This window comes from Xanthomonas sp. 10-10 (assembly GCF_040182365.1).
GTDB lineage: Bacteria > Pseudomonadota > Gammaproteobacteria > Xanthomonadales > Xanthomonadaceae > Xanthomonas > Xanthomonas arboricola_F.
This window is the reverse complement of record NZ_CP144460.1, coordinates 865073-922743: the sequence shown is the minus strand read 5'-3', so window position 1 is coordinate 922743 and position 57671 is coordinate 865073. Positions and strand designations below refer to the sequence as shown.

41 protein-coding genes and 2 pseudogenes (1 of these 43 cut by a window edge) are annotated in these 57671 nt (G+C 66.3%); 13 read left to right on the top strand and 30 right to left on the bottom strand.

Annotated elements, in window-relative coordinates; translation table 11 throughout:
- Positions 1-18: 18 nt before the first annotated feature.
- The 3 genes from VZ068_RS03895 to ubiE form a co-directional block, all read right to left on the bottom strand.
- Positions 19-1971: a M1 family metallopeptidase gene (locus VZ068_RS03895; protein ID WP_349657643.1), complete on the bottom strand. Its 1953-nt coding sequence runs from the start codon at positions 1969-1971 to the stop codon at positions 19-21.
- Between the two features lie 222 nt (positions 1972-2193).
- On the bottom strand, positions 2194-3084 hold the full coding sequence (locus tag VZ068_RS03890) for a GGDEF domain-containing protein (RefSeq protein WP_259155286.1): 891 nt from the start codon (positions 3082-3084) through the stop codon (positions 2194-2196).
- Positions 3085-3278: 194 nt separating this feature from the next.
- A complete protein-coding gene (gene ubiE / locus VZ068_RS03885; RefSeq protein WP_046965330.1) occupies positions 3279-4040 on the bottom strand; it encodes a bifunctional demethylmenaquinone methyltransferase/2-methoxy-6-polyprenyl-1,4-benzoquinol methylase UbiE in 762 nt (253 codons plus the stop codon).
- A gap of 87 nt (positions 4041-4127) precedes the next feature.
- Between ubiE and VZ068_RS03880 the strand changes: the two genes are divergently transcribed.
- From VZ068_RS03880 to VZ068_RS03865, 4 genes are all read left to right on the top strand, one after another.
- A complete protein-coding gene (locus tag VZ068_RS03880) occupies positions 4128-5777 on the top strand; it encodes an MFS transporter (RefSeq protein ID WP_349656962.1) in 1650 nt (549 codons plus the stop codon).
- Positions 5774-6862 (top strand): HlyD family secretion protein, encoded by a 1089-nt coding sequence (locus VZ068_RS03875; protein WP_349656961.1) that lies wholly within the window; start codon positions 5774-5776, stop codon positions 6860-6862. The genes VZ068_RS03880 and VZ068_RS03875 overlap by 4 nt, the downstream gene beginning before the upstream one ends.
- 307 nt (positions 6863-7169) lie before the next feature.
- A complete protein-coding gene (locus tag VZ068_RS03870; protein ID WP_259167556.1) occupies positions 7170-7670 on the top strand; it encodes a GNAT family N-acetyltransferase in 501 nt (166 codons plus the stop codon).
- On the top strand, positions 7667-8122 hold the full coding sequence (locus VZ068_RS03865) for a nucleoside deaminase (RefSeq protein ID WP_259155290.1): 456 nt from the start codon (positions 7667-7669) through the stop codon (positions 8120-8122). The genes VZ068_RS03870 and VZ068_RS03865 overlap by 4 nt, the downstream gene beginning before the upstream one ends.
- A gap of 741 nt (positions 8123-8863) precedes the next feature.
- On the opposite strand, the gene hslU is transcribed toward VZ068_RS03865, so the two are convergent.
- The 9 genes from hslU to VZ068_RS03820 form a co-directional block, all read right to left on the bottom strand.
- Positions 8864-10231, bottom strand: coding sequence for an ATP-dependent protease ATPase subunit HslU (gene hslU / locus VZ068_RS03860; protein WP_259155292.1), 1368 nt, complete (start codon positions 10229-10231; stop codon positions 8864-8866).
- 109 nt (positions 10232-10340) lie between these two features.
- Positions 10341-10892 carry an ATP-dependent protease subunit HslV gene (gene hslV, locus VZ068_RS03855; RefSeq protein ID WP_005997221.1) on the bottom strand — a complete coding sequence of 184 codons (552 nt, stop codon included), beginning with the start codon at positions 10890-10892 and terminating at the stop codon, positions 10341-10343.
- 189 nt (positions 10893-11081) lie between these two features.
- Positions 11082-11555, bottom strand: coding sequence for a DUF1203 domain-containing protein (locus VZ068_RS03850; RefSeq protein WP_259155296.1), 474 nt, complete (start codon positions 11553-11555; stop codon positions 11082-11084).
- 177 nt (positions 11556-11732) lie between these two features.
- Positions 11733-12641 carry a tyrosine recombinase XerC gene (gene xerC, locus VZ068_RS03845; RefSeq protein ID WP_349656960.1) on the bottom strand — a complete coding sequence of 303 codons (909 nt, stop codon included), beginning with the start codon at positions 12639-12641 and terminating at the stop codon, positions 11733-11735.
- A 75-nt stretch (positions 12642-12716) separates the two neighbouring features.
- Positions 12717-13388, bottom strand: coding sequence for a DUF484 family protein (locus VZ068_RS03840; protein ID WP_259167553.1), 672 nt, complete (start codon positions 13386-13388; stop codon positions 12717-12719).
- A complete protein-coding gene (gene dapF / locus VZ068_RS03835) occupies positions 13388-14239 on the bottom strand; it encodes a diaminopimelate epimerase (protein WP_349656959.1) in 852 nt (283 codons plus the stop codon). Before dapF ends, VZ068_RS03840 begins: the two co-directional genes overlap by 1 nt.
- A complete protein-coding gene (locus tag VZ068_RS03830) occupies positions 14229-14483 on the bottom strand; it encodes a lipoprotein (RefSeq protein WP_046963396.1) in 255 nt (84 codons plus the stop codon). The genes dapF and VZ068_RS03830 overlap by 11 nt, the downstream gene beginning before the upstream one ends.
- Before the next feature lie 39 nt (positions 14484-14522).
- Positions 14523-14921, bottom strand: coding sequence for a YbaN family protein (locus VZ068_RS03825; RefSeq protein ID WP_259155301.1), 399 nt, complete (start codon positions 14919-14921; stop codon positions 14523-14525).
- Between the two features lie 386 nt (positions 14922-15307).
- Positions 15308-17419 (bottom strand): S9 family peptidase, encoded by a 2112-nt coding sequence (locus tag VZ068_RS03820; protein ID WP_349656958.1) that lies wholly within the window; start codon positions 17417-17419, stop codon positions 15308-15310.
- Positions 17420-17528: 109 nt separating this feature from the next.
- Here VZ068_RS03820 and VZ068_RS03815 point away from each other — a divergent pair, with 109 nt between their 5' ends.
- On the top strand, positions 17529-18713 hold the full coding sequence (locus tag VZ068_RS03815; protein WP_349656957.1) for a pyridoxal phosphate-dependent aminotransferase: 1185 nt from the start codon (positions 17529-17531) through the stop codon (positions 18711-18713).
- 304 nt (positions 18714-19017) lie between these two features.
- On the opposite strand, the pseudogene VZ068_RS03810 reads toward VZ068_RS03815, so the two are convergent.
- From VZ068_RS03810 to VZ068_RS03795, 4 genes and pseudogenes are all read right to left on the bottom strand, one after another.
- Positions 19018-19293, bottom strand: a pseudogene (locus VZ068_RS03810) (AAA family ATPase); the annotation flags it as partial.
- 137 nt (positions 19294-19430) lie between these two features.
- Positions 19431-19910, bottom strand: a complete 480-nt coding sequence (locus VZ068_RS03805; protein WP_349656956.1) for a hypothetical protein — start codon at positions 19908-19910, stop codon at positions 19431-19433.
- Positions 19911-20027: 117 nt separating this feature from the next.
- A complete protein-coding gene (locus VZ068_RS03800; protein WP_349656955.1) occupies positions 20028-22121 on the bottom strand; it encodes a prolyl oligopeptidase family serine peptidase in 2094 nt (697 codons plus the stop codon).
- A gap of 69 nt (positions 22122-22190) precedes the next feature.
- Positions 22191-22502, bottom strand: a complete 312-nt coding sequence (locus VZ068_RS03795; RefSeq protein ID WP_259155305.1) for a hypothetical protein — start codon at positions 22500-22502, stop codon at positions 22191-22193.
- Positions 22503-22779: 277 nt separating this feature from the next.
- On the opposite strand from VZ068_RS03795, the gene VZ068_RS03790 reads away from it, so the two are divergent.
- Positions 22780-23349 (top strand): lipocalin family protein, encoded by a 570-nt coding sequence (locus VZ068_RS03790; RefSeq protein ID WP_349656954.1) that lies wholly within the window; start codon positions 22780-22782, stop codon positions 23347-23349.
- Between the two features lie 518 nt (positions 23350-23867).
- On the opposite strand, the gene VZ068_RS03785 is transcribed toward VZ068_RS03790, so the two are convergent.
- A complete protein-coding gene (locus tag VZ068_RS03785; protein ID WP_005997239.1) occupies positions 23868-24833 on the bottom strand; it encodes a YafY family protein in 966 nt (321 codons plus the stop codon).
- A gap of 274 nt (positions 24834-25107) precedes the next feature.
- On the opposite strand from VZ068_RS03785, the gene VZ068_RS03780 reads away from it, so the two are divergent.
- Positions 25108-25914, top strand: coding sequence for a DUF481 domain-containing protein (locus VZ068_RS03780; protein ID WP_259155330.1), 807 nt, complete (start codon positions 25108-25110; stop codon positions 25912-25914).
- Positions 25915-26516: 602 nt separating this feature from the next.
- On the opposite strand, the gene hemC is transcribed toward VZ068_RS03780, so the two are convergent.
- From hemC to VZ068_RS03735, 9 genes and pseudogenes are all read right to left on the bottom strand, one after another.
- The gene (gene hemC, locus VZ068_RS03775) at positions 26517-27431 is read right to left on the bottom strand and encodes a hydroxymethylbilane synthase (RefSeq protein WP_259155334.1); all 915 of its coding nucleotides are present in this window, start codon (positions 27429-27431) and stop codon (positions 26517-26519) included.
- Between the two features lie 30 nt (positions 27432-27461).
- Positions 27462-28199, bottom strand: a complete 738-nt coding sequence (locus tag VZ068_RS03770) for a LytTR family DNA-binding domain-containing protein (RefSeq protein ID WP_259155343.1) — start codon at positions 28197-28199, stop codon at positions 27462-27464.
- A gap of 32 nt (positions 28200-28231) precedes the next feature.
- The gene (locus VZ068_RS03765) at positions 28232-29284 is read right to left on the bottom strand and encodes a histidine kinase (RefSeq protein WP_349656953.1); all 1053 of its coding nucleotides are present in this window, start codon (positions 29282-29284) and stop codon (positions 28232-28234) included.
- 4 nt (positions 29285-29288) lie between these two features.
- Entirely contained in the window at positions 29289-29957 is a 669-nt protein-coding gene (locus VZ068_RS03760) for an alpha/beta hydrolase (RefSeq protein WP_349656952.1), read from the bottom strand.
- 241 nt (positions 29958-30198) lie between these two features.
- A complete protein-coding gene (gene mdoH, locus VZ068_RS03755) occupies positions 30199-32136 on the bottom strand; it encodes a glucans biosynthesis glucosyltransferase MdoH (RefSeq protein ID WP_349657642.1) in 1938 nt (645 codons plus the stop codon).
- 914 nt (positions 32137-33050) lie between these two features.
- A pseudogene (locus VZ068_RS03750) lies at positions 33051-33294 on the bottom strand (hypothetical protein); the annotation flags it as partial.
- 213 nt (positions 33295-33507) lie between these two features.
- A complete protein-coding gene (locus VZ068_RS03745) occupies positions 33508-35157 on the bottom strand; it encodes a M28 family metallopeptidase (protein WP_349656951.1) in 1650 nt (549 codons plus the stop codon).
- Positions 35158-35455: 298 nt separating this feature from the next.
- The gene (locus VZ068_RS03740; protein ID WP_349656950.1) at positions 35456-36436 is read right to left on the bottom strand and encodes a GGDEF domain-containing protein; all 981 of its coding nucleotides are present in this window, start codon (positions 36434-36436) and stop codon (positions 35456-35458) included.
- A gap of 240 nt (positions 36437-36676) precedes the next feature.
- Positions 36677-38164: a SulP family inorganic anion transporter gene (locus VZ068_RS03735; RefSeq protein WP_349656949.1), complete on the bottom strand. Its 1488-nt coding sequence runs from the start codon at positions 38162-38164 to the stop codon at positions 36677-36679.
- 210 nt (positions 38165-38374) lie between these two features.
- Between VZ068_RS03735 and VZ068_RS03730 the strand changes: the two genes are divergently transcribed.
- Positions 38375-39838, top strand: coding sequence for a cellulase family glycosylhydrolase (locus VZ068_RS03730; RefSeq protein ID WP_259167537.1), 1464 nt, complete (start codon positions 38375-38377; stop codon positions 39836-39838).
- 310 nt (positions 39839-40148) lie between these two features.
- Positions 40149-42281 carry a methyl-accepting chemotaxis protein gene (locus VZ068_RS03725; protein WP_349657641.1) on the top strand — a complete coding sequence of 711 codons (2133 nt, stop codon included), beginning with the start codon at positions 40149-40151 and terminating at the stop codon, positions 42279-42281.
- Between the two features lie 732 nt (positions 42282-43013).
- Here the strand turns inward: VZ068_RS03725 and VZ068_RS03720 are convergent.
- Entirely contained in the window at positions 43014-45680 is a 2667-nt protein-coding gene (locus tag VZ068_RS03720) for a PAS domain S-box protein (RefSeq protein ID WP_349656948.1), read from the bottom strand.
- A 494-nt stretch (positions 45681-46174) separates the two neighbouring features.
- On the opposite strand from VZ068_RS03720, the gene VZ068_RS03715 reads away from it, so the two are divergent.
- Both VZ068_RS03715 and VZ068_RS03710 read left to right on the top strand, forming a co-directional pair.
- Positions 46175-49054, top strand: coding sequence for a pitrilysin family protein (locus VZ068_RS03715; protein WP_349656947.1), 2880 nt, complete (start codon positions 46175-46177; stop codon positions 49052-49054).
- A 357-nt stretch (positions 49055-49411) separates the two neighbouring features.
- Positions 49412-50380, top strand: a complete 969-nt coding sequence (locus tag VZ068_RS03710; RefSeq protein ID WP_326521151.1) for a GAF domain-containing protein — start codon at positions 49412-49414, stop codon at positions 50378-50380.
- A 132-nt stretch (positions 50381-50512) separates the two neighbouring features.
- Here VZ068_RS03710 and VZ068_RS03705 read toward each other — a convergent pair whose 3' ends face one another.
- Positions 50513-51532 carry a hypothetical protein gene (locus tag VZ068_RS03705; RefSeq protein WP_349656946.1) on the bottom strand — a complete coding sequence of 340 codons (1020 nt, stop codon included), beginning with the start codon at positions 51530-51532 and terminating at the stop codon, positions 50513-50515.
- A gap of 575 nt (positions 51533-52107) precedes the next feature.
- On the opposite strand from VZ068_RS03705, the gene treA reads away from it, so the two are divergent.
- Positions 52108-53781: an alpha,alpha-trehalase TreA gene (gene treA / locus VZ068_RS03700; RefSeq protein WP_349656945.1), complete on the top strand. Its 1674-nt coding sequence runs from the start codon at positions 52108-52110 to the stop codon at positions 53779-53781.
- Between the two features lie 147 nt (positions 53782-53928).
- On the opposite strand, the gene VZ068_RS03695 is transcribed toward treA, so the two are convergent.
- Together VZ068_RS03695 and VZ068_RS03690 are read right to left on the bottom strand one after the other, a co-directional pair.
- A complete protein-coding gene (locus VZ068_RS03695) occupies positions 53929-54933 on the bottom strand; it encodes an arabinan endo-1,5-alpha-L-arabinosidase (protein ID WP_349656944.1) in 1005 nt (334 codons plus the stop codon).
- A 275-nt stretch (positions 54934-55208) separates the two neighbouring features.
- Positions 55209-57311, bottom strand: a complete 2103-nt coding sequence (locus VZ068_RS03690; protein WP_349656943.1) for an NHL repeat-containing protein — start codon at positions 57309-57311, stop codon at positions 55209-55211.
- 192 nt (positions 57312-57503) lie between these two features.
- Between VZ068_RS03690 and VZ068_RS03685 the strand changes: the two genes are divergently transcribed.
- Positions 57504-57671 carry the beginning of an AIM24 family protein gene (locus VZ068_RS03685; RefSeq protein ID WP_046964488.1) on the top strand. The gene runs 528 nt beyond the window's last position, so only the first 168 of its 696 coding nucleotides appear in the window; the start codon lies at positions 57504-57506; the stop codon falls past the right edge of the window.

The following is a 57671-nucleotide window of genomic DNA, read 5'->3' as shown; positions in this document are numbered from 1 at the left end:
GCAACGCCCTCCCTGCCATTACGGCTGCGTCGGCTGCGGTGCCGCCTTGGCCTTGGCGATCATCTCGGCCACCGAGGCGGTGGTGATCGGGTGATAGCTGGGCTTGGCTTTTTCGAAGGCCTGTTCGGCGAATGCAATGCCGTCCGGGGTTTTCAACAGTTCGGCGTAGATCGGCAATACCAGCTTGCGACGGCCCACGCGTTCGATGAACTCGCCGGCGGCAGGACGTGCCTCCATATAGCCGCTGCGGATCGCCAACGGATACCAGCGCATGGCGATCTCGCCGTTCGGGGTGCCGGTGAAGTGATAGGCCTCATCCAGCTGCTTGAGCTGCTCGGGCTTCAAGGTGGCGCCCATGCCGCTGAGGAAATGCACCCACTCCTGCGTGCTCCACTCGCTGGTGACCTGCTTGCTCGGCAGGGTGCCGCTACCGCTCCAGGCGATGCGTGCCGTGTCCACGATCGAGAAGCTGCGCGAGCGCGCCTTGGCAGCGAAGGCCGGGATGCCCGGCTGCTTCAACCAGGCATCCACTTCGGCCGCGCTCACGGTGTTGGGATGCTTGGCCAGCAGGTTCTTCTGCAGATAGTCGACGAACTGGTCGGTGGTGGCGCTCTGGAACGCATGATCGTCGAACCAGCCGCGCAGGAACGGGTCGAACACATCACGGCCGAAGCGCTGCTCCAAGAACTGCAGGAACCACGCGCCCTTGACGTAGGCCACCTGGCTCAAGGCTTCGTCCGGGTCGCGCTGCGCCAGCGGCGGCAGCGCCAGCGCCTGGTCGGCCGGCGCCATGTCCTTTACTTCGGCCAGCAGATCGCCCTGGTCGATCTCGCGCTCCATCTCGGCCATTTCCACGCCGTACAAGGCTTCGGTGATGCGGCCCTGCACGTAGGTGGTGAAGCCTTCGTTGAGCCAGATGTCCTTCCAGCTGGCGTTGGTCACCAGGTTGCCGGACCAGCTATGCGCCAGTTCGTGGGCGACCAACGACACCAGCGACTTGTCGCCGACGATCACGGTGGGCGTGGCGAAGGTCAGGCGCGGGTTTTCCATGCCGCCGAACGGGAACGACGGCGGCAGCATCAGCATGTCGTAACGGCCCCAGCGATACGGGCCATACAGTTTTTCGGCCGCACCGATCATCTTTTCGGTGTCTTCGAATTCCTTGGCGGCCTTGTCGGCCATCGCCGGCTCGGCCCACACGCCCGAGCGCGCGGAAATCGGCTTGAACACCACATCGCCGGCGGCGATCGCCAGCAGATAGGAGGGAATCGGCTCGGGCATCTTGAAGCTGTAATCGCCGTCGCGCGCGGCCTTGGGGTCGTTGTCGGCGCTCATCAGCACCATCACGTCCGGGCGCGAGGTCACATGCGCGCTGTAAGTGAAGCGCACGCTCGGGGTGTCCTGCAACGGCACCCAGCTGCGTGCGTGGATCGCCTGCGACTGGCTGAACATGAAAGGCAGCTGCTTGCCTTCGGTCATCGACGGCTCCAGCCACTGCAGGCCGGAGGCGGTCGGTGCGGTGTGATAGGTGATCACGACCTTGGACGGCTGGTTCGGCGTCTCGATGGTGAGCTTGCTGCCGAAGGTCTTGTCGGCCGGCGCCAGCGCGAACTGCAGTGGCGCCAGGCCGCCCTTGCCGTCGTCGGCCTGCACCTGGGCGATGCTGAGCTCGCGCGTATCCAGCACCAGTTGCTTGGCCGCCTTGTCCTTCCACTCCAGCGTATAGGTGGCGGTACCGCCGATCTGCTTGCTGTCGAAGTCCAGCTTCAGGTCCAGCGCCAGATCCTTGATCACCACCAGCTGCGGCTGGGCGTAGGAGCTTTCGTCGTGGTTGCGGGCGTCTGCTTTCACGGGAGCCTTGGCGGTGGCGGCCGGCGCAGCGGTAGTGGCAGCCGGCGATGGGGATTCGTTGGAACAGCCGGCCAGCGCAATGGACACGGCCAGGGACAGCGACAGGTACGGGAAGCGCATCGATGGCACCGCAGCGAGGGAATTGGGCATTTTAACGCCCCGGGCCGTCGCCTGCCCGTACGGCGCCAGGCGAGCGCCTGGCGGCCGGTCAGACCATGCCCATGTCGCTGCGTGCATCGGAGCGAACCGTCTGCAGCAGCCGCAGCCTGGAGTGATGCATGCCGCCCGCGCGCCGCGCGCACCGGCCTGTGGCCCGGCCGCCAGGTGATCTCCGGATCGCGCCTAGACCACCGGATGACTGCGCGGCGTGTCGTGCCCGTCGCGCACCAGGCGCCGGCCGCCGGAGAACTTGGCGCGATACATCGCAGCATCCGCACGGCGATACAGCTCGGTGGCATCCAGGCCACGCTCGCACACCGCGCTGCCGGCGCTCACATGCAACGGCGCCTCCTCGCCATCTTCGCGTTCGAGCATCGACAGCCATTGATTGAGCTTGAGCGTGGCGTCGTCTTCGCTGGCATGTACGCCGATCAGGAATTCATCGCCGCCCCAGCGCCCGATCCAGTCCTGCGCGCCCAGCCAGCCGTAGGCCGACTCCACCAGCCGCACCAGCACGCGGTCGCCCGCCAGGTGGCCGAAGCGGTCGTTGATCGGCTTGAGGTTGTCCATGTCCAACACGAACAACACGAACGGCCAGCCTTCGCGTTGAGAGGCGGCGACCGAATCGCGCATCGCCTGTTCGCAGCCGCGCCGGTTCAGCGCTTCGGTCAACGGATCGAACAAGGCGTGCTTCTTGAGATCGCGCATGCCGGCATCGATCCCGCGCAGGCTGCGGTTGATGCCGCGCAACAGGCGCCCCAATTCGTCGTCGCCATGCTCGGGCAGGCTGGGCAGGCGTTGGTCGGCGTAATACGTGTCCAGCGCGTCGGCGGCGATACGCAACGGCGCCAGCAGGCGATACAGCGCCGAGAGCGTCAATGCCGTCCCCGCCAGCGTGGCCAGCAGGGCGACGATGATCACCGACCACAACATGCGCCCTTCCAGCTCGCTCTGCGATGCCAGCCACGCGATCAACAACAGCAGCGGCAGGTGGATCCCGACGAAGGTCACCGCCAGCAACTTGGCGCTGAAGGAACGGGGAAACACGCGCGAGAGCCCGGCGTATAAGCGCATCCAACTCTCCGGCAAAAGAGCGCCTAGTGTCGCCGACCAATGGTGGAGCCAACGCGACGAAAGTCTCAGAAATTCGTTGGCGCATCGGACCGCGCGCGACGCAAGGCCGCCTCAAGCGAACACAAGCGGCGACCGCACTACCAGGCGCGGCGCGTGATGCGCGCGCCGCGTCGGCACTCAACCGTGCGGCGGATTCAGATCTTGTAGCCGGAGTGGATTGCCACGATGCCGCCGGTCAGATTCTTGTAGTGGCAGCGCGCAAATCCGGCCTCGCCCATCATGCCCTTGAGCGAATCCTGCGGCGGATGCTTGCGGATGCTTTCGGCCAGGTACTGGTAGCTGTCGGCATCGCGCGCGAACAACTGGCCCAGCTTGGGCAGGATCTTGAACGAGTGGAAGTCGTAGATCGGCTTGAACCACTCGGCGGTGACTTCGGAGAACTCCAGCACGCGCGCCTGGCCGCCCACCTTCAACACGCGATACATCTCGCGCAGTGCGGCGTCCTTGTCGGTGACATTGCGCAGGCCGAAGGAGATGGTCACCAGATCGAAGCTCTGATCCGGAAACGGCAGCGCCTCGGCATTGCATTGCACGTAGTCGAAGCCGGCCACCAGGCCGCGATTGGTCAGCCGGTCGCGACCCACCGACAACATGCCTGCGTTGATGTCGCCCAGCACCACGGCACCCTCGTCGCCCACGCGCTCCTTGAGCAGCACGGCGATGTCGCCGGTGCCGCCGGCCAGATCCAGCACGCGGTCGCCCGGCTTCACCTGCGCGGTCGCCACGAAGTAGCGTTTCCATGCGCGATGGACGCCCAGGCTCATCAGATCGTTCATCAGGTCGTAGTTGCGCGCGACCGAGGTGAACACTTCGCCGACCAGCTTCTGCTTGTCCTTGGCAGCGACATCGCGAAAGCCGAAATGGGTGGTACCGGAGGTATAGGGGGATTCGCTCATGCCCGGATTATCGCACTGCTGACGCCACCATGACCGCAACCGGACCACAATCGCGAACTCTTCCGCAACCGGCCCTGCGAGCCTTGCGTGCCCGACAAGTACGCCCCACGCGACTGGCAGCCCCACGAAAAGCCCACCCTGCCGGGGTCGGCATCCACGCCGCTGCACCCGACCCGGCGCCGCATTCAGTACGGCCTGGTGGGCCTGGTGGTGGCGCTGACCGGCGGGCTGAGCAACGCATTGGTCACCGCCAACCTGCCGTATCTGCAAGGCAGCCTGGGCGCCTACGCCACCGAAATGGCCTGGCTGCCGGCGGCCTACGTGATGACCAATATGTCGGCCAACCTGTTGCTGGTGAAGTTTCGCCAGCAGTTCGGGCTGCGCCGCTTCACCGAGATCTTCCTGGCCTTGTATGCGGCCATCGCGCTGGCGCACCTGTTCGTGCATAGCCTGAGTTCGGCGATCACCGTGCGCGCGGCGCACGGGTTGGTCGGCGCGGCGCTCAGCTCGCTGGGGCTGTACTACGTGATCCAGGCATTTCCCGGCAAGTACCGGCTCAAGGCGGTGGTGCTGGGCCTGGGTGTGACCCAGTTGGCGTTGCCGCTGGCGCGGGTGTTCTCCACCGACCTGCTGGAATTCGGGCAGTGGCAGGGCCTGTACCTGTTCGAGTTCGGGCTGGCGATCTTCGCGCTGGCCTGCGTACTGGCACTCAAGCTGCCACCCAGCGACCGCTACCGGGTGTTCGAGCCGCTGGATTTCGTCACGTTCCCCCTGTTTGCGGCCGGCGCGGCCGGGTTGGCCGCGGTGCTGTCGCTGGGGCGACTGCTGTGGTGGACCAGCACGCCGTGGCTGGGCGTGGTGCTGGCGACCTCCATCGTGCTGCTGTGCATGGCCGCCTGGATCGAACACAACCGCCGCAATCCGATGATCAATACCCGCTGGCTGGCCAGCGGCGACATGCTGCGGCTGGGCCTGGCGATCCTGCTGATCCGGCTGGTGCTGTCCGAGCAGAGCACTGGCGCGATCGGCTTCTTCCAGACCCTGGGCCTGGCCAACGATCAGCTGCAGACCCTGTTCGCGCTGATGCTGCTGGGCGCGGTGGTCGGGGTTGCCGCAAGCGCATGGCTGATCAACCCTGCGCGCGTGGCCGAGCACCTGATCATTGCGGTGGCGGCGATCTGTGTCGGCTGTTTCATGGATGCCGATGCCACCAGCCTCACCCGCCCCGAGCAGATGTACGTCAGCCAGTTCCTGCTGGCCTTCGGCAGCACCTTCTTCATCGGCCCGGCGATGGTGGCCGGGCTGGGCCGGGTGATCGCCCAGCCCGGCAATCTGATCAGCTTCATCGTGTTGTTCGGCATGGCGCAGAACATGGGCGGGCTGCTCGGCAGCGCCCTGCTCGGTAGCGTGCAGATCCTCCGCGAGAAATACCATTCCAGCCAGTTGGTCGAGCATCTGGTGTTGACCGACCCGCAGGTGGCCGCGCGCGTGCAGGCGTATGCGAGCCTGTATGGCCGCACCATCGGCGACCCGACGCTGCGCCAGGCGCAGGGGGTGCGTGCGCTCGGCAACGTGGCAACGCGCGAGGCCAATGTGCTGGCCTATAACGATGTGTTTCTGCTGATCGGCTGTATCGCCATTGCCACGGGGGTGTGGATCCTGTCCGTGCTGGTGTGGCGACGCTATCTGCGGCCTCCCGTGTCACCCTCCCCTTCCGCTTCCACTGCGCGCCCATGAATACAACTGCCGACCCCACTGCCGACTCCGATCGCGCCCGTCGCCGCCGTCGCCGCATCGCCGGCGCGATTGGGTTTGGCGGGCTTGCCCTGATCGGGGTGGCGCTGGTGCTGTACGCATGGCGGCTGCCACCGTTCGTCAGCGCGATCGAGCGCACCGAAAATGCCATGGTGCATGGCCAGATCACCGTCATTGCGCCGCAGGTCAGCGGCTATGTCACGCAGGTCACCGTGCAGGATTTTGCGCATGTCAAACGTGGCCAGCTGCTGGCCACCATCGACAACCGCATTTACGCCCAGCAGCTCGAACAGGCCAAGGCGCAAGTGCAGACGGCGCAAGCCAATCTCGCCAACTGGGAGCAGCAACGCCATAGCGCGGAAGCGACCATCGCCGAGCAACGCGCAGCGCTGAGCAGCAATCGGGCGCTGAGCGATCGCACGCGCTCGGCCTATGCGCGTGCGCAACAGCTGGCCGACCAGAAACTGGTGTCCGAACAGGACCGCGACACCGCCTTTGCCGCGCGCGCCCAGGCCACCGCCGGCGTAGCGCAGGCGCGTGCGGCAGTGCAGGCCGCGGAAGAAAACGCACGTAGCGTCACCGTCAATCGCGCAGCGCTCGAAGCGGCAGTGGCCAATGCGCAAGCGGCCGTGCAACTGGCGCAGATCAACCTGGACAACACGCGCATCCTGGCCCCGCGCGATGGCCAGCTCGGCCAGCTCGGCGTACGTCAGGGCGCCTACGTCACCAACGGCACGCAGTTGATGTCGCTGGTGCCGGACACGCTGTGGATCGTGGCCAATTTCAAGGAGACCCAGATGGCGAAGATCCGTATCGGCCAACGCGCCAGCTTTACCGTCGATGCCCTGGACAACGCACGCCTGCAAGGCCACGTGCAGGAAATCTCTCCGGCCGCCGGCTCCGAATTCAGCGTGCTGCCGGCCGACAACGCCACCGGCAACTTCGTCAAGATCGCCCAGCGTATTCCGCTGCGCATCAGCGTCGACCCCGACCAGCCGCTGGCGCCGCGCCTGCGCCCGGGCATGTCGGTGGTGGTGGCGGTCGATACAGACAGCAAGGCCGATTGAACGCTGCCGACGCCATGCACGCAGGGGCGGCCAGCGAAACGCATCGGCAACCTCACAGCGGGCGCGGCCTGTGCTCGGGTGGCGTGGGCCACTCATTCGCTGCGGTGACGAGTGCGTCGCCCCCATCTAGCGGACCACTGCAGGCTACGTTTTAGGCGCTCCCGGCGCCCCGTCCGGCGCACGTGGACACCATCGGCAATGGCACTGTCCGCCTCAGCACCGACGGTCTCATCGTCCTGCGCGCTCGTGCCGCTCGTGGCGCGCCTGCCGGCCTGCCGCCCGCAAGCGATGCCGTTATCATGCGCCGATGCCTTCCACATCCACGCCTCCCCTGCACTGGCAGCAGCTGCGCTTTACCCAGCTGAGCACACTGCAGTTGTACGCGCTACTGCGCCTGCGCACGGACGTGTTCGTGGTGGAGCAGCAATGCGCCTACCCGGAACTGGATGGCAAGGATACCGATCCCGGCGTGCTGCATGTGCTGGGTACCACCCACACAAGCGCGCTGGCGGCCTACCTGCGCGTGCTGCCGCCGGGACTGAGTTACGCCGAACCCAGCATCGGCCGCGTGGTCGTTGCGGCCGCGTCTCGCGGCACCGGCTTGGCGCACGCCTTGTTGCGCGAGGGCATCGGCCTGGTGCATACGCACTGGCCGGGCAGCGCGATCCAGCTGGGTGCACAGGCGCATCTGCAATCGTTCTACGCGGCGCATGGATTTGCGCCGTCGTCCGCGCCGTATCTGGAAGACGGCATCCCACATCTCGACATGCTGCGCCCTGCCGGCGCGGCCACGATGGAGTCCACATGATCACCACCCCCGACTACCGCGCATTGCTCGACACCGCCATTGCCGAAGCCCGCCAGGGCCTGGCCGAAGGCGGCATCCCGATCGGTGCTGCGCTGTATCACAACGACGGGCGCCTGCTCGGCTGCGGCCACAACCGCCGCGTGCAGGAGAACGACCCGTCCGTGCATGGCGAAACCGATGCCTTCCGCAAGGCTGGCCGTCAGCGCCGTTACAAGGACACCATCATGGTCACCACGCTGGCGCCGTGCTGGTACTGCAGCGGACTGGTGCGCCAGTTCAACATCGGCACCGTGGTGGTGGGCGAGTCGGTCACTTTCCAGGGCGGCATCGCCTGGCTGCGCGAACACGGCGTCAACGTCATCGACCTGCAAAGCCAGGACTGCATCGACCTGCTGGGCGGCTATATCGCGGCCAATCCGGACGTGTGGAACGAGGATATCGGCGAGGACTGAGCGGTTTGCTGGGTGCAACGGGTTTGATGTGCGGTGCAGATGACGGCTGACGTACTGCCTCCATCCACTCTTCGGGCGCCTTCCTCGGCACGTGAGGAAAGAAAGACTGCAACGAGAAGGCCGGCCGTGTGGCGTGATGCTGTTCGCTGGGAGCTGCTGACAGACGACTTCAGGCAGATGTATGCAGAGCCGATGAGTTGGACCTTCGTTGCGGGGACTGATCTGCCGCCTGGCTGCAGCGGTTTGGCTGCAGGGCGGCTGATCTGCAGCTTGGCTGCAGGGCCCTTGCCCGCCCACCATCGCAGGACACGCCGTAAATCCGTCCATGGAGGCTCTTACGCGGCATCCATGCCGCGTAAGGTCCCGCGACGGTGCGCGGGCCAGGACTAGCGGAGATGGTCGGCGTGCATGTGCAAGCAACGCATTACGCAAGTCGGGCAACAAGCAGCTTTTATGCGAGCGCCGACCAACGTTAGGTGCGGTGTCCTCGCCGCTTGCGGGACCGTGTGGCGGCATGGATGCCGCCACCGAGCCTCCAGGGACGGATTCACGGCGTGTCCCGCAAGCGGTGAGGGCGCCGCGCCCTCGACCGACTCGGCTTTTGACTACATCTGACAGGATGCGGCTAACAAAGCCACCTCTTGCATCGTTCTGTTAGGCGTTCCTGCCGTGCTTGCAACGCATTTGATGCCGATGCCATCCATGCATTGCATCCGGCAGGTGCGCGCAGGTGCGCTGCGCTCAGAGGATGTAGCGGCTCAGGTCCGGATCCTGCACCAGCTCGCCGAGCTGCGCATCGACATAGGCCGCATCGACGGTGACGCTCTGACCGTCGCGATCCGGCGCCTCGTAGCTCAGCACATCGAGCAGACGCTCCAACACCGTGTGCAGACGCCGCGCACCGATGTTTTCCTGCCGCTCGTTGACCTGCGCGGCGATCTCGGCCAGGCGGTCGACAGCGTCCGCGCCGAAGGTCAGCGTGACACCTTCGGTCTGCAGCAAGGCTTCGTACTGCTTGATCAACGCGGCCTTGGGCTCGGTGAGGATGCGCACGAAATCGGCCTTGGTCAGCGCGGTCAGTTCCACCCGGATCGGAAAGCGCCCCTGCAACTCCGGAATCAGATCGCTGGGCTTTGCCAGATGGAAGGCGCCGGAGGCAATGAACAGGATATGGTCGGTCTTGACCGTGCCGTACTTGGTCGACACGTTGGAGCCTTCCACCAGCGGCAGCAGATCGCGCTGCACACCTTCGCGACTCACATCGCCGCCGTTGGAACCGGCTTCGCCGCGCTTGGCGACCTTGTCGATTTCATCGATGAACACGATGCCGTGCTGCTCGCAGGCTTCGATCGCCGCTGCACGCACGTCGTCTTCGTTGACCAGCTTGCCGGCTTCTTCTTCGATCAACAGCGGGCGCGCTGCCTTGATGGTGAGCTTGCGCTTCTGCGACTTGCCGCTGCCCAGGTTGGAAAACATCTGGCGCAGCTGCTGGCCCATTTCTTCCATGCCCGGCGGGGTCATGATGTCCATGCTGGCGTTGATCGCGACGTCCAGTTCGATTTCGCGCTCGTCCAGCTCGCCATTGCGCAGCATGCGGCGGAACTTGATGCGGGTATCGTTGTCCTGCGACGACGGCTCGTTGCGCGCGGCTTCCGGATCGAAGCCAATACCGGCTGCGCGGCGTGGCAGCAGCGCATCCAGGATGCGATCTTCGGCACGTTCTTCGGCCTGGTTGCGCACACGCACCTTGGCCTGCTCGCGGTACAACTTGACCGAGGTATCGGCCAGATCGCGGATGATCTGCTCCACGTCCTTGCCGACGTAACCCACTTCGGTAAAGCGCGTGGCTTCCACCTTGACGAACGGCGCATTGGCCAAGGTTGCCAGACGTCGCGCGATCTCGGTCTTGCCGACGCCGGTCGGGCCGATCATCAGGATGTTCTTGGGCATCACCTCGTTGCGCAGCTCTTCGGGCAGCTGCATGCGCCGCCAACGATTACGCAGCGCGATGGCCACCGCGCGCTTGGCGTCGTGCTGGCCAACGATATGACGGTCGAGCTCCTGCACGATTTCGCGCGGAGTCATGGTTGAAGTATCGGAATTTGGCATTGGGGAATCGAGAATGGGGAAAGGGGAATCGCAAGCGCGAAATCAATAGCCTATGTCGTCGGGGTGGAACCGAAACCGCTGTTGCGATTCCCGATTCCCCACTCCCGAATCACAGCTCCTCGACCACCACGTTGCGATTGGTATAGATGCAGATATCGCCAGCGATATTGATCGCTTCGGTGGCGATGGTCTTGGCATCGAGCTCGGTGTGCGCCAGCAGCGCGCGGGCGGCCGACAAGGCGTACGAGCCGCCGGAACCGATGGCGATGATGCCGTCTTCCGGTTCGATCACATCGCCGGTGCCGCTGATGATCAACGAGGTTTCTTTATCGGCGACCGCAAGCAACGCTTCGAGCTTGCCCAGGCGGCGCTCGGTGCGCCAATCCTTGGCCAACTCCACGGCGGCACGGGTCAATTGCCCATGCTTGTCGAGTTTGGCTTCGAACAGTTCGAACAGCGTAAACGCATCGGCGGCGGCACCGGCAAACCCGGCCAGGACCTGACCCTCGCGACCGAGCCGGCGCACCTTGCGCGCGTTGCCCTTCATGACGGTGTGGCCGAGCGTGACCTGGCCATCGCCCGCGACGGCGACGTGCCCACCACGCCGAACCGAAATGATGGTGGTGGCGTGAACGATGTTGGGATTCTGGCTGGGGTCCATGGGTCCTCCGGGGGTTTCCAATGAGGTGGGGACGCCCCTGCCGGGTTCAAGCGCGCTGCGCCGATGCGCCGCAGACCGCAGCGCCGACGCATGGGCGCGCGCCAGGCGCCGCTACGGCAGCGCGCGCGATGCCTCATCGCGGACCACTCAGGCCACCGTGCTTGCGCGTTGCATCGCCCCTGGGATGATTCACCCCACACGTTCCGCACGGCACGCGTAACAGCCCTGGCGTGCGTGGTGCAGGTGCACGTAGGCGATCTGCCGGTCATCCAGGCAATGCCGCAGCCACGCGGCAACCTGTTCCCCTGCGCACACCTCGGCGGCGACCAGATGATCACGATGATCGTAGCTACGTAGCGATATCAGCCGTGAGCGGATCGCCGGTGGTACCGCATCGGGCTGCAGCTGCGCCGGTGTCGCCGCACTGCGGACGAAGATCGGCCCGCTGGCGCGGTAGGGCGAGTCGGCGGGTTGATGCAGGTAGGGCAACAACAGCAGCGGTTCACCCGCGCGCGCATCCTGCAGGCTGACGCGACAGGGAAACCCATGGTCGGCATCGGCGATCACGCGCACGGCCTGATGGCTTGCCAGCGCAGCATCGTCGAGTCCATGCAGGTGGGTGAACAGGGCCGGATCGAGTCCGGTCAGACGGAAGGTGGCCATGTTGATCTTCCAGGGATTGGAAGCCCAGGATGACGCGCGCATGCCGGGCCCGCTCGCCGTGTTCGGACATGACACCCCTGCAAGTGCGTTCGCCCAGTCCTGCGCACTGACACTGCAGCAACCTGCCGAGCGCGCCGATGCAATCGCGTGCCTGCCCGGTCCGCGACGATCAGCCGCTCAGTCGGTAGACTTCTTGCGCTTGGCACGCGGATGCGCGGCGTCGTAGACCTTGGCCAGGTGCTGGAAATCCAGGTGCGTGTAGATCTGCGTGGTGGCGATATCGGAATGACCGAGCAGCTCCTGCACACCGCGCAGATCGCCCGACGACTCCAGGATATGGCTGGCAAAACTGTGCCGCAGCATATGCGGGTGCACGTCCTTGAACATGCCCTGGCGCACGGCCAATTGCTTGATGCGGATCTGCACCGCACGCTGCGAAATCGCACCGCCGGCGCGCCCGGGGAAGACATGCGTTTCGGCACGTCCGCCGCTGTCGCGCTGCCATTGGCGCAAGGCCGCAATCGCATGCGAACCCACCGGCACCAGGCGCTGCTTGCCGCCCTTGCCCAGCACCATCACCAGGCCGCTGGCCAGATCCAGATCGCGCCAGCGCAATGCGCAGAGCTCGCTCAAGCGCAACCCCGACGAATAGAACAGTTCCAGCAATGCGCGATCGCGCAAGCCCAGCGGCGCATCCGTCGGAACCTCGACCAGGCGCACGGCCTCATCGGCATCGAGCACCTGCGGCAACTTGCGCGGCGCCTTGGGCGCCCGCAACGCCGCCGCGGGGCTGGCCGCGATACGGCCGTGCTTGAGCAACCAGGCGTAATAGCTGCGGCATGCAGACAGGCGCCGCTGCAGGCTCTTGGCGGACAGGCCGCGCCGGTGTTCTGCCGCAACAAACTGACGCAGCTGCGCGCTGTCCAGCTGTGCGACGTCCAACCCGACCGCGGCACCCGTAGCATCCTTGTGCTCGGCTGCCCAGCTCAGCAACGCGGCAAGATCGCGCCGATACGCATCCAGCGTGTGCGCCGACACCTGACGTTCGACCTGCAGATACGCCAGAAATCCTTCGACCGAGGACATCTCAGCTACCCTGCCGCCGCCGCAGCGACGCTGGGGTGCACAGCAGGCCGCGCATTGCATGGCCTGCCACTGCCATCACGCCGTGAAACGCTGCAGCGCCACGCCCAGCGACTCGCCCATCATGCGCAGGAACAAGGTGCCCATGCCGGGATAGAACCGGTTGGCATCGCTGCTGCCGACCGCAATCAGGCCGACACCCGGCAACGGCAGCAACGCGGTGGATTGCACCGCATCCGCCTGTTCGGCATACAGCAGCGCGTGTTTTTCAGCCTGCAGCCGGCCGCAGATCGGCTCGCCATCGCTCAGGCAATCGCGAAACGGGGCCAGGCGCGCATCGTCGGCGGCGATCACCTGCAACCAATCCGCGTTCAGGCCGGCGACCGGCGCGAGCACGACCAGCCGCACCAGCTCACCGTTGAAATCTTCTGCCAACGACGCAGCCATCGCCTTGAGCGTATCGGCGGCCGTGGTCTGGCGCATCAGTGCCAGCGTGAGTTGGTGGGTGCGCACCGCCAGCCGCTCATTGACCTGCGCATTGCTGCCCAGCTCGTGCAGGCGCCGCGACAGCTCGCGGTTCTTGTCGCGCAACACTTCCAGCTGATAGGTCGCCAGCGACGCGGTAGGACCATCGTCGCGCGGCACCAGCAGGCTCACCGCCAGATCGGGGAATTGCTTGAGAAAGGTGGGATGGCGACGCAACCACGTTGCGACCTCGTGCGCACTGAACTTGTCCGTGTTGTCGCTCATCAGTTCCATTCTCCATCGAAGACGAACACCGCCGGGCCGGACATCACCACCTCCTGCGCATCGTCGGGCCAGCGAATCTGCAGCTCGCCGCCGGGCAACGACACGCGCACGTCGCGCTCGACGCGGCCGCGCTGCATCAGCACCACCGCAGCCGCGCACGCACCGCTGCCGCAGGCCAGCGTTTCGCCGACGCCGCGCTCGAACACGCGCAGACGCACATGCGTGGGATCCACCACCTGCGCGAACCCGACATTGACCGAATTGGGGAATGCAGCGTTTTGCTGCAGCAAGCTGCCCACACGCTCCACCGGGGCGGCATCGACACGGCCAACCTCCAGCACGGCATGCGGGTTGCCCATCGACACTGCACCAAAGCGTACCGTCTCGCCGTGCACGGGCAGCGAGTATTCGTCGCGCGCATGCGCAAAGCCGGCCAGCGGAATCTGCGTGGGCTCGAACTGCGGCACGCCCATGGCCACCGCATACGTTCCCGCATCCACCTGCTCCACCGCATGTGCGGTGACCGGGCTGTCGATGAGGAAGCGCTCGCCCTGCGCGGTTCCATCACGCACCAGCCAGGCCGCGACGCAGCGCGCGCCGTTGCCGCATTGACGCGCGGCCGAGCCGTCGGAATTCCAGATGCCGTAGGCCGCCACTGCGCCTTCGCTGCGCGGGGCTTCGATGGTCAGGATCTGATCGCAGCCGACCCCGAAGTGTCGATCTGCCAGGCGCGCTGCCAGCGCAGCATCCGGCGGCGGCGTGCCGTCGCGCAGGTCCAGCACCACGAAATCGTTGCCGGCGCCATGCATTTTTGTGAAACGCAGACGCTCGCTGCGACCGTCAGCGCTCATTGCCGCTGCTAGCGGGCTGGTCGGTGGTGGATGCGGGCTTGCTGTCTGTCTCCACCGGCGCGGGCGCAGGTGTGGACTCATCCAGCGGTTGCGGCGCATCCGGCGGCTGCGGCACGGGCTGGGCTTCCACCGGCACCGGCTTCTGCGGCATCACCAGCGGGCCCTTGTTGCCGCAAGCGGCAAGCAGGACAAAGGTCGCACCAACCAGTGCGAGACGAACGGAAGGTCGGGACATGATGCTCATGGACCGGAGTATAGCCAGAACACCCTGACTGCCGTGCGCTCAGTGCGGCGTTTGCAGCGCGCGCGGCGGTGGCTCCGGACGCAGCCACAACCAGATCGCCACCACCGTCATGCTGCCGATCGACAGGCATTTCACCCAGAACACCGGCACGCACCACAGCATGATGCCGGCGCACAGGGTCATCGTCAGCGTCGCCATCCACTTGGCCTTGCGACTGACCGCCCGATAGGTCTGCCACTCCACGATTGCCGGCCCGAAACGCGGATGCGACAGCAGCCAGGCATGCAGCCGCTCGGACCCACGCGACGCCGCCCAGGCCGAAATCAGGATGAACACCGTGGTCGGCAATCCCGGCACAAAGATCCCGACAATGCCGGTCGCCAGGCTGGCATACGCCAGCAACCACCAGGCCCAGCGAAATCGGTTCGGTCGCGTCATGTGCAAATGATACGACCAGACCGGGGTGAGGTGGCCTGGCCTGCGCGTTGTCGGCGCAGCCACTGCAGCTGCCGGTGGAGGCCTTGGAATCCAGCGTCACCGTTCGCCGCGCGTTTGGCAAGGCAGGGCACGGCGGCCAGACGCGCTGCACTCGGACAAGCACGCCTCTTCGGCCAAGCGTGGCGGCGGTGCTCAACTCACTTTCAAGCAACCGGGGAAAAGAGCAACAACAACGAGCCCAAGCGGGGGCAACGGCAGGAGGCAGAAACACACCAAGGAGGCCGGAAACCAACCGCCCCACCTCACCGTGATGCACTCACCACCGAAACCTCAGCCATCCGCCTTGGCGAATCCCGAGTCCCGACTCCCCAATCCCGGCTCCCCAGCTACTTGACGCCCAGCTGGTCCAGCACGAACGCATACGACTCCGCCAACTCGCGGTAACGGCGGAAGCGGCCGGATTTGCCGCCGTGACCGGCTTCCATATTGGTGCGGAACACAATCGGAGCCTTGCCGGTGTTGTCGTCGCGCAACCTGGCCACCCACTTGGCCGGCTCCCAGTACTGCACCTGCGAATCCCACAGACCGGTGCCGACGAACATCGCCGGGTACGCCTGCTTGCGCACATTGTCGTAGGGCGAATACGACAGCATGTAGTCGTAGTAGTCCTTGGTTTCCGGGTTGCCCCACTCGTCGTATTCATTGGTAGTCAACGGGATGCTGGCATCCAGCATGGTGGTGACCACATCGACGAATGGCACCTGCGCCACCAGCACGCGATAGTCCTGCGGCGCCATGTTGGCCACCGCCCCCATCAACAGGCCACCTGCGCTGCCGCCGGATGCCGCCACACGGTCCTTGGCGGCGTAGCCCTGCGCGACCAGCCCGCGGGTGACGTCGACGAAATCGTTGAAGGTGTTCTTCTTGTGCAGCAGCTTGCCATCGTCGTACCACTTGCGGCCCATTTCCTGGCCGCCGCGGATGTGTGCGATGGCGTACACCACACCACGGTCCAGCAGGCTGATCGCCGGCAGATTGAAGGACGGGTCCATCGACATGCCGTAGCTGCCGTACGCGTACTGGAACAACGCGGCCGTGCCGTCCTTCTCGAAGCCTTTCTTGTACACCAGCGACACCGGCACCTTGACGCCGTCGCGGGCCGTGACCCAGACGCGTTCGGTCTCATACTTGTTCGCGTCATAGCCGATCACCGGTTGCTGCTTGAGCACCTTGCGCTCGCCGGTGGCGGTGTTGAGGTCGTAGGTGGTGGCCGGAGTGGTCAGCGATGTATAGCTGTAACGCAGCCACACGGTGTCCGGCTCGGGGTTGACCGACAAGCCCATCGAATACGCCGGCTCATCCGCCTTGACGTACTCATGGCTGCCATCACGCTTGAGCAGTCGCACGCGCTCCAGGCCACCGGAGCGTTCTTCGATGGCAGTGAATCCATCGAACAGCTCGAAATTTTCGATGTAGACCTTGTCATCGTGGGCGACCCAGTCGGTCCACTGCTTGCGCGTGGTGGCATCGGTGGGCGCAGTCACCAGCTTGAAGTTCTCGGCGCCATCGGCGTTGGTGCGGATCACCCAACGCCCGTCGAAATGTTCGGCGTGGTACTCCACATCGCGCTCGCGCTTGGCCAGCACCTTGAAGGTGTCCGGCTTGGCGGCCAGCGCATAACGCGTCTCGGACGACACCGTGCTTTCCACGCCGATGGTGATGTACTTGTCGTCGCGGGTACGCCCCACGCCCATGTAAAAACTGTCGTCCTTCTCTTCGTACACCAGCACGTCGTCCTTGGACGCAGTACCCAGGACGTGTTTCTTGACGCGCACGGTGAGCAGCGTTTCCGGGTCGTTTTCGACGTAGAACACGGTCTTGTTGTCGTCCGCCCACACCACGTTCGGGGAGACGCCTTCCACGGTGTCCGGATAGATCTCGCCGGTGTCCAGATTCTTGAAGCGAATCGTGTATTGGCGACGGCCGACGGCGTCGTCGGCCCAGGCAAGCAGGCGGTTGTCCTGACTGACCTCGGCCTCGCCCACGCTGAAATAGCCCTTGCCCTGGGCCATCTGGTTGACGTCCAGCAGGACTTCTTCCGGCGCCTCCATGCTGCCCTTGCGACGCGCCTGGATCGGGTAATCCTTGCCGGCTTCGAAGCGGGTGTAATACCAATAGCCGCGCTCGCGATACGGCACGCTGGCATCGTCCTGCTTGATGCGCCCGACGATCTCGTTGTAGAGCGTGTCTTCCAACGGCTTGAGCGGCGCCATCACCTGGTCGGTGTAGGCATTCTCGGCGTTGAGATAGGCCAGCATCGCCTTGTCTTCGCGCTTGTCGTCGCGCAGCCAGTAGTAATCGTCGTTACGGGTGGCGCCAAACGGCGTCTTGACCACATGCGGGTGCTTGGCGACGTCCGGCGGCGACGGGAGAGCGGCGAAAGAGGAGGCAGATGTGGTCATCAGGCTGGCGATCAACAAGGTCAGGACAGGCTTCATCAGATTGGGGTCCGTTGGATGAACGCAATGCCATCCCAGCGCCCGAGTGTGGAAGAGCCCGTCGCCGGGCGTCATGTGTCCTAGGTCATGCTGGTCTATGATCTTCGCAATGGACCCCTTGCTTTCGCCCGCGTCGGGCTACAGCCGCCGCAGCCAGGACATCGCGCCGTTCCATGTGATGTCGCTGCTGGCCCGCGCCAATGCGCTCGAACAGGCCGGTCACGACGTGATCCACCTGGAAATCGGCGAACCCGACTTCACCACTGCCGCGCCGATCGTGGCTGCCGGGCAGGCCGCACTGGCCGCCGGCCATACCCGCTACACCGCCGCACGCGGGCTGCCCGCGTTGCGCGAGGCGATTGCCGGCTTTTATGCGCAACGTTATGGCCGCAGCGTCGACCCGGAGCGGATCCTGGTCACGCCAGGCGGCTCGGGCGCGCTGCTGTTGGCCAGCAGCCTGCTGGTGGACCCGGGCAAGCACTGGCTGCTTGCCGACCCTGGGTATCCGTGCAACCGCCACTTCCTGCGCCTGATCGAAGGTGCCGCACAACTGGTGCCGGTCGGGCCGGACACCGACTACCAACTGACCCCGGCGCTGGTGGACGCGTGCTGGAACGCCGACAGCGTCGGCGCCCTGGTGGCATCGCCGGCCAACCCCACCGGCAGCGTGCTGTCGCGCGCGCAGCTGGCCGCGTTGTCGCAGGCGCTGCATGCGCGCGGCGGGCACCTGGTGGTGGACGAGATCTACCACGGCCTGACCTATGGCCTGGACGCGCATAGCGTGCTGGAAGTGGACGACAGCGCCTTCGTCTTGAACAGTTTTTCCAAATACTTCGGCATGACCGGCTGGCGCCTGGGCTGGCTGATCGCCCCGCCCGGCGCGGTGCCCGAGCTGGAAAAACTCGCGCAAAACCTCTACATCAGCGCCTCGACCATTGCGCAGCACGCAGCGCTTGCGTGTTTCACGCCGGAAAGCATCGCCATCTTCGAAGCGCGCCGCGCGCAGTTCCAGCAACGCCGCGACTATCTGCTGCCCGCGCTACGCCAGCTTGGCTTCAACATCGCCATCGAACCCCAAGGCGCGTTCTATCTCTACGCCGACATCAGCGCGTTTTCCGACGATGCGCAGGCGTTCTGCGCGCATTTCCTGGAAACCGAGCACGTTGCCTTTACTCCCGGCATCGACTTCGGCTTCCATCGCGCCAACCAGCACGTGCGCATCGCCTACACCCAGAGCCTGCCGCGTCTGGAACAGGCGGTGGAGCGCATTGCGCGTGGGTTACGCAGTCTGTAGACGCGCCTTGCATGACACCACAGCACCTGCCATCCATAAGGCGCGTTGAGCACGCCCTCGCGGTCAATCGCCTTCTGTCGTGACACCACGCCGGGAGCCGCTGTCACTGGCGCAGACCTTGCGAGTTCAACTTTTCATGGCGATAGAATTGATCGATCGCCGGCACCGTCAGCAATGCGATCTTCGGCACGCTGCTGCGCTTGAATATCCTAGCGAGGTCTTTGCGTTTTCTGCGTTCGACGACCGCGATGTGGCGCAGCATCTCCCACCTGACCCGCTCCCTGGCGCCATCGAGGCCGCCGCAACGGCGCTGCTCGAACCAGGTTCGGCGCAGATAGCGCACCAGGCTGGTGGTCACCGGGATGTCCAATAGAACAACGCCCGTTGCACGCGCCAGACGCTGCGACAGGCAGCCCAGGTAATTGCCATCCATCACCCACTGCTCTGCGGCAATGGCCGCATCGTGAAGCGCGAAAAAGTCCTGCCTGGGACGAGGTAGCCAGGCAGTGTTCGGGAAATGATGCAACTGATTCAGATGCACGCATGCGCATCCGCGCTTGCGTGCGATCGCCTGGGCCAAGGTCGATTTACCGCTGTTGGACGGCCCGAGAATGCACAGCCGCGGCCCCAGATCCTTGAGTTTCATCCCACCCCTCCAGGGATATCGCGCGTGGTCATCAAAGTGGCGACAAGCAGGCACGAAAGCGCCACACAGTGTTACCTCGGCACGCAGCTGACCAGACCGAAGAACTGCCGTGCAATCGCTTGCCGCTGGCCTGGCGCCGCTCGGTACCACAGCGCTTGACGCAAGTCGGGCAACAGGAAATGCGCAGGCGCCGGCATACCGGCGCGTGGAAGCTCGCTCAGGACACGGTAAGTGGCATCGGTGCCGATGTAGCCCACATCACCCAGAGGGCGCGGCCCACCATCGGGATCCGGAGCTTGCCAGCCCGGCGCGGTCACATCAGCGGTGGACGCCATGTGCTGACTGTCGTCGCTGCTGTCGCTCCAGGGCAAAAACCATGCACTCCCTCCAGTGCGCGAAGAATGCACCCGCAAGGCCACCTGCGCCGGCCAGTGCGGGCCGCTGGCAACGGCCAGAAAGCGGGCTTGCGTATCGGTATCGTCGCGCAGCACGTAGCGTGCATTCTCGACCGCACACGCGCCGACCGCCAAGGTCAGCATCAAGCCAAACATCGATCACACCCCGCATCGTCTACGTTGGTTTTGGTTTGATCGCAAACGCCACGAGGCCGCTGCATTGTGCCGGCGGCCTCGTGTTGCACTGCGCGTCATGCGGCCTGTGCCAACCGATCAGTCGGTCAGGCGCTCCCACAGGAAGCTATACGCCAATGCCGACATATGCGCTGCCTGCGCGTTGTTGGCCGCACCGCCGTGACCGCCCTCGATGTTCTCGTAGTAGGTCACGTCCTTGCCGGCCTCGATCATCTTGGCCGCCATCTTGCGCGCGTGGCCCGGATGCACGCGGTCGTCGCGGGTGGAGGTCAGGAAGATCACCGGCGGATAGGTCTTCTTCGGATCGAACAGGTGATACGGCGAAAAGGTCTGGATGAAGCTCCAGTCGTCGGTATCCGGGTTGCCGTATTCGGCCATCCACGAGGCGCCGGCCAGCAGATGGCTGTAGCGCTTCATGTCCAGCAGCGGCACCTGCACCACCACCGCGCCGAACAGCTCCGGATACTGGGTCAGCATGTTGCCGGTCATCAGGCCGCCATTGCTGCCGCCCTGCACGCCCAGATGCCTGGTCGAGGTGATCTTGCGCGCGACCAGATCCTTGGCCACCGCGGCCATGTCTTCGTAGGCCTTGTGGCGGTTCTGCTTGAGCGCAGCCTGGTGCCAGCGCGGGCCGTACTCGCCGCCGCCGCGGATGTTGGCCACCACGTAGACGCCGCCCTTGTCCAGCCAGGCGCGGCCCAAACCGCCGGAATAATTCGGCGTCATCGAAATCTCGAAACCGCCATAGCCGTACAGCAGCGTTGGCGCGCTGCCATCGAGCTTGAGGTTCTTGGGGCGCACCAGGAAATACGGCACGCGGGTGCCGTCCTTGCTGGTGACAAAGTGCTGCTCGATGCTGTCCTTGCCGGCATCGAAGAACGCCGGCATGGTCTTGAGCGGCTGCGGCGCACTGCCGACGTCCACCCACGACAAGGTGGTGGGTGTGAGGTAATCGGTGACGGTCAGCCACAGCGCGTCGCTGTCGTCGCTGTCCACGGCGCTGACATCGATCGTGCCGAAAGCCGGCGCACCGACAAACGCGCTCTTCTTCCACCCGTCCTGCGATGGGGTGATGACGCTGAGCCGATTCTTGACGTCTTCCAGCACGTTCAACACCAGGTGTGACTTGGTCCATGCCACGCCCGCCAGCGAGGTGGTGTCGGTCGGTGCGAACAGCACATCGAAGCTGCGCTTGCCGGCCATGAAGTCGTCAAAGCGCGTGGCCAGCAGCGAGCCCGCCGTGTAGGTCTTGCCACCCACCGTCCATGGCTCGCGCAGCTCCAGCGTCAGCCATTGCCGCTTGACCGACTTGCTGGCCGAGTTGGGCACATCCACCTTGACCAGCTTGCCGTCGGCGCCCTTGAGATACAGCTCGTCGTTGTAGAAGGCCAGCGTGCGGCTGACAAAATCGCGCTCGAAGCCCGGGGTGTCATCGTGCATCGCCGCGATGTACATGTCGGTGGGCTTGCCCTCGTACACCACGGTGGCGGCGCCGAGCGGGGTACCGCGCTTCCACTGCTTGGCGATGCGCGGGTAGCCGGAACTGGTCATGCTGCCGGCACCGAAATCGGTGAAGACATAGACCGTGTCCTTGTCGATCCAGCCCAGCCCGCCCTTGGATTCGGGACGGAAGAAGCCGTCCTTGACCCACTGCTTGCTGCCGAGATCGAACTCGCGGGTGACGTCGGCATCGGCGCCGCCGCGCGACAGCGCGATCAGGCAGCGCTGGTAGTCCGGGCGCAGGCAGTCGGCGCCATGCCAGACCCAGTTCTCGCCCTCGGCCTTGTTGAGCGCATCCAGGTCCAGCACCGTCTCCCACTTCGGCGAGGCCTTGCGGTATTCGTCCAGCGTGGTGCGCCGCCACAGGCCGCGCTCGTGCTGCTTGTCCTTCCAGAAGTTGTAGTAGTACTCGCCGATCTTCTGCACGCCGGGAATCTTCGCGTCCGAATCCAGCACTTCGCGGATGCTGGTTTCCATCTGCCTGAAGGCCGGCGTGGTGGCCAGGCGCGCCTCGGTCTTGGCGTTCTGGGCCTTGACCCAGTCCAGCGGCTTGGCGCCAGTGACATCTTCCAGCCAGGCGTAGGGATCGTTGGACACGGCGGTTTCCTCTGCAGAGACGGCGCCAGCGGTGATCAGGCCGGCAACCAGGCAGATCGAGGCGAACTTGGGCATGTATTTTTCCGGAAAAACCAATGCCGGAAAACCTAACACAGCCCCTTGCCCGGCCTCCCCTGCCGAAGGTCAGGCCGCCCGCGCCGGTGTCGTGGCCCGCGCGGCAACGCGCCGACGCTGTGCCTGCGGGCCACGCCGCCGCGGCAAGACCCGCCGAGCGCCCGGCCGGGTCAGCGTGGGCAGCGCGAAGCGATGCAGGCTCCACCAGGCCAGCATCGGCATGCCCACCAGCCACAGGGGCAGCCAGCCGATCCACTCGCTGTAACCGCGCGCCGCCGGCCACACCAGCACCAGCGCCAGGCCGGCAAGGGCGATCTGCCGCACCGGGCGCAACACCCGCGGATCGGGACGTTCGGAACGAGGAGAAGGACGATGCGACATGGCGGCACTCCGTGGCAGAAGGGATGAACACAGGCCGGCAGGATTGCCTGTGCCCATCTCACCGATTGCGACCCGACAGGCGAGATGCTGGCTGGGCGGGTGCGGCGCCGCGGGCTGTGCCTTGAAGTGGCTGGCGATCGGGATCGGGCAGCGAGGACGGAGGATCGAGGGATTGATCCCGATGCCGCAGTCGCCGACGCCAGACCCGACCGTTGACGCGAACTTGCCCCCTGCATGCGGTAGTGTGCTGCTCCTACTGCCCCTTTGTGATGTTGCGATGCGCCTGACCGTTACGATCGCCCTCGCTTTCCTGCTCGTCCTCGGCCTGCCCGTGGCATCCGCCAAGGACACATCCACCACCGAGCCGGCGATCGATCTGTCCAAGATCATGGGCACCTGGTACGTGATTGCGCGCATGCCCAACCCGGTCGAGCGCGGGCACGTCACCAGCCGCGACGAGTACACCCTGGTCGAAGACGGCAAGGTGGCGGTGCGCTATCTGTACCGCGAAGGCTTCGGCGAGCCGGAAAAAGAGGTCAACGCGCGCGCGTCGGTGGACGCCGAGAGCGGCAACCGCGATTGGCGGGTGTGGTTCTACAAGGTCATTCCGGCCAAGCAGCGCATCCTGGAAATCGCACCGGACGGTTCATGGATGCTGATTTCCTATCCCGGCCGCGACCTGGCCTGGATCTTCGCGCGCAAGCCGGACATGAGCCGCGACCAGTACCGCAAGCTGGTCGACAAGATGCGCGACGACTATTCCATCTACACCGACAAGCTCAAGCGCGTGCCGCAGTTGCGCGAGCAGCTGGACCGTCTGGGATTTGAAGTACCCAACAAGCGCTGAGTATTGCGCTGCGGATATGCTCCGGCGTCTTCCGGTCATGGATGCGATCGGCTGATCATTGCGATCAGGCGTGTTGCCAGGTCCAGCTGCGCCGGAACGCCTGGGAGAACGTCTGCGAAGCCGCCAGGCGCGTCCCGCCATTGCCTGGTGATCGGTTCCGTAGCGTGTACGTCGATCCCGGGTGCGCCTTCAACACTTGCCTGACGACTTGATCGCTACGTCTGGCTAGCTGCTTCTGGCTTTAGCGGACTGCCGCGTGCATGCCACTGCGGCTGATCGCCACCGCAGGATCCGGCGCGACCGATGACGCACCGTGGCCAGCCTAGTGTTTGTGCAGCGCGTGGATTGCCCAAGCACCTGGCGTGCAAGCCTGGTCGCGGAGGTGCCGTGCGGCGTCAGCAGCGCACGCCGCCGTCAGCAGTGCGCCCGCCTCGACCAGATGGCTGGTCAACTTGCATGTCGCTGATTGAGCGGAACCCATGCGCGCAAGACAAACGCGTGCATGCGACCGATCTGGCTCAGTCGTAGTTGCTCAGCGCCAGCGACAACAGCGCCTTGGCCTGCTCGCGCAGCGACACCGGTTCGACGATCTCCGCATCCGAGCCGTAGTGCAGCACGTCCATCAGCAGCTCGCGCGAGTTGCTGTACGGCAATTTGAGCTCGTAGCGGCCGTCCGGCAAAAAGCGGCCCTGCTGCTTGGAATGCCAGTGCTCGTCGGCCACCCAGCGCGCGGCCTTGGCGCTGAACACGATGGTCGCCCAGCCCTTGGGGGCGCCGGAAAAGATGCCGTAGCTGGCGGCCAGCTGCTCGTCCAGCTCGCTGTCGGGCACATCGCGCGGGGCGGCATCGAGCAGGCGCGCATGATTGATACGGTCCACCGCAAAACTGCGCACGCCATCGCGGCCATGGTCCCAGGCATCCAGGTACCAGTTGTCGCGGTAATGGGTGATGCGCTGCGGGGACACGGTGCGCTTGGTCGATTCGTCGGTCGAGCGTGCGCGGTAATCGAAGCTCAGTTGCTTGCGCTCCAGCACCCCGGAGGCCACCGTGCGAAAGCTCGCTTCGTCCAGCTTGCGGCCGCGATGCGGAATCACCCGCACACGGTCCACTGGCCACTGCGATACGCCGGCCTGTGCCGCCAATAGCCCTTCGATGCGCTGCTGCAACGGTGCCAGCATCGAGGACAATACGCCCCCGCCGGTGCGCGCGAGCAATTGCTGGGATGCCAGCAGTGCATGCAGTTCTTCCGAACTCAGCCACAGGCCGGGCAGCTCGAAGCGATCGCTTTCGCCGGACAGATAGCGAAAGCCCGATTCGCCATCGCCTTCCACCGGCGCCATCAGCGCATCGCGCAGAAACGCCAGGTCGCGATACACGGTGGCGCGGGAGCAGCTCAGCTCATCCTGCAACCGCGCCACGGTGACCGGATAGCGCGCCGACTTGAGCAGGCGATGCAGGGAGTTGATACGTTCATAGCGGTCCATGCGCCGATTATGTCCGGTTCTTGGCGCGGCGGGGTGAGCGTCGCTATGCACTCTGGTGCAGAACACGCCAGTCCCGGCCGCTCGGGTTGCGCCGGCCGCGACGACGCCGTGCGCGGGTCTGTGCGCCGCCCGCAACCCACACGACAACGCGCCAGCTGCCGCCAGCGCCAGAACCGCCAATGAAGCGCAGCGTTCACCGGGTCATGACGTGCCGCACAGTCCGTTATCATGAAATCGCTTTCACCCTCCCGCCCTGCCCTCAAGCGAGCCGCTTATGTCCCGCCGTGCCCAGTTGTCTGCCCTGCTGCCCCTGCTGTTGATCACGCCTACCGTGTGGGCCCAGTCGATCGCGGTCGCGCCGACGCCGGTTGACCCTGCCGCTGCGCTGGTGCCCTCGCCCTGGAGCGGCAGCAGCGGCGAGCTGGGCTATGCCGCTGCCCACGGCAACAGCACCACCGACAGCCTCAACGGCCGCGTGCGCCTGCGCTACACCGACGGCGACTGGATCCACAGCCTGGATGCCACCGCGCTGCGTTCGAGCTCGGAGTACACCAATACCAACGACGACGGCAGCACCGAACGCGAACGCCAGACCACCGCCGAGCGTTACACCGGCAGCGTGGGCAGTGCCTTGCAGTTGGGCGAACACCGCCAGCTCACCGCCACCGGCCGCTACGAACACGACGACTTCGCCACCTACGATCGGCTGGCCACCTTCGGTATCGGTTACGGCACGCGCCTGATCGATGCCGAGCGCTTCTATCTGGACGCGCAGATCGGCCCGGGTATCCGCCGCGCGCACAACAGCGACGAAGACCGCAACGAGACCGGCCTGATCGGGCGCGGTCTGTTCGACCTGAAGTACACGGTCACCGACAACACCGACCTGATCAACACGCTGCTGGTGGAATCGGGCGAATACAACACCTACGCGCAGAACGATTTCGGCGTGCAGGTCAGCATGAACTCGCACTTCGCGCTCAAGGCCGCCTGGCAGATGCGCCACAACAGCGAGGTCAGCGACGGCGACAAGAAGACCGACACGCTGACCACGGTAAACCTGGTTTACACGTTCAAGTAAGCGATCCCGCTCGGCAGGAGCGGCCTTGGCCGCGACAGCTGTATCGGGAACGCCCGTCGCGGCCGGGTCCGCTCCTACGACAGGAGGACCTGGTAGTAGGGGGCGACGCGCGGGGCGATACGTCGACCATGGTCGACCTGGTCCTCACGTTCGAATACGCGAACGCGCTCGGTAGGAGCGGACCTGGCCGCGACAGCTCTACCGGGAACGCCCGTCGCGGCCTGGTCCGCTCCTACGACAGGAGGACCTGGTGGTAGGCGGGCGACGCGCGGGGCGATACGTCGACCATGGTCGACCTGGTCCACACGTTCGAATACACGACCACGCTCGGTAGGAGCGGACCTGGCCGCGACAGCTCTACCGGGAACGCCCGTCGCGGCCGGGTCCGCTCCTACGACAGGAGGACCTGGTAGTAGGGGGCGATGCGAAGGGCGATACGTCGACCATGGTCGACCTGGTCCACACGTTCGAATACGCGACCGCTCGGTAGGAGCGGCCTTGGCCGCGATAGCTCTACCGGGAACGCCCGTCGCGGCCGGGTCCGCTCCTACGACAGCCGGGGCGTGGGCCTGGCGGCCGAAGGGCCGGGCGACGGCAGTGCGCTACAGCTCGGCCAGCAGCTGGGCGGCGCCCTTGTCGAACAGGCCTTGGGCGACGCGGCGGCCCAGCGCTTCGGTGTCTTCGGGACTGCCGTGCGCATCGGCGTGGATCAGGCGGCCATCGCTGGCGCTGCCGACCATGCCCTGCAGGTACAGGCCCTCGTCCTTCCAGGTGGCGAAGGCGGCCACCGGGACATGGCAGCTGCCGTGCAGCGCGCGATTCATCGCCCGCTCGGCTTCCACGCAGACGCGAGTGGCGGGGGCATCCAGCACCGCCAGCAGCGCATGGATGCGCGCATCGTCGCCACGACATTCCACTGCCACCGCACCCTGCGCCGGTGCCGGCAACCAGTCCGGCGCGTCCAGCCGCGCACTGATGCGCGCGTCCAGCCCCAGCCGTTGCAGGCCGGCGCAGGCCAGCACGATGGCGTCGTAGCCGCCGTTGTCGAGCTTGGCCAGGCGGGTGTTGACGTTGCCGCGCAGGTCGATCAGTTCCAGGTCCGGGCGTGCTGCGCGCAACTGCGCTTGCCGCCGTAACGACGAGGTGCCCACCCGCGCGCCCAACGGCAACGCCTGCAGGCTGGCATAGAGATTGGACACCAGCGCGTCGGCCGGGTCGCCGCGGCCCAGGATCGCCGGCAGCACGAACGGATCGTCCAGTTCCATCGGCACATCCTTGAGCGAATGCACCGCGCAGTCGGCCTCGCCGCGCAGCATGGCCAGCTCCAGTTCCTTCAGGAACAGGCCCTTGCCGCCGATCGCCGCCAGCGAGCGGTCCAGCACTTCGTCGCCGCGGGTGCTCATCGGCACCAGCACCACCTCCAGGCCGGGGTGGTGCTGGCGCAACGCGGCAGCGACATGTTCGCTCTGCCAAAGGGCGAGCGGGCTCTTGCGGGTGGCGATGCGGAGCGTGGTCATCCGGCCATTATCGCGGACCGGACCGGTAACTCATACATGACGCAGTTGATCGCGCAGGCTGGCCACGCAACGCCGGCTCACTTCCAGGGTCTGCGGCACGTTGCGCAGCACCGCGTGCACCTGGCCGTCGCCGCTGCGGCGCAGCTCCATCAGTTCGTCGCGGGCCACCAGGCAATTGCGATGGATGCGCACCAGGCGGTCGGCGAATTCGTCTTCCAGCGATTTGAGCGACTCCTCGATCAGGTCCTCGCCACGGGCGTGATGGACGATGACGTACTTCTCTTCGGCCTGCAGGTAGCGGATGTCGCCGATGGCGATCAGCCGCAGGCTGCCACGCAGACGCGCGCACAGGTGGGTGCGCAACGGCCGCGGCGCGACGCCGGGCACCCGCCCGGCCAGAAACGTGGCGACCTTTTCCAGGGCCGCGGACAGGCGTTCCGGGCGCACCGGTTTCATCAGGTAATCCAGCGCGGCGGCGTCGAATGCCGACAAGGCATGCTGGTCATAGGCGGTGCAGAACACCACCGCTGGCGGTGGCTGGCGCTGGCGCAGCAGCCGCGCGGTTTCCAGGCCGTCGACACCGGGCATGGCGATGTCCAGCAACACCAGGTCCGGGTGCAGCTGTTCGCACTGCTGCAGGACCTGCTGGCCGTTTTCGGCCTCGCCGATCACCTCGACCTGCGGATGCTCGCCCAGCAGCATGCGCAGGCGCTCGCGCGCCAGTGGCTCGTCATCGGCGATCAGCACCCGCACTTGCGTGGCCGTCATGGACATCCCCCTTCGCTGCAGCGACTCCCCCGTCACGGCAGCGGCAATGTGATCTCGCAGGCATAGTAGCCCTCAGCCCAGCTGGCCGCCATCCGTGCCCCGGCACCGAACTGAAACGCCAGCCGGTGCGAGATGCTGGCCTGCGCATGCCCGGCGCCGGCGAGCAGCGGCAACTGGGTTCCCGGTTGCGGGGCGGGGTTGACGATGCGGATCTGCAACTGGCTGCCGCGCTGGCGCAGCGACAGATACAGCGCGCCGCCCTCGGGCATGCGCGAGACTCCGTGCAGCACCGCGTTTTCGACCAGCGGTTGCAGCACCAGGCGCGGCATCGGCAGCTCCCACGGCAACGGTTCCTGGCGGTGCCAGCGCACCTGCAGGCGCTCGCCCAGGCGCAAGGACTCGATGGCCAGATAGCGCTCAGCCAGCTCACATTCGGCGCGCAGGGTGGAGACGCCTTCGCCGGCGCCCAGCGCGGCGCGAAACAGATCCGACAGATCCAGCACCGCCTGCTCGGCCACCACTGGGTCGCGCCGCAGCAGGCTGGCGATCAGGTTCATGCTGTTGAACAGGAAGTGCGGGCGGATGCGTGCCTGCAAGGCGTCGGCTTCGGCGCGCGCGTTGGCCTGCACCTGCGCTTCCCAGCGGTCGCTGACGTAGAAATAGCGCAGCGCCAGCGCGGTGATCAGCACCACGGTGGCGGCACCGCCCAGGGTGAAGCGCCAGAAGCCGACCAACGGGCCAAGCGGGGCTTGGCCCAGCACGGCGTATAGCCCGTGCACGATGCCGGCGCCCAGCATCGCCACCAGCGCGGCAATCAGCAGCGCGGCCAGCCCACCCAGCCTGGGCGGCAGCCGCGACAGCGAAGGCCGCAGTACGCACAGCAACACGGTGACCGCCAACGCCAGCCATAGCGCCAGGCCGCTGGCCGAGACGAAGCGCGACAGGGTGATGCTGCGCGCGGCGCCGGCATCGGGCACCAGGGTCACCACCAGCACCACCAGCTCGGCCAGCCCCAGCATGGCACCCAAGCGTGGCAGCCGGCACAGGTCCGGCATCCAGGTGATCTGCGGGGCAACGGTGGCCACGGGCTCAGGCGGCGGTAAAGCGTGCCTGCATCCAGTCGCGCAGGGCGTCGATTTCTTCCAGGCAGACCTGATGGCCCATCGGATAGGTCTGCCATTCCAGAGCGAAGCCGAGCGCGCGCAGCGCCTGCATGCTGGCCTGGCCGGCGGCGAACGGCACCACCGGGTCGGCGCTGCCGTGCGCCATGAACAACGGTTGGGCAATGGCAGCGGGCTGCAACTGGCTGGCAGCGGCCGTGGGATCGGGCAGATAGGTCGACAGGGCGATCAGCCCGGCCAGCGGGATGCGGCGCTGCAGACCCACGGCCAACGTCACCGCACCGCCTTGCGAAAACCCGGCCAGCAGGATGCGCTCGGGCGGCGTGCCGCGGGCCTGCTCATGGGCGATCAAGGCTTCGACCTGGGCCACCGACTCGGCGATACCGGCCTTGTCGGCACGGCTGGCGAAGTCCATGCCGACGATGTCGTACCAGCCGCGCATGCGCACGCCGTTGTTGATGGTGATCGGGCGGATCGGCGCATGCGGGAACACGAAGCGCAGCGCCGGCCAGTGCGGTCGCACCAGCTCCGGCACCATCGGAGCGAAGTCGCTGCCATCGGCGCCCAGGCCGTGCAGCCACAGCACGGTCCACTGCGGGTTGGGTCCGGTCTCGCGTTCGATCACTTCCAGCATCATCCAGCTCCGCTTGGGGGCCGGGCATTATGCCTTGCGCGCCGGTCACTGCCCGGTAACGCGCGCCCGCACGCGCCGCTCACCCGGATCGCGTGCGGCGAGTTGCCGTGGAGCAGTGGCAGTGGGCTGCCTGCCGGTCGCGCCCTCGTCGGTGCAGATGCGGCCGGGGCGTCGCCCGGGGCGGCGACAGCGCGTGGTTGGCGAACAGCACACCGGGTCCAATCGGGCCCGCCAGTACCGCCAATCAGATCAGCGACGGTTCCAGCGCAGCAGCGCGGCGCAGCTCGGATGCACGCACCAGCACCCTGGGCGGATCGAGCTCTTCGGGGATGCAGAAGATGCCGGCGCGGCGCAGCCCGAGGCCGGTGCGGCGCAACGAGGTCAATGCCACCACCGGGATCGACAGCGCCATGCCCACGATCACCGGCGCCATCCAGGCCGCCAGCGACGGCGAGACGGTGTACGCCACCGCGCCCATGAACAGGCCGAACACAGTCAGCCCGCCATAGCTGCGCAACAGCGCCGGCCACGACAGCTTGCCGTCGTCGCGCACCTGCGCGTCCCAGCCCGAATCCTTGCCGGCCAGCACTTCGAACACGCCACGCGACTGCAGGTACATCACCACCGGCGCCATCAGCGCGGCCAGCACGGTTTCCAGCAGGATGCTCAGCAGCGCGCGGATCGCGCCGCCGCAGGCACGCAGCTCGCGCGGGTTGAGCAGCAATGCGATGTAGCCCAGCAGCTTGGGCGCCAGCAGCACGAACATGGTGCAGACGAAGATCCAGATCGCATTGCCCTGGCTGCTGCCGTGCCAATAGCGCGCAGGCGAGAACGGCAGGTCGCCGGCCAGGTCGATGCCGCCGCCGGCCAGCGGGATACCGATGCCGATCAGCATCAGCAGGCCCCACATCGGCGCAGTGAAGTAATGGCCGATGCCGATCAGCATGTGCATGCGGCTGATCCAATGCAGGCCTTTGGCGCTCACCACTTTGGCGTGCTGCAGGTTGCCCTGGCACCAGCGGCGGTCGCGGATCAGCAGGTCGGTGAGCGTGGGCGGGCCCTCTTCGTAGCTGCCCTGCAGGTACGGCACCATGTGCATGGCCCAGCCGCCGCGCCGCATCAGCGCCGCTTCGACGAAATCGTGGCTGAGCACGTGGCCGCCGAACGGCTTGCGCCCGCGCAGTGACGGCAGGCCGGCGTGGTCGGCGAAGGCCTGGGTGCGGATGATGGCGTTATGGCCCCAGTAGTTGCTCTCGGCGCCATGCCACCAGGCCACGCCGAAGGCGATGATCGGCCCGTACACGCGCCCACCGAACTGCTGCATGCGGGCGAACAGCGTCTGGCCGTTGACCACCGCCGGCAGGGTCTGGATCAGGCCCACGTCCGGATTGTTTTCCATGCCGGCGACCAGCCGCACGATGGTGTCGCCGGTCATCACGCTGTCGGCGTCCAGGATCAGCATCTGCGGATAGCTGCCGCCGAAGCGGCGCACCCAGTCGGCCACGTTGCCGGCCTTGCGTGCGGCATTGTCGGCGCGGCGGCGGTAGAAGATGCGCCCGTGCCCGTCGACGCGGTCGCACAACTCGTTGTAGACCAGTTCTTCGGCAGCGCCGATGTGATCGCGGGTGGTGTCGCTGAGCACGAAGAAGTCGAAATGCTCCAGCTGGCCGGTTTCGGCCACCGATTCGTAGATCGCCTGCAGGCCAGCCAGCAGGCGGCGCGGGTCTTCGTTATAGGTGGGCATCAGCAGCGCGGTGCGCGAGCGAAGCGTGGGCAGCGGCTGTTCCGGGTCGATGCCGAGCTTGCGTCCGGCGCGCGCCACCACGGTGATGAAACCGGCCACCGCGCTGGCAAAGGACATCGCGATCCACGCGAACAGCAGCACGAACAGGCCGAGCAGGCAGCCTTCCAGCACGCTGAGGCCATCGGGCCACAGCACGCTGAGCATTACCCACACCGCCACGGCGGTGGTGGCGAAGGTGCCGCCGATCAGATAGAAGCGCCGCAGACCGATGCCGACCGGCGAGGTGCGTTGATGGGGCACCTGCAGCCTGCCTTCGCGCAGGTTCTGTTCGGGCATCGCCAGCGGCGCCTCCGGTGGCAGCGTGGGCTGGCCGGCGTCGAGGGCGGAGGTGGGGGGCAATGCGGTTGGTGCGGGGGAAAGGGTCACGGTGCCGTCCATCAAGGCTGCCCGTCGCATGCGTGCGACAGTGCGGGCTGCAGCGGGAGGTCCATCCCCGCCACGCGTAGCGATCGTGCGAAGCGCACCGCACCGGCAAGATGCCCGGCGGCGTGCGACCAGGTCGCGGTATTGGCAGCTATGAAACCACTCCGATGCACAAACTCTCCTGGCGGCGACGCGACGTCGCGGCTCATCCTAAAGAATCGACCGTTAAAGGAAACGAAGGCCATCGTGCAGTCTTCGCCCCACCCGACGAGGACCGCGCGGCAGACTACGCGGTAACGACCGAACGCAACCCCAACAGATTGCAGCCTGGCACGCGTGCTGTCACGGGCGTCAAACCACGCTGTCGTGTCAGATAGGTGCAATTGATGTGCCAGGACCTGCAATCGGTTGCAGCGACAGCCTGCTGGCGGGCGATCGTGGCGGTCGGTGGGTCTCACCAGACAGTCTGCGGACTGTTCTATTCAAAGCCATGCCCACCGACCATCTCGACTGGTCCTTGCCAGCTCACGTCGCGGGACCTTACGCGGCATGGCTGCCGCGTAAGAGCTTGCAACGACGTACTGGCAGCGTGTCCTGCGATGGAGGGCGGGCAAGGGCCCTGCAGCAAACTCGCAGCATCGAGGGCGCGGTGTCCTCGCCGCTCGCGGGACACGCCGTTAACCCGTCCATGGGGGCTCGATGGCGGCATCCATGCCGCCAACGGTCCCGCAATCGGCGAGGACACCGCACCAGACAGTTGGCTGGCAGCTTTACTGAAAACCCTGCACACCGACCATCTTGACTGGCCCTTGCCCGCTCACCGTCGCGGGACCTTACGCGGCATGGATGCCGCGTAAGAGCTTACAAGGACGTACTTGCAGCGTGTCCCGCGATGGTGGAGGGTGAAGGCCCTGCAGCAAACTCGCAGCATCGAGGGCGCGGTGCCCTCGCCGCTTGCGGGACAGACCGTGAACCCGTCCGTGGAAGCTCGATGGCGGCATCCATGCCGCCAACGGTCCCGCAATCGGCGAGGACACCGCACCAGACAGTTGGCTGGCAGCTTTACTGAAAACCCTGCAGACCGACCATCTCGACTGGTCCTTGCCCGCCCACCGTCGCGGGACCTTACGCGGCATGGATGCCGCGTAAGAGCTTACAAGGACGTACTTGCAGCGTGTCCCGCGATGGTGGGCGGGCAAGGGCCCTGCAGCAAACTCGCAGCATCGAGGGCGCGGTGCCCTCACCGCTTGCGGCACACGCTGTGAACCCGTCCCTGGAGACCGGCGAGGACACCGCACCAAGCAGATTGCTGGCTGCTTTACTGAAAACCATGCACACCGAAGCAACGCTGCCCTGATGAAAGCGCGGTCGTCTTGTCAGCCGGTCCTACTTGCGTGCCGCCTCGCTTGCATCGCGGGTGGCGCGGAATTCCGAATCGCCGCTCCAGTTCGGCCACTGACGCGAACCGGCCAACTGCTGGCCCAACGTGTACAGCACCCCCAGATCGCGCGCGGCGCCGGCGAAGGTCCAATCCGGCTTCCATTCGTCGCCTTGCTGGTGATAGCGCTTGGCGGTGTAGTCGTCCGATGCGGCCTTGCCTGCGGCAATGCCGCCCACTTCCCAATCCTGCCCGGCCGCATAGGACAGCGCCGGCACCCCGCGCTTGGCGAAGGAGAAATGGTCGGAGCGGAAGAAATACCCGGCCTGCGGCTTGGGGTCGGGCGTGTAGCGCAGCTTGGACTGTGCGGCCACCGTCTTGAGCTGATCGAGCAACTCGAGCTTGGCGGTGCCGTAGATGCCGAAATCGCGCGACGGCACGAACGGGCTCATGCCGTCCATGTTGATCACCGCAACGGTGGTATCCAGTGGGTACAACGGCTTGGAGGCGTAGAACTCCGAGCCCAGCAAGCCCTTCTCTTCGGCAGTGACGGCCAGGAACACCACCGAGCGCTCCGGCTTGGGCCCGCTGGCAAAACCGCGTGCCAGTTCCAGCAACGCCGCAGTGCCGCTGGCGTTATCCAGCGCGCCATTGAAGATGGTGTCGCCGCGTGCGTCCGGCTTGCCCACGCCGATATGGTCCCAGTGCGCGCTGTAGATCAGCGTCTCATCCGGATGCGTGCTGCCTTGCAGGCGTGCGACCACGTTGTGCGAGGTGATCACGTCGGATTTGACCTGATAGCTGGCGCTCAGGCCCTGGCCCTTGAGCTCGACCGGCTTGAAGCCGCGGGTCTGCGCCTGCTTCTTCAGCGCCTCGAAATCCAGCCCGGCGCGCTTGAACAGCTCGGTGGCCAGATCGCGCTGGATCCAGCCTTCCACGGTGGGGTGCGCGGCACGCGGGTTGTCGCGCACCACGTCGAACATGGTGTTGGTATTGGAGCTGGCCACGGTGTCCCAGCCATACGAGGCGGGCGCGGTTTCGTGCACCACCAGCACGCCGAGCGCGCCCTGACGTGCGCCCTCTTCGTACTTGTAGGTCCAGCGGCCGTAATAGGTCATGCCGGCGCCGTCGAAGGCGCCCTTGCCGGTTTCGAAGTCCGGGTCGTTGATCAGCACCACCGCGATCTTGCCCTTCAGGTCCACACCCTTGAAGTCGTCCCAGTCGCGCTCCGGCGCCTTGACGCCATAGCCGACGAAGACCAACGGCGCATTGGCGATGTCGACCTTGGACGCGCCGTCGAGCGCGGCACGGATGGCGATCTGCTTGCCTTGCGTCAGCGCCTGCGGCTTGCCGGCATCGGTCAGCGCAAGCGTCGGCGCACCGACGATATCGGCGCGGCGCAACGGCACCGCCTGGGTCCACAGCCGCTTGCCATCTTTGAGGTCGCCGCCGGGCTGCAGGCCCGCGTCGGCAAATTGCTTGCTCAGATAGGCGATGGTTTTTTCTTCGCCGGCGGTGGCCGGGCCACGCCCTTCATAGGCATCGGACGCCAGCTCCCTGACGTCGCGCGAGATGCGCGCGCCATCGAACGTCGGCGCCTGCGCCATCACTGCGGTCGAGACCGCCATTGCCAAGAGTCCCATGGCACATCGCTTCATTGCATACCCCAGCTATCAGACAGCCCTGGAGTGTAGCCACCCGCGGGTGCAAGCGGCGGCATGTCGCGGGATGGTCACCTGCGATGGCCGCGTGTCGCGCGGGAGCAGCCGCGCACCTGCACGCGTCCAACCGGTGCGGCACGGCGATGCGCGCGCCTGGAGAGACTAGTAAAGCCTGGCGCACAGTCGTCAGGTGGGGTGCGGACAGTGCGCTCGGAACCGGAGTGTGCGAGGGGCATCTGCCGCACCGGGCACCGGCTACGTCCGCCTGGCTGCGCAGTCGTTTTGCCAAGCGCTCTTAGAACAGGTCCACGCTGCCGGTCTGTTGCGTGGTCTGCAGCAACTGCCCGCTGGTGATCAGCTCGGAGTACACCACCGCGCGATTGCGGCCGTGCTGCTTGGCCCAGTACAGCGCCTTGTCCGCTTCGTCCAGCAGCTGGCTGATCAGCCGCCCGTGGGTCAGCTCCACGATGCCGGTGCTGAGCGTGACCTGCCCGACCTGCGGGAACACATGCTCGGCAACGGCCAGGCGGAAGCGCTCGAACAGGCTGACCGCCACATCGCGATCCACCCCACGCAGCACGATCACGAATTCTTCGCCGCCGAAGCGGAACAGCAGATCGTCCTGACGGAACGCGCGCTGCATCAACTGCGCCACCAGCAGCAGTACTTCGTCGCCGTACAGATGACCGAAGGTGTCGTTGACCCGCTTGAAGTGATCGATATCCACGATGCCCAGCCAGATGCTGTCGTTGGCCGGCGCGTCCGGACCAGCTGCGAACAGCCCCAGCACCACGTCGTCGAATGTCTTGCGGTTGCGCAGGCCGGTCAACGCGTCGCGCTGGGCATCGTCGAGCAGGCTGCGGTAGTTCTGGAAGAAGCGTGCGAAGCCCTGCAACATCGCCTGTTCGGCAACACCGGGCGTGCGCGCACCGCCCACCCGCAGGCAGGTCCGGATGCCACGCGCTTCCATCATCGGGTACAGCAGCAGCGCATTGCCATCCTGCTGCAGCTGCACCACCTCGCCAGGGCCATGCACGTCGGCCAGCCGGGCACGCATCTGCGCATCCTTCAGCTCGGCCACCGTCAGCGACAGGCGGCCGTCGTCGTGCAGGCGGGTTTCGGCCATGGTGCGGCCGTCCGGGGCGATGCGCAGCAGCGACAATTCCTCGACGGAGCAGACCTCGCGCATGGTGCGCAACAGGCTCAGATCGAGCAGATCGGCGTCGCGGATGGCGGTCATGTCCACCATCCGTTCCAGCAACGGCGTAGCGCTCATTGGCGGCGCAGCCGGTGCGCAAACGCGGGCCCGCCCTGCCGGACGCGGCGGGCTGGCAGACAACTGGAGTGGCAACGCGCAGGCTTCACGACAACGACCGGCAGTCAGGATGCCGGTTCATCGGCGTTGCCCGCGCAAACTTGAGACCGCTCGCCGACCGTGCTCAGCCCGCATCCAGCCCTCGGTGCGCAGCGGACAAAAATGCCCGGCGCTGCGATGGGGCGCATCGCCCCGCGGGGCTCAGGGCAGCGCGGACTCCAGCGCGTCTTCGCCCAGGGCATGCCGCTGCATCAGCCGGCGGCTACCGGCATTGAGGCCCTCGACCTGCACATCCAGATCGTGATGCCGCAAGCGCTGCACCACCTTGTCCAGCGCCGCCACGGCGGTGATGTCCCAGAAATGCGCACGGCTGACGTCGATCACCACGGCGCGGCCAGGCACCTGCCGTGCGTCGAAAGCGTCGATGAACACATCGGCCGAGGCGAAGAACACCTGTCCGCGTACGCTGTAGGTGCGCACGCCGTCTGCGCCATCGCTGTGGGCGATCTGCAGCAGCCCGGCCACCTTGAAGGTGAAGAACACCCCGCTCAGCACCACGCCCACCGCCACGCCGGCGGCCAGATTGTGGGTCACCAGGGTCACTGCCACCGTGGCCAGCATCACCACGCTGGAGGTGCGCGGATGGGTGATGACGGTGCGCAGCGAGCGCCAGTCGAAGGTCTCGGCCGACACCATCACCATGATCGCCACCAATGCCACCACCGGCACCTGCGACACCCAGGGCTTGAGCAGCACCATCAGGATCAGCAGGAACACCCCGGCGAACAAGGTGGACAGCCGGCCACGGCCGCCGTACTTCACGTTGCCCACGGTCTGGCCGATCATGCCGCAACCGGCGATGCCGCCGAACAGGCTGGCCGCTGCGTTGGCGACCCCCAGCCCGGTGCATTCGCGGTTCTTGTCGCTGGGGGTGTCGGTGAGTTCGTCGACCACCCGCGCAGTCATCAGCGATTCGAGCAGGCCCACCATGGCGATGGCCAATGCCGGCAAGGCGATGATGCGCAGCGTTTCCAGCGTCATCGGCACCGCCGGCCATTGCAGGAACGGCAATGCAGTGGGGAGCTTGCCAAGATCGGCCACGGTCTTGAGCGGCAGGTGCAGGGCGCTGCCGGCGATGGTCAACAGCAGGATGCACAACAGCGGCGAGGGAATCGCCGACAGGCCCGGCACGCGCAATCGCGGCAGGCCGTAGATGATCGCCAGGCCCACACCGAGCATGGCCCACGTGGTGAGGTTGGCGCCCAGCAGGTGCGGCAGCTGCGCGGCGAAGATCAGCACCGCCAGTGCATTGACGAAGCCGGTGCGCACCGAGCTGCTGACAAAGCGCATCAACACGCCCAAGCGCAGCAACCCGAACAGGATCTGCACCGCGCCGGCGAGCAGCCCGGCTGCCAGCAGATACGCCAAGCCGTGCGCCGCCACCAGCGGTGCGGCCACCAGCGCCACCGAGCCGGCTGCAGCAGAAATCATCGCCGGGCGCCCGCCACAGAACGCAATCACGATGCCGATGACGAAGGACGCGAACAGGCCGACCTGCGGGTCCACGCCTGCCACGAACGCGAAGGCGATCACTTCGGGAATCAGGGCAAATGTTGCGACCGCACCGGCCATCAGTTCGCGCGCAGGTGAAGCGCGCCATTGCGCCAGTTCGGCACGCAGGAAAGACATCGGGGACACTCCGGGGACAAAAGGGACAGCCTGCGGACAGTGCGCAGCGGCGATAGTGTGCGGGAAAGCGACCGCGCCCGCAGCCCGCCGGTGATCTGTGCGCCAATGCGCTTTTTTGTGGCTGAGATCACGCCGCGCGGCGCGGGCGCAGACCAAGATGCCCCCCTCACCGCGCTCGGGTGTCGAGCCCGGTTATCTAGGGAGATCACCATGTCCATCTTCAGGACCGCAAGTACGCTCGCACTGGCCACTGCGCTGGCCTTGGCCGCCGCGCCGGCTTTCAGCTATTCCATCAGCAACAACAGGGTTGTCGACGACAGTGGCAAGGTGGTGCAGCTCAAGGGCGTCAACGTGTTTGGCTTCGAGACCGGCAACCATGTCATGCATGGCCTGTGGGCGCGCAACTGGAAGGAGATGATCAACCAGATGCAGGGCCTGGGCTTCAATGCCGTGCGGCTGCCGTTCTGCCCGGCCACGCTGCGTAGCGACACCATGCCCAGCAGCATCGACTACAGCCGCAATGCCGACCTGCAGGGCCTGACCTCGCTGCAGATCCTCGACAAGGTGATCAACGAATTCAACGCGCGTGGCATGTACGTGCTGCTGGACCACCACACCCCCGATTGCGCCGGCATCTCCGAGCTCTGGTACACCGGCTCCTACACCGAAGCCCAGTGGCTGGCCGACCTGCGCTTTGTGGCCAACCGCTACAAGAACGTGCCGTATGTGCTCGGCCTGGACCTGAAGAACGAGCCGCACGGCGCCGCCACCTGGGGCACCGGCAACGCCGCCACCGACTGGAACAAGGCCGCCGAACGCGGGTCGGCCGCGGTGCTGGCCGTGGCGCCGAAGTGGATCATTGCGGTGGAAGGCATCACCGACAACCCGGTGTGTTCGACCAACGGCGGCATCTACTGGGGCGGCAACCTGCAGCCGCTGGCCTGCACCCCGCTGAACATCCCGGCCAACCGCCTGCTGCTGGCGCCGCACGTGTACGGCCCGGACGTGTATGTGCAGTCCTACTTCAACGACAGCAACTTCCCCAACAACATGCCGGCCATCTGGGACCGTCACTTCGGCCAGTTCGCCGGCAAGTACGCGTTGCTGCTGGGCGAGTTCGGCGGCAAGTACGGCGAAGGCGATGCGCGCGACAAGGTGTGGCAGGACGCGCTGGTGAAGTACCTGCGCAGCAAGGGCATCAACGAAGGCTTCTACTGGTCGTGGAATCCCAACAGCGGCGACACCGGCGGCATCCTGCGCGACGACTGGACCACCGTGCGCCAGGACAAGATGACGCTGTTGCGCACCCTGTGGGGCACGCTGAGCAGCACCACGCCGACGCCGACGCCGACTCCAACTCCTACGCCTACGCCTACGCCGACCCCCACCCCCACCCCGACCCCGACCCCGACCCCGGGCACCGGCACCTTCAGCACCAAGGTCATCGTGGACAGCAGCTGGAACGGCGGTTCGTGCAACCGCGTGCAGGTCACCAACACCGGGACCGGCAGCGGCACCTGGTCGGTGACGGTACCGGTCACCGGCACGGTCAACAACGCGTGGAACGTGGTGTGGTCGCAGAGCGGTAGCACGCTCAAGGCCAGTGGCGTGGACTTCAACCGCACGCTGGCCGCCGGTGCCACGGCCGAATTCGGCTTCTGCGCCGCAAGCTGATGTGGAAGGCGGGCACGCGCCTTGCGTGCCCGCCTTTGTATCGCGCGACCGGCCGCTCTTTGATCGATGTGGCGCCTGCGCTCTGTGCAAGACAACGGGCCATCGTAGGAGCGTACCTGGGCGCGACGAAGCCTTCCAGGCAACGTCGCATCGCGCCCAGGTGCGCTCCTACGTTGCATCGGCGTTGCCTTGTCACAAGCAGACGCTACCGCAATCAATGTTCAACCCGCATGTGAATCAGCCGTTATCCATCTCATAGCGTCCTGCGCGGCGCGTTCCGGATATCGTTGCCATGCCCGTTGTCTCCCTGTTGCGTCGCCATGTTGCCAATCTTCCGCTGACCCGCAAATTCGTGCTGTTGTGCACGCTGTTGACGGTAGGCGTGATTCTGCTCGCGGTCGCCGCGGCGCGCCTGCAATACCTGGACCTGATCGAGGCGCGCAAGCTCAGCGTCAAGACCGAGGTCGAGATGGGCCTCACGGTGATGCAGCACTACGCCGACAAGGTCAAAGCCGGCGAACTGACCGCCGACCAGGCAAAGGAAGCCGCGCGCACCACGCTCGCGGACATGCGCACCAACGATGGCGTGGATTACTTCTTCATCGTCGACCCGCAGATGCGCATCCTGATGCATCCCAAGCGCCCGGTCGGCACCGACATGACCGACTACAAGAGCGATGCCGGGCAGTACGTGTATCGCGACATCAAGACCGCGATCGACAGCGGCGATGGCTTCAGCTATTACGACGCGCCCAAGCCGGGCAAGAAGGAACAGCTTCCAAAGATCAGCTACGCCAAGACGTTTCCGGCCTGGAACTGGGTGCTGGTGATGGGCGTGTACGCCGAGGACATCCAGGTGCAGGCGTGGGGCTTTACCCGCACCCTGACCCTGATCGGCGGCGCGCTGGTCGCACTGGTGATCGGCCTGTGCTGGTTGATCGCCTCGGCGATGGCCGCACCGTTGCGTGCCGCCTCACGCACCGCCGAGGCGATTGCCTCGGGCCGTTTCGACAACGACATCCGGGTGGAATCGCGCGATGAAACCGGGCAACTGATGCACAGCATGCAGCAGATGCAGAACCAGCTGCAGCGCTTCAACGGCGAGATGCAGACCATGATCCGGCTGCAGCAGGGCGAGAACATCGCGCACCGCATTCCGGAGGATTTCCCCGGCGATTACGGCAGCCTGGCGCATGGCGTGAACACGGTGGTGTTCGAACATCTGGATGCCATCAACGAGGCGATGGACCTGATGGGCGACTACGGCCGTGGCGATCTGCGCCGCGACATGCGTCGCCTGCCCGGCCAGCGCGCGGCGCTGCACGAAGCATTGGACACAGTGAAGGGCAACCTGTCGGCAATCAACAGCGACATCGCGCGCCTGGCAGATGCCGCCGCGCGTGGCGATTTCTCCGCACGCGGCGAGCAGGCGCGCTACCAGTTTGCGTTCGCCGAAATGGTGCAGGCCTTGAACCGCCTGATGCAGCAGGCCGATGCGGGCCTGGACGACGTGGGCCGCATCATGGCCGCCATTGCAGATGGCGATCTGTCGCAACGGGTGGAATCGCATTACGAAGGCGCCTTCGGACGTCTGGCCGATGCTGCCAATCGCACTGCGATCCAGCTCACCAGCATCGTGCAGGGCATCCAGCAGTCGGCCGAGATGATCAATACCGCCGCCGGCGAGATCGCCAGCGGCAACGCCGACCTGTCCACGCGCACCGAACACCAGGCCGCAAATCTTGAGGAAACCGCCGCATCGATGGAGGAGCTGACCTCCACCGTGCGCCAGAACGCAGACAACGCACGCCAGGCCAATCAACTGGTCAAGGGCACCGGCGATGTCGCCGAAAGCGGTGGCCGTGTGGTGCAGGAAGTGGTCACCACCATGCAGGCGATCACGCAATCGTCGGCGCGCATTTCCGACATCATCGGCGTCATCGACGGCATCGCCTTCCAGACCAACATCCTGGCCTTGAATGCCGCAGTGGAAGCCGCGCGCGCTGGCGAACAGGGCCGTGGCTTTGCAGTGGTCGCAACCGAGGTCCGTGCATTGGCGCAGCGTTCGGCCGGTGCGGCCAAGGAAATCAAACAGCTGATTTCCGACTCGGTGGAAAAGGTGGAGCAAGGCTCGGCGCTGGTGCAGCAGGCCGGCAGCACCATGACCGAGGTGGTCAGCTCGGTAAAGCGCGTGACCGACATCATGGCCGAGATCACCGCCGCCAGCACCGAACAGAGTGCCGGCATCGAACAGGTCAGCACCACGGTGATGCAGCTGGACGAAATGACCCAGCAGAACGCCGCGCTGGTGGAAGAAGCCACTGCGGCCGCGCGCAGCCTGGAAGACCAGGCCGCGGATCTGACGCGCGCGGTGGCGGTGTTCCAGCTGGCACCGGCGCAGCCCGGATCGATGCAGCGCCATCGCGTCGAGAAGGCTGCGTAGTGCCGCAGCACCGTCACTTCGATGAGGCCGCCTGGTCATGCAGCAGCTCTACTTCGAGTGGACCGATGAGTGATGTCGCACCACCGCGTCTAGCAGGCTAAATCGTGGCGATGTAGCCGCACGTCGGGCAAAGCCTGGCAGGAATGGTTCGAGGGCGCACATGTCTGACGCGCCCTCATCCGCCCTTCGGGCACCTTCTCCCGAGGGGAGAAGGAACCGCGCCATACGCTTCGCTGTTCAAGCCCCTCTCCCGAGGGGAGAAGGAACTTCGCTGTTCAAGCCCTCTCCCGAGGGCAGTAAGGAACAGCGTCACCCGCTTCGCTGTTCAAGCCCCTCTCCCGCCGGGAGAGGGGTTGGGGTGAGGGTGCCCCGTCGGCCATGACACGTCGACGAAGAACGATGCGCACTGCGAGTCGGCAGAAGTGCGCCGGCAATCGAGAGATCGACAAACACCCTTATCACAGGTGTATCCAAACTCGTTGACCAACCCTGGCGCAGCCTGCATCGACGCAGCGCTTCCGCATCGAGCAGACTGCAGTGCGATGCAGCACCACAACTTCGAGCAGGCGCGTCGTGAGGTGGCGCGCCACATGGAGCGAGCCGCGTGCTGCTGCAGCAGCACGTCGGGCAAACCGCAGAGTCATGGCTGGCGGGGCACCTGACCGACGTGCCCTCACCCGCCCTTCGGGCAGCTTCTCCCGTGGTGAGAAGGAACCGCGGTTGCCGCCGACCTCAACGCGCAGCGTCGCGGCGGTTCATTGCGGCGTCCTTGCTGCAGCGCGCGTTCTTTGCGGCGTACATCGCCTCGTCTGCGGCATGCATCAGGCTTGCCGCCTCGGCCTGGTCGCCGTGTTGCCAGGCCACGCCGATGCTGGGTTGGATCGGTAGCCGCTGCTCGCCGAACAGGGCGCCGGCGGAGGCCGCATGGCGGATGCGCTCGGCAACCCGGGCGCAGTCGGCCTTGGGCGTCTGCAGATTGTCCAGCAGCACCACGAATTCGTCGCCGGCCAGACGCGCGACCAGGTAACGGCCTTCCACCGCGCGTTGCAGGCAATGACCGAACTCCACCAGCACCGCGTCGCCGGCGCGGTGACCGTAGGTGTCGTTGATGCGTTTGAAGCCATCCAGATCCAGAAACATCACCGCCACCGCGCGTTGCAACTGGTGCGCCTGCAGCACGGCGTTCTGCAATGCCTCGGTCCAGGCGTGGCGGTTGGGCAGGCCGGTCAGCGCATCGCGGGTGGCGCGCTCGTGCATCAGGCGGTGCAGGGTCTTGTGCGCGGTGACGTCCTGCGCCATCAGGAAAAACCCGTGTGCCTGCCCCGGCAGGCGCCGGTTTTCCGGCACCAGGGTGATCTCCATATCGCGTGCGTTGCCACCCATCTGCAACACGTGCTCGAAGCTGGCGCGCTGCCCTTGGGCCACCTGCGCCAGCGCGGCGCGAGCGGTCGCGCTGAGCGGCGCGCCCATCAGATGCGTAATCGGCGACCCGACCAGGCTGGCCGGCTCCACGCCCAGCCAATCGCGGTGCGCTTCGTTGGCGAACAGGCAGCGTTGGCCGGCATCGAACTGGCTGACCAGCGCCGGGGTGGCGTCGCTGATCGCGCGCAGCCGCGCTTCGCTCTCGGCCAGGCGTTCGGCGGCGACATGGCGTTCGGTGACGTCCTGGATCTGCGAAACGAAATGCACCGGTGCACCGCTACCGTCGCGCACCAGCGACACCGACAGCTGCGCCCAGATCACTGCGCCTTGCTGGCTGATGTAGCGCTTGGCCAGGCTGTAGCTATCGCGCTTGCCGGCGATCAATTGCTGTACCAGCTGCAGGTCCATTTCCAGATCGTCCGGGTGGGTGATCTGCTGGAAGGTGGTGCGCAGCAATTGCTCGCGCGGGTAGCCGAGGATGCTGCACAAGGACGGATTAACGTCGCGCCAGGCGCCATCCAGCGAGACGATCGCCATGCCCTGCGGTGCGGTTTCGAAGGCGCCGGTGAAGCGTTCGGCGGCCAATTGCGCGGCGGCCTGCGCCTGCAGTTCGGCGGTGACGTCGATGGCCATGGCCAGATAGCCGGCCAGGCCTTGCTGCGCATCGTGGATGACGTTGAAGCACAGCCGCACCCGGCGCAGCTCGCCGTTCTTGCGCACCAGGGTCCACAATTCTTCGGCCAGCACATTGCCGGCGGCGGCCGCAGCCAGTTCCACATACGCCGGTGGCGACAACGCCAGTGTGGCCATGTGACGCTCCAGCTCGGCCTGCAGGTGGAACCGCGACGGAGAGCTGCCCAGCACTTCGTCGGCCGCGTAGCCCAGCAGTTGTTCGGCACCGGGATTGAACAGCTCGATGCGCCCCTGCGGGTCGAAAGCGATGATCGCCACGTCCTGCGAGGCATCCACCAGCGCCTGCAGCCGCGCGCGCTCGGCAGACAAGGCCGCCGACGCGTCCTTGAGCTGGGTGATGTCGTGCATCACGCAGACCGCGCCCAGCGCAGTGCCCTTGTCGCCGACCACGGGGTCTGCATTGCACAGCACGCTGCGCGGAGGCTGACCGTTGGCACGGATCACCAGTTCTGCATTGCGCACGTGCTCGCCGCGCCAGGCGCGCAGCAGCGGGATGGCGTCGGTGGGCAGCAGCCGGTTGCCGTCTGCGCTGTAAAGGTCGAAATGCTGCGCCCATTGCGCCGGCGGCAGCACGCGCGGGTCGGTGCCATGCCATTGCCGCGCGGCGTGGTTGAACTCGCGCAGCAGACCATCGGTGCCGCAGGCCACCACGCCGTCAGGCATGGCTTCCAGCAACATGCTCAGGGTCTGCCGCTGCGCCTGCGCATCGAGCCGGTCGCGGCGCGCTTCCAGCTGGCTGACCGCCTGCCGCGCCAGGCGGATCAGTGCCTGTTTCTGATCGTCGTCGAGTACGCGCGACTTGGTGCTGAGCGTGCACAAGGTGCCATAGGCATAGCCTTCGCGGCCGACCAGCGGCACCCCGACATAGGAGCGCACACCGGGCGCGGCGGCCACCAACGGGTTGTTGACGAAGCGTGGGTCGGCCTCGGCGTCGGGCACTTCCATCAACTCGGTCCCCATCACCGCGTAGGAGCAGAACGACACGCTGCGCGGCGTGCCCTCCAGGTCGGTACCGCAGCGCGCCTTGAACCATTGCCGGTCGGCGTCCAGCAGCGACACCAGTGCCATCGGTGCGCCGGTGACATGCGCCGCCAGCCAGGCGATATCGTCGAACTCGGCCTCGGCCTCGGTGTCCAGCACCCCCAGCCGGCGGACCGCGTCCACGCGCAAGGCGTCGTTGGCGGGAATCGGCACGGGCGGCAACAGGACGGTCATGGGGTGATCGGCGGGCGGCGTATGGCCAAGAAGGTAGGTCGCCCCAAGTAACGGCGAGGCGATGATCAACTTGAGCGCGTCCGGCCGGGCCCGCTTACGGCCCGGTCAACCCGTGGCGGCGGGTGCGGGAGGGCCACAGTGGCGGGACGATCGCGCCAGCCTCAGCGACCGGCCGCTACAGCCGCGCGTCGTGCATGTACGCCGTGCCGGCGCGTGGCGGGGCCCGGCCACTAGCCCTTGCAGCACCTCCGCCGGATCCCGGCGCGTCCGTGTACCGATGGCGCGCCGCCTGCGCGGCCCGGGCAAGCCAGCCGCCACGCGGGGCTTCCGGCGCACAGCACCTGCAAGACCTGGGTTGCCGGGCCCCAAGCCGGGCAGCTGCCCGCTGCGGCCCGCGCACATCCCATTTCACGGCGCGAACTCAGCCCAGACGAAGTTCTGTCGCCGTTTTTCGTATTTCCGGCGGCGTGCTACTGCCGCCCGCCGCCTCCGTGCCTAACAGCATTTGCGGCCTCGCCAAGCAGCCACTACCCTCGGCCGATTGTCCTGCTCTGGAGTGTCACATGCTGCGTCCGTTGTCCTTGTTGATCGCCGGCGTGCTCGGCGCCGCTGCCGGTACCGTTCCGCCCGCCGCACAGGCCGCCCCGGCCAGCCTGTCCAAGACTACGGACAACAGCGCCATCCCCGACATCGCCTACACCCGCTTCACCCTGCCCAACGGCCTGACCGTGGTGGTGCACGAAGACCACAAGGCGCCGGTGGTGGCGGTAAGCATCTGGTACCACATCGGTTCCGGTGACGAGCCGGCCGGCAAGACCGGCTTTGCCCACCTGTTCGAGCACCTGATGTTCTCCGGTTCGGAAAACAACAAGGGCAGCTTCTTCGCGCCGCTGGAGCAGGTCGGCACCACCGACATGAACGGCACCACCTGGTTCGACCGCACCAATTATTTCGAAACGGTGCCGACCACCGCGCTGGATACCGCGCTGTGGCTGGAATCGGACCGCATGGGCCACCTGCTCGGCGCGATCGGCCAGGAAGAACTCGACACCCAGCGCGGCGTGGTGCAGAACGAAAAGCGCCAGGGCGAAAACCGCCCCTATGGCCGCGTGGACCAGAACATCCTGTCCAACCTGTTTCCGGCCAACCACCCGTACCAGCACGACACCATCGGCTCGATGGAAGATCTGGACGCGGCCTCGCTGGGCGACGTCAAACAGTGGTTCAACGACAACTACGGCGCCGCCAACACCACCCTGGTGCTGGCCGGCGACATCACCGTGGCGCAGGCGCGCGCCAAGGCCGCGCAGTACTTTGGCGATATCCCGTCCGGCAAGCCGGTGGCGCGTCAGCAGCCGTGGGTCACGCCGCTGGCCGCGCAGAAGCGCGGCGTGCAGCACGACCATGTCTCGCAGCCGCGGATCTACCGCACCTGGGCCGCGCCGCAGCTGGGCACCGACGACATGATCCAGCTGGATCTGGCCACCACCGTGCTGGGCGGCGGCAAGACCTCGCGGCTGTATCAGCGTCTGGTCTACCAGGACAAGCTGGTCGATGACGTGTCCGCCGCGGTGCAGCCGTTCGCGCTGTCCAGCCAGGTGCAGATCCAGGCCGACGTCAAGGACGGCGTGGACCCGGCCAAGGTCGAGGCGGTGATCGACGAAGAGCTCAGGAAATTCATCGCCCAGGGCCCGACCGCCGACGAACTTCAACGGGCCCAGGTGGCCTATCGCGCCGGCTTCGTGCGCGGGCTGGAAAAGGTCGGCGGCTTCACCGGCAAGGCGGTGCTCCTGGCCGAGGGCCAGGTCTATCGCGGCGACCCGGGCGCCTACAAGAAAGACCTGCAGCGCGGCCAGGCCGCCACCGTGGACAGCGTCAGGCAGGCCTCCGCCACCTGGTTCGGCAAGGGCGACTATCTGCTCACCGTGCTGCCGGCCGGCAAGGATTTCGACCCGGCTGCCGAAGACAAGGCAGTGGTCGCACGCGCCGCCGAACCGGGCAAGCCGGCGCCCAAGCTCCCCGCCGCCGGCAAGTACACCGTCGCCGCCTCCAAGGTGGACCGCAACAAGGGCGTGCCCAAGACCACCCAGTTCCCCGACCTGAGCTTCCCCAAACTGCAGCGCGGCAAGTTGAAGAACGGCATCGAGGTGATCCTGGCCGAGCGCCACACCATCCCGGTCACCCAGGTCGAGCTGCTGTTCGACGCCGGTTATGCCGCCGACCAGGGCAAGAAGCTCGGCACCGCCAGCTTCAGCGCCGCACTGATGAACGAGAGCACCGCCTCGCTGGATTCGGTGGAAGTGGCCCAGCGCAAGCAGCGCCTGGGGGCGATCACCGGCGTCGGCTGCGATCTGGATAGCTGCAGCGCCTCGCTCAATGCCCTCAACGACCAGTTGCAGCCGTCGCTGCACTTGTTCTCCGACATCGTGCGCAACCCGGCGTTCAACGCGTCGGACATCGAACGCATCCGTGGTCAGTGGCTGGCCGGCATCGCGCAGGAAAAGACCAAGCCCACCAGCCTGGGTCTGCGTGCGCTGCCGCCGCTGCTGTACGGCGACAAGCATCCGTACGGCATCCCGCTCACCGGCAGCGGCACCGAGGCAGCGATCAAGAGCCTCGATGCCAAGGACCTGCAGGCCTTCCACAGCCAGTGGCTGCGCCCGGACAACCTGCGCATCCTGGTCGCCGGCGACACCACCCTGGCGCAGATCATCCCGCAGCTGGATGCGGCCTTCGGCGACTGGAAGGCCCCGGCCAGCCCGCTGCCGAAGAAGAACCTGGTCGATGTGGCCGCCCAGCCCAAGCCGCGCGTGTACCTGATCAACCGGCCGGATGCGCCGCAGTCGGTGATCCTGGCGGGCCTGCTCGCACCGTCGACCAAAACGCAGGACAACCTGGCCATCGGCGTGGCCGACGATGCCTTCGGCGGCACCTTCACCTCGCGGTTGAACATGAACCTGCGCGAGAGCAAGCGCTGGGCCTACGGTGCCGGCACCCGCCTGATGGATGCGCAGGGCCAGCGGCCGTATCTGTTCTCCGCACCGGTGCAGACCGACAAGACCGCCGAGTCGGCCAACGAGATCCTCAAGGAGGCCCGCGCCATCGTCGGCGACAAGCCACTGACCGGCGAGGAGATCGAAAAGATCAAGAACCAGAGCATCCGCGCCCTGCCCGGCAGCTACGAAACCACCACCGCCGTGCTCGGTGCGATCGAAGGCATCGTGCAGTTCGACCGCCCTGACGACTACGTGCAGACGCTCAAGCCGCGCCTGGAAGCGATCGACCAGCCGGCCGCGCAGAAGGCCATCGCACAGATCATCAAGCCCGACGCGATGACCTGGGTGATCGTGGGCGACCTGAAGAAGATCGAGGCCCCGGTGCGTGCGCTCAAGCTGGGCGAGGTGCAGGTGCTGGACGCCGACGGCAAGCCGGTCAAGCGCTGACACTCGCCTGATGCCCTGCCCGCCTGCGCGACACAGGCGGGTGGGTGGACAGCGATGCTGCGTTGCCCGGTGCGGGACGGTTTGGGAGATTTGCCGGTTGATCCGGTTGATCAGTTGATGGCCGGCTGTTCCAGTGCTCGATCGTCTGATTGGCGGTGCGCAGTCCGATCGCGCCGCTACCGGCATCGCGCCACAACGGCTGCGCGATTGCCGGCCTGTTGCATCGACTGGCGATTGCAGCAGTACACGCCGGGCCGTAGGCGATCATCATTGCACCCCGCACGTCGCTGCATCACTTCGATCTCCAGCGGCGGCGCCTATCCTATCCACGCCACGTTATCGGCCAGTCCTTTAAGGTTGGCCGCTCTCCTCGACAGGTGTTTGGCTGATCCGATGAAAGAGATGCCGACGGCAGATGAAGCCTCCCGCCAGCAGGTCCTCGATGGGTATCGCATCGTCGACAGCCTGCCGGAAGATACGTATCAGGACATCGTGCAGGTGGCCGCATCGCTATGCGATACGCCCATTGCACTGATGTCGTTGGTGGACCGCGACCGTCAGTGGTTCAAGGCCCAACTTGGCCTGGGGCTGCAACAGACCGACCGCAGCCAGGCGGTGTGCGACCACGCCATTCGCGACCCGAGCCAGCTGATGGAAGTGCCGGACCTGACCCAGGACCCGCGGTTCCGCGATATTTCCGTGGTCACCGGCGACACCGGCGCACGCTTCTACGCAGGCATGCCGTTGGTGACGCCCGAAGGCGTGGCGCTGGGCACCGTGTGCGTGCTCGATACCGAACCGCGCACGCTCAACGAACATCAGCGTACCGGCCTGCAGGCGCTGGCCCGCGTCACCATGCACCTGCTGGACGCACGCCAGGAGGCGCTGCACCAGGAGCGTGCCGCCATCCTGCAGCCGGCCGCGGCTGCCGCCGCGACCGCGCTGGCTGCCGAGGCGCCCTACCAGCTGGTGATCCTGGAAGTGCAAGAACTGGCCGCATTGGCCGAACGCCAGAGCGAGCGCCTGCTTGGCCGCAACTTGCAACAGCTCGATCAGGCATTCGCCGCACTCGTGCAGGGGCCGGGCAACAGTATCGACCGGGTCACCGACAGCGCGGAATTCATCGCCGTCCTGCGTGGCCCCGATGCCGACCGCACGCTGCAGCAGCTGCGCGACGTCGCGCAGCTGCAACAGGGGCTGGGACTGACGGTCTTGCTCGGCCACGCGCAAGCCACCCGCGCCGACGAGCCGATCGGCCAGGTCTTTTTACGCGCGGAAATTGCGCTGAGCGCAGAGAAGGATCGCTACCGGCAGAGTCTGGCCTAGGCAGCTGCTTCGCTGCCGTAGCAGTACCCTCACCCCAACCCCTCTCCCGCGGGCGGGAGAGGGGCTCACAGTAGCGCTCGGCGGAGTGCCGTAGCGTTCCGTCGGATTTACGCCGTAGCGCAAACGTCCCACCTACCCCACCGCGCACTGCTTCAATTGCCGGTCGGCATACCACAGCGCGCGACGCGCCAGGTCGTAGGCACTGTCGGCCTGACGTGGCAACAGCTGTGCAGCCATCACCGGGTCGGCGCCATTGTTGAGCGCGTGTTCGGCGCGCTCCAGGTCGGACAGATGCGTGCGGACCGGCGACAGCAGCGACTTGCGCCTGGACCCATCGCAGCGTGCGCTGCGTTGTTCCAGCGCCGCCAATGCCTCGCGGATGCGGCGGCTGGCTTCGCCCTTGAGGTCGGGCAAGGTTTCGTGTGCGATCGGCGCGGCCTTGTACGCATCGCCGGTGGCTTCGCTGCCCATGTCGGCCTGATTTGCGGCCAGCGCAGGATTGAAGCGCACGTCCGGCGGCGGGCGTGCCTTGGCCACCTGCGTCTGCGGCCCGTTGAGCATGTCGTTGAACTTCTTCATGCCGCGATTCATTTCCTGCATCGCCACGTCGCCCAGCGTGCCGTCGCTCTTCCAATCCTTGGCAAAGCGCGTGTCCTGGTACTGCACCGGGTTGACCCGCTCCATCACGTTGCGCGCCTTGGCCTGCGCGCGCGCGTCGGTCATCCCCGGCGGCACTGCGCCGCCTTGCGCCATCGGGTCCACCTTGGTGTCGAGTGGCATGCGCAGACGGCCCTCGCGGGTATACAGCTGCGCTGCCATCGATGCATCGGCCGGTGCGTTGGCGGCCGCGACCTGACGCTGCGGCGGCGGGGTGCGCGTGGGCGGTGGCGCACGACGGGCGGCCGATGCGGAAGCGGCGCTGGCGCGTTGTTGCCGCCTGGGCTGCTCCTGCGGCGGCGGCTGGACCGGCGGCGCCGGCGGCGTCACCTGCGGACGCGGCAGGAAATACACCAGCAGGCTTTCATCCTGCTGCACGGCCAGACGCGGAGCCGGCATGTACAGCAACAGGCACGCAAGAAAAAACAGGATGGCGCCCGTGCATGCGGCTGCAGCAACATGCGCGACAAGCGCTTCCTTCCTGCGGGTGATCACAATGCGGGAGACCGATAAGGTAAGAGACGGGCACCGCACCACCAACCCCGGTGCGGAGCGCGCAAATCTAGCGGTCGCGGCGTTTACGCGCGTTTGAAATTCGTTGTCTGCTCGACAGGGACCAGTCGCCATTCACATTGAGCGCAGGCCCCGGCTCTACCGATCACCCATCGCGCGGCCACGGTGCGCGCTGGCCGGTGCCCGATGATCGGCCGGGCAGTCCCGGGCCTGGCACTGACGCTGACAAGCCGACGTCGGCACCTGCGCGCGCGCAGGGCCATCATCCGCGGGCATGTCGTCGACCTCGGCTATGCGCGTTTGCCGCTTGCCTGCCGTGCGCTGGCGCACTTCTTGCAGCGATGGCATTGGACTCAGTGCGCCGTCGCGCCGCTCAAGCTGACTGGATCGGCGCCGATACGCCTGGATTGGCGCACGTTGCGGCGGCGCGCCGGATCACCTTGCTGAATCCCGTTGTCACTGCGCGAAGTCTGCCGGCGTTGCGGCAGCGCACGCGGTCCCGCCTGCCACTTCGGTCGTTTACCATGCCTGACGCCACTGCCCGTTCTGGAGATGCCATGAGTTCTGCCGCGCCCCCGTGCTGCACGTCGCTGCTTGGCCTGTCGCTGAGCATGTTCGTCGCGCCGTGCACGCTGACTGCCGCGCCGATGGACACTCCGGTCGTCAATGCGCCTGCGTCCACGCCGCCGACGCCCGATGTGGCCTACCCGGAACTGTTCCAGGCCGTGCAGAGCGGCGAGCTGTTCGACGACCAGAAGCATTTCGTCGACTTCCTGCCGCTGCGCGACCCGGCCCTGATCAATGCCGACTATCTGGCGCAGCACGATCACCCGGGCTTCGATCTGCGCAAGTTCGTGGATGCCAATTTCGAAGAATCGCCGCCGGTGCAGACCGACGCCATCCGCCAGGACACGGCGCTGCGCGAACACATCGACCTGTTGTGGCCGAAGCTGGTGCGCAGCCAGACCCACGTGCCACCGCACAGCAGCCTGCTGGCGCTGCCGCACCCGTACGTGGTGCCGGGCGGGCGCTTCCGCGAGGTGTACTACTGGGATTCCTACTTCACCATGCTCGGCCTAGTGAAGAGCGGCGAGACCACGCTCAGCCGTCAGATGCTGGACAACTTCGCCTACCTGATCGATACCTACGGGCATATCCCCAACGGTAACCGCAGCTACTACCTCAGCCGTTCGCAGCCGCCGTTCTTCTCCTACATGGTGGAACTGCAGGCCGGTGTGGAAGGCGAGGCGGTCTATCAGCGGTATCTGCCGCAGCTGCAAAAGGAATACGCGTACTGGATGCAGGGCAGCGACGGGCTCCAGCCCGGCGAAGCCGCGCGCCATGTGGTGCGCCTGGCCGATGGCAGCGTGCTCAACCGCTATTGGGACGAGCGCGACACGCCGCGTCCGGAGGCCTGGCTGCACGACACCCGCACCGCAGCCGAAGTAAAGGACCGTCCCGCCACCGAGGTTTACCGCGACCTGCGCGCCGGTGCCGAGAGCGGCTGGGACTACACCAGCCGCTGGTTGGCCGATGGGCAGAACCTGCGCACCATCCGCACCACCGCCATCATCCCGATCGATCTCAACAGCCTGCTGTATCACCTGGAGCGCACCCTGGCGCAGGCGTGTACGCAGCCGGGCGCCGAGTGCACGCTCGATTACGCCGCACTGGCGCAGCAACGCAAGCAGGCCATCGAGGCGCATCTGTGGAACGCCGCCGGCTACTACGCCGACTACGACTGGCAGAACCGCACGCTCAGCGACCAGGTCACCGCCGCTGCGTTGTATCCGCTGTTCGCAGGCCTGGCGTCGGATGCCCATGCCAAGCGCACCGCCACCGTGGTGCGCGCGCGTCTGCTGCGCCCCGGGGGCCTGGCCACCACCGCGGTGAAGACCGGCCAGCAATGGGACGAGCCCAATGGCTGGGCGCCGCTGCAGTGGGTGGCGGTGGACGGCTTGCGTCGCTACGGCGAAGACGCACTGGCGCGCACCATCGGCGAACGTTTCCTCACCCAGGTGCAGGCGCTGTTCGCGCGCGAGCACAAGCTGGTCGAAAAATACGGCCTGGATGCCGATGCGGCCGGTGGCGGCGGCGGCGAATACGCCTTGCAGGACGGCTTTGGCTGGACCAATGGCGTGACCTTGATGCTGTTGAATCTGTATCCGGACTCAGCGACCCAGGCGGCGCCGGCCAAACGCGTGCGCAAGCCCGAAGCGGCCACGCGCTGAGCGTGCGTCAGCGGATGCCGGGCATTGCTCGGCGGCGCTGGCGGCAGCGTAGTTTCGGCAGTCGGCAGCGCCGGCAGATCACGGCAACACGCATCGCCCGATCGCTGCGCCATTGCAGGGAGCAGCAGCGTGCCCCATTGATCGCTGCTACTGCACCACCGGCCATGCACTGCCGTCATACCCCAGCCGATTGATGCCCAGGCGCGCGTCGCCGCGGTCGTCGTAGTAGTGGTAGACCAGGATGTCGCCGTCGCCATCGCGGAACACCGATTGCCCGCCTGGCCCATGCATGCTGCCCAAGCCGGACTGGATCACCGTGCCGCCGCCGTTGCGCATGTCCACACCGGCGCGATCCAGATACGGCCCGGTCACCGAGCGCGCACGCCCCACCGCGATCTTGTAGGTGCTGCTGGCGCCCTTGCAGCACGCATCGAACGACACGAACAGGTAGTACCAGCCATTGGCCTGCTGGATGAACGGTGCCTCCACCGCGCCCGGGGACGGCCGGCTCGCCAGGCTGTAGCGCGTCGTGTTGCCGGACAGCTGCTTGCCGGTGCCCGGATCGAGCTGGATCAGCTTGATGCCCGACCAGAACGAGCCGAACGCCAGCCACCACTTGCCGTTACCGTCCACTACCAGATTGCCGTCGATGGCGTTGTAGTCGTCGCTGCTTTTGGAGGTGTAGACGATGCCTTGATCCTTCCACGAGCCAGGCTTGCCGGTGCTGCTGCTGGCAAGCGCAATCGCCGAGGTGTTGGTGGCGAACTTGGAGGCGGTGTAATGCATCAGGTACTTGCCGCCGTGGAAGGACACATCCGGCGCCCACAGCTGGTTGTCCGGGTTGTAGCTGCGCACCCAGCTCGGCATGCTGCTGAAGATCGCACCCGCATTGCTGAACTTGGTCCGGTCGGTACTGGTGACCACGCCGGTGGTGGCATAGATGTAGTAACGCCCATCGCTCAACTTGAGCATCGACGGATCGTGCACGATGGTGTCGCCGCTCACCACACCCGGCCCCACTGCCGCCTGCACGGGTGCGCTGTGCAAGCCGGTCGCAACAGCGGCCAGGGTCAACAGTGACGCGGTTGCGCCGCCACGCAGCGACATTCCAGACCAGCCCCCATCCACTCCACTGCCACGAACAACGCGCATCGGCCCACTCCTTGAACAACGTAAAGACGTTTTCTGCAGGACCAATCTAGCCAAGCGGCAATGCCACGAATCCGACGCTGATCTCAGAAGCACGGCGCAGGCAACCTGGCAGCGTGTTTTGCGACGCACCTTCAACGCGGAGCGTGCGATGCAGCTGAGTGCCGGGCATGCGCATGTGGATCCAATCCCGATCGCAGCGATCGTCGTGCACAGCGGCCTGCGCCACGCATGTGTCACCGATGCGCTGCCTCGTCATCAACGCAAGGCCCTATGCGTCATTCCACCCGCACGCGCAGATCCCGATTGGCGGTCGCCGTATTGCCGCTGTAATCGCGCGCGGTAATGCGCAGGACGTAGTCGCCCGGCGGCAGCGCACCGGCTTGCCACTGCCCGCTGCCAAGACGGCCATCGCGCACCGTGTTGCCGACCATGTAGCGGAACCGCGTCACCGCGCTGCCATGCACGGTGATACCGCTATCGGGCGCGTAGGCGGTCAAGACGGCATCCGGGTCGCTGGGCATGCGGTCGAACACGATCGTCATGCGCGGCTCCGCTTCGCCGGCCAGCGGCGTGCCCTGCGCATCCAGCACCTGATAACCGAGCGCGTACAGCCCCAGACGACGACGCGGCAAATTGCGATCCACCTGGTCCCACGCCTCGACCACGATCTGCACCCCCGCCGCGCGCGGCACCTGCACCACGCCGTTGGTCACCGGCAATGGCTGTCCCGCAGCATCGAGCAGACTCAGCTTGTCGATATGCGGCGCCACATGATCCGCGTAGCCGACAAACCCCAGCTGCACCGCATTGCGCTCGAAGCCGTTGGCACCAACAGTCAGATGCACATGCGCCATGCCATTGAGCGTGCCCAGTGCATCGCCGGCACGAAATCGCGTACCGCGCAGTACGCGCATACGCTCGGGTTTGCCGTCGGCGTCAGCCAGCAGATGAAAGCGTTCCGGATCCAGCGGCTTGCCTTGCGCGGTACGGCCCACGCGCAGATGGATGTAGCCGATCGTATCCAGTGCCAGACCTTCGCTCAATTGCCCCAGCCCCCAACTGGCGTTGGGACTGGACACCTTGGCATCGGCAACCGCAACGACCGTCTGGCCGACGTCGCCGCGGATATCCAGGCCCGCATGCAGATGATCGCGACTGACTCCCTGGTAGTTGCCGCGCACCTCGCCGAGCGTGCCCACCACTTCATGCCAGCCGGTCTGCGGCTGTAACGGCCAGCGGCCCTGGGTGACGGGCAAGGGCTGCGCATCGGCCGGCCCGACCACGGGCGCGGCATCCGCGTTGGCCGCAGTTGCCGGCACCAACCGATGCACGCGCGCGCTGCCCGCGTCGCTGACGTACACCACGCCCTGCGCATCCACCGCCATCCCCGCCGGGCGCGACAGGCGTTGCATCACGTCCTCGCCGCTCATCGTCACCACATGCCCGGCACGCGTCACCTGCAGCACGCGCCCGCTTGCATCGCCCACGTACAGCACGCCGTCATGCGTGATGGCGAGCGCCATCGGCCGATACAGCAGCGGACTGAGGTCGGCAGGATCGCCACCGACCAAGGTACTGACGCTGCCATCGGGGGCAATACGGCGGATCGCGTCGTTACGCATGTCGGCCACCCACACCACACCGTGCGCATCCACCTCAAGGTCGGTCGGCGTATCCAGGCGCGCCTGATCGCCGACGCCATCGGCCATGCCGGGCAAGGCGCCGCCGGCCAGGGTGCGGACCTGTCCATCGGGCGCGATCACGCGGATGCGATCGTTGTAGGTATCGGCGACATACACGCGCCCCTGCGCATCCACCGCCACGCCCATCGGCCCATTGAAACGTGCCTGCGCCGGGGCACCATCGCGAAACCCGGCACGGCCGTCGCCGGCCAGCGTGGTCACTACGCCTTGTGGTGTGCGCTTGCGGATCGCATGGTTGCCGGTGTCGGCGATATACAGATTGCCGGCCGTGTCGAAGGCGATCCCCGATGGCGTATCGAACGCCGCGGCCGCGCCCGTGCCATCGGCAAAACCTTCGCGCCCGCCCGCGAGCGTCTGCACGCTGCCGTCGGGAAGCATGGCGCGGATGCGGTTGTTGTCGCCGCCGTCGGCGATGTACAGCGCGCCATCCGCGTCGATCGCCAGGCCGTAGGGGTCGGCAAACTGCGCCTCGGTCGCGCGGCCATCCTGCGCGCCACGCACACCGTTGCCGGCCACCCACTGCAACTGCGCCCGCCATCCCAATGGCGTCGCAGCCGGGCCCTGCGCCTGCGGCAAGGCCCTTGGCGCCGGCACCCACCACCACCATGTCGCCAGCAACGCGGTTGCGGTGGCCACCAGCACCGCACAGATCCACAGCTTGGGTCGTGTTGCCATGCAAGTCGCGTCTGTTGAGAGGAACCGCACTTTAAACGCGTTCGGCAACGTGCGAAGTTGGGTGTGGCATTGAGACGCCGCGTGCAACGCCGCGTCGAGCTGCGGCAAGCGCAAGCTCCTGCGTGCGCAGGCGAGGGATGCCGACATCCAGGCCGCGTATCATGCGCACTCTTTCACTCCAGGATGGAACGCATGGCCGTACGCTCGCTCAACGAATTTCTTGCCCACTCCAAGGAAAAGGACCTCAGCCCGGATCCGTTCGAGCTGGAAAACCCGCATCTGCTGGAAGTGCGCCTGGACGGCATGGTGTGGTCCAAGGCCGGCGCCATGGTCGCGCGCACCGGCAACGTCAAGTTCACC

What these genes read in the sequence shown, in the direction of transcription:
- VZ068_RS03690 (WP_349656943.1), bottom strand. Translation starts at nt 57,311, where the DNA reads ATGGCAACACGACCCAAGCTGTGGATCTGTGCGGTGCTGGTGGCCACC.
- hslU (WP_259155292.1), bottom strand. Translation starts at nt 10,231, where the DNA reads ATGCCAAATTCCGATACTTCAACCATGACTCCGCGCGAAATCGTGCAG.
- hemC (WP_259155334.1), bottom strand. Translation starts at nt 27,431, where the DNA reads ATGACCACGCTCCGCATCGCCACCCGCAAGAGCCCGCTCGCCCTTTGG.
- VZ068_RS03715 (WP_349656947.1), top strand. Translation starts at nt 46,175, where the DNA reads ATGCTGCGTCCGTTGTCCTTGTTGATCGCCGGCGTGCTCGGCGCCGCT.
- VZ068_RS03825 (WP_259155301.1), bottom strand. Translation starts at nt 14,921, where the DNA reads ATGACGCGACCGAACCGATTTCGCTGGGCCTGGTGGTTGCTGGCGTAT.
- ubiE (WP_046965330.1), bottom strand. Translation starts at nt 4,040, where the DNA reads ATGAGCGAATCCCCCTATACCTCCGGTACCACCCATTTCGGCTTTCGC.
- VZ068_RS03730 (WP_259167537.1), top strand. Translation starts at nt 38,375, where the DNA reads ATGTCCATCTTCAGGACCGCAAGTACGCTCGCACTGGCCACTGCGCTG.
- mdoH (WP_349657642.1), bottom strand. Translation starts at nt 32,136, where the DNA reads ATGGACGGCACCGTGACCCTTTCCCCCGCACCAACCGCATTGCCCCCC.
- VZ068_RS03735 (WP_349656949.1), bottom strand. Translation starts at nt 38,164, where the DNA reads ATGTCTTTCCTGCGTGCCGAACTGGCGCAATGGCGCGCTTCACCTGCG.
- hslV (WP_005997221.1), bottom strand. Translation starts at nt 10,892, where the DNA reads ATGGACCCCAGCCAGAATCCCAACATCGTTCACGCCACCACCATCATT.
- VZ068_RS03820 (WP_349656958.1), bottom strand. Translation starts at nt 17,419, where the DNA reads ATGAAGCCTGTCCTGACCTTGTTGATCGCCAGCCTGATGACCACATCT.
- VZ068_RS03805 (WP_349656956.1), bottom strand. Translation starts at nt 19,910, where the DNA reads ATGTTTGGCTTGATGCTGACCTTGGCGGTCGGCGCGTGTGCGGTCGAG.
- xerC (WP_349656960.1), bottom strand. Translation starts at nt 12,641, where the DNA reads ATGTCCTCGGTCGAAGGATTTCTGGCGTATCTGCAGGTCGAACGTCAG.
- VZ068_RS03790 (WP_349656954.1), top strand. Translation starts at nt 22,780, where the DNA reads ATGCGCCTGACCGTTACGATCGCCCTCGCTTTCCTGCTCGTCCTCGGC.
- dapF (WP_349656959.1), bottom strand. Translation starts at nt 14,239, where the DNA reads ATGAGCGCTGACGGTCGCAGCGAGCGTCTGCGTTTCACAAAAATGCAT.
- VZ068_RS03795 (WP_259155305.1), bottom strand. Translation starts at nt 22,502, where the DNA reads ATGTCGCATCGTCCTTCTCCTCGTTCCGAACGTCCCGATCCGCGGGTG.
- VZ068_RS03830 (WP_046963396.1), bottom strand. Translation starts at nt 14,483, where the DNA reads ATGAGCATCATGTCCCGACCTTCCGTTCGTCTCGCACTGGTTGGTGCG.
- VZ068_RS03785 (WP_005997239.1), bottom strand. Translation starts at nt 24,833, where the DNA reads ATGGACCGCTATGAACGTATCAACTCCCTGCATCGCCTGCTCAAGTCG.
- VZ068_RS03870 (WP_259167556.1), top strand. Translation starts at nt 7,170, where the DNA reads ATGCCTTCCACATCCACGCCTCCCCTGCACTGGCAGCAGCTGCGCTTT.
- VZ068_RS03800 (WP_349656955.1), bottom strand. Translation starts at nt 22,121, where the DNA reads ATGCCCAAGTTCGCCTCGATCTGCCTGGTTGCCGGCCTGATCACCGCT.
- VZ068_RS03740 (WP_349656950.1), bottom strand. Translation starts at nt 36,436, where the DNA reads ATGAGCGCTACGCCGTTGCTGGAACGGATGGTGGACATGACCGCCATC.
- VZ068_RS03850 (WP_259155296.1), bottom strand. Translation starts at nt 11,555, where the DNA reads ATGGCCACCTTCCGTCTGACCGGACTCGATCCGGCCCTGTTCACCCAC.
- VZ068_RS03695 (WP_349656944.1), bottom strand. Translation starts at nt 54,933, where the DNA reads ATGCGCGTTGTTCGTGGCAGTGGAGTGGATGGGGGCTGGTCTGGAATG.
- VZ068_RS03895 (WP_349657643.1), bottom strand. Translation starts at nt 1,971, where the DNA reads ATGCGCTTCCCGTACCTGTCGCTGTCCCTGGCCGTGTCCATTGCGCTG.
- VZ068_RS03865 (WP_259155290.1), top strand. Translation starts at nt 7,667, where the DNA reads ATGATCACCACCCCCGACTACCGCGCATTGCTCGACACCGCCATTGCC.
- VZ068_RS03760 (WP_349656952.1), bottom strand. Translation starts at nt 29,957, where the DNA reads ATGATGCTGGAAGTGATCGAACGCGAGACCGGACCCAACCCGCAGTGG.
- VZ068_RS03770 (WP_259155343.1), bottom strand. Translation starts at nt 28,199, where the DNA reads ATGACGGCCACGCAAGTGCGGGTGCTGATCGCCGATGACGAGCCACTG.
- VZ068_RS03890 (WP_259155286.1), bottom strand. Translation starts at nt 3,084, where the DNA reads ATGCGCTTATACGCCGGGCTCTCGCGCGTGTTTCCCCGTTCCTTCAGC.
- treA (WP_349656945.1), top strand. Translation starts at nt 52,108, where the DNA reads ATGAGTTCTGCCGCGCCCCCGTGCTGCACGTCGCTGCTTGGCCTGTCG.
- VZ068_RS03780 (WP_259155330.1), top strand. Translation starts at nt 25,108, where the DNA reads ATGTCCCGCCGTGCCCAGTTGTCTGCCCTGCTGCCCCTGCTGTTGATC.
- VZ068_RS03815 (WP_349656957.1), top strand. Translation starts at nt 17,529, where the DNA reads ATGGACCCCTTGCTTTCGCCCGCGTCGGGCTACAGCCGCCGCAGCCAG.
- VZ068_RS03875 (WP_349656961.1), top strand. Translation starts at nt 5,774, where the DNA reads ATGAATACAACTGCCGACCCCACTGCCGACTCCGATCGCGCCCGTCGC.
- VZ068_RS03745 (WP_349656951.1), bottom strand. Translation starts at nt 35,157, where the DNA reads ATGAAGCGATGTGCCATGGGACTCTTGGCAATGGCGGTCTCGACCGCA.
- VZ068_RS03840 (WP_259167553.1), bottom strand. Translation starts at nt 13,388, where the DNA reads ATGAGCGACAACACGGACAAGTTCAGTGCGCACGAGGTCGCAACGTGG.